The organism is Nonomuraea sp. KM88 (assembly GCF_052245635.1).
GTDB lineage: Bacteria > Actinomycetota > Actinomycetes > Streptosporangiales > Streptosporangiaceae > Nonomuraea.
Genome location: NZ_JBQQCC010000036.1, coordinates 1 through 48,373, shown reverse-complemented (window position 1 = coordinate 48,373; position 48,373 = coordinate 1). Strand labels below are relative to the sequence as shown.

50 protein-coding genes and 1 pseudogene are annotated in these 48,373 nt (G+C 70.6%); 32 read left to right on the top strand and 19 right to left on the bottom strand.

Features of this window, described 5'->3' with window-relative positions; all coding sequences use genetic code 11:
* A pseudogene (locus tag ACTWPV_RS48430) lies at window positions 1-140 on the top strand (inositol-3-phosphate synthase); the annotation flags it as partial.
* A 43-nt stretch (window positions 141-183) separates the two neighbouring features.
* Here the strand turns inward: ACTWPV_RS48430 and ACTWPV_RS48425 are convergent.
* The 3 genes from ACTWPV_RS48425 to ACTWPV_RS48415 all read right to left on the bottom strand — a co-directional run bounded on the left by ACTWPV_RS48425 (window position 184) and on the right by ACTWPV_RS48415 (window position 2,879).
* Window positions 184-477 (bottom strand): helix-turn-helix domain-containing protein, encoded by a 294-nt coding sequence (locus tag ACTWPV_RS48425; RefSeq protein ID WP_347647658.1) that lies wholly within the window; start codon window positions 475-477, stop codon window positions 184-186.
* Window positions 478-786: 309 nt separating this feature from the next.
* A complete protein-coding gene (locus ACTWPV_RS48420) occupies window positions 787-1,725 on the bottom strand; it encodes a Gfo/Idh/MocA family protein (RefSeq protein WP_347647659.1) in 939 nt (312 codons plus the stop codon).
* Entirely contained in the window at window positions 1,722-2,879 is a 1,158-nt protein-coding gene (locus tag ACTWPV_RS48415; protein WP_443157017.1) for a Gfo/Idh/MocA family protein, read from the bottom strand. The genes ACTWPV_RS48420 and ACTWPV_RS48415 overlap by 4 nt, the downstream gene beginning before the upstream one ends.
* A gap of 141 nt (window positions 2,880-3,020) precedes the next feature.
* On the opposite strand from ACTWPV_RS48415, the gene ACTWPV_RS48410 reads away from it, so the two are divergent.
* The 5 genes from ACTWPV_RS48410 to mftF are packed head-to-tail and all read left to right on the top strand — an operon-like array spanning window position 3,021 to window position 8,685.
* Entirely contained in the window at window positions 3,021-4,361 is a 1,341-nt protein-coding gene (locus ACTWPV_RS48410; RefSeq protein WP_443157016.1) for an MATE family efflux transporter, read from the top strand.
* Window positions 4,358-5,404, top strand: coding sequence for a hypothetical protein (locus ACTWPV_RS48405; protein WP_443157015.1), 1,047 nt, complete (start codon window positions 4,358-4,360; stop codon window positions 5,402-5,404). Before ACTWPV_RS48410 ends, ACTWPV_RS48405 begins: the two co-directional genes overlap by 4 nt.
* Window positions 5,391-5,960 carry a hypothetical protein gene (locus tag ACTWPV_RS48400; RefSeq protein WP_443157014.1) on the top strand — a complete coding sequence of 190 codons (570 nt, stop codon included), beginning with the start codon at window positions 5,391-5,393 and terminating at the stop codon, window positions 5,958-5,960. The genes ACTWPV_RS48405 and ACTWPV_RS48400 overlap by 14 nt, the downstream gene beginning before the upstream one ends.
* Window positions 5,957-7,312 (top strand): condensation domain-containing protein, encoded by a 1,356-nt coding sequence (locus ACTWPV_RS48395; RefSeq protein ID WP_443157013.1) that lies wholly within the window; start codon window positions 5,957-5,959, stop codon window positions 7,310-7,312. The genes ACTWPV_RS48400 and ACTWPV_RS48395 overlap by 4 nt, the downstream gene beginning before the upstream one ends.
* Window positions 7,309-8,685 (top strand): mycofactocin biosynthesis glycosyltransferase MftF, encoded by a 1,377-nt coding sequence (gene mftF, locus ACTWPV_RS48390; RefSeq protein ID WP_443157012.1) that lies wholly within the window; start codon window positions 7,309-7,311, stop codon window positions 8,683-8,685. Before ACTWPV_RS48395 ends, mftF begins: the two co-directional genes overlap by 4 nt.
* On the opposite strand, the gene ACTWPV_RS48385 is transcribed toward mftF, so the two are convergent.
* Together ACTWPV_RS48385 and ACTWPV_RS48380 are read right to left on the bottom strand one after the other, a co-directional pair.
* Window positions 8,657-9,325 (bottom strand): LuxR C-terminal-related transcriptional regulator, encoded by a 669-nt coding sequence (locus ACTWPV_RS48385; RefSeq protein WP_443157011.1) that lies wholly within the window; start codon window positions 9,323-9,325, stop codon window positions 8,657-8,659. The genes mftF and ACTWPV_RS48385 overlap by 29 nt on opposite strands.
* On the bottom strand, window positions 9,264-10,130 hold the full coding sequence (locus ACTWPV_RS48380; protein WP_347647667.1) for an inositol monophosphatase family protein: 867 nt from the start codon (window positions 10,128-10,130) through the stop codon (window positions 9,264-9,266). The genes ACTWPV_RS48385 and ACTWPV_RS48380 overlap by 62 nt, the downstream gene beginning before the upstream one ends.
* 136 nt (window positions 10,131-10,266) lie before the next feature.
* Here ACTWPV_RS48380 and ACTWPV_RS48375 point away from each other — a divergent pair, with 136 nt between their 5' ends.
* The 16 genes from ACTWPV_RS48375 (at window position 10,267) to ACTWPV_RS48300 (ending at window position 25,016) form a co-directional block, all read left to right on the top strand.
* A complete protein-coding gene (locus tag ACTWPV_RS48375) occupies window positions 10,267-11,580 on the top strand; it encodes an aspartate aminotransferase family protein (protein WP_443157010.1) in 1,314 nt (437 codons plus the stop codon).
* Window positions 11,577-12,566 carry a Gfo/Idh/MocA family protein gene (locus ACTWPV_RS48370; RefSeq protein WP_443157009.1) on the top strand — a complete coding sequence of 330 codons (990 nt, stop codon included), beginning with the start codon at window positions 11,577-11,579 and terminating at the stop codon, window positions 12,564-12,566. The genes ACTWPV_RS48375 and ACTWPV_RS48370 overlap by 4 nt, the downstream gene beginning before the upstream one ends.
* Before the next feature lie 3 nt (window positions 12,567-12,569).
* Window positions 12,570-13,637 (top strand): polysaccharide deacetylase family protein, encoded by a 1,068-nt coding sequence (locus ACTWPV_RS48365; protein ID WP_347647670.1) that lies wholly within the window; start codon window positions 12,570-12,572, stop codon window positions 13,635-13,637.
* A complete protein-coding gene (locus ACTWPV_RS48360) occupies window positions 13,622-14,686 on the top strand; it encodes a hypothetical protein (protein WP_443157008.1) in 1,065 nt (354 codons plus the stop codon). Before ACTWPV_RS48365 ends, ACTWPV_RS48360 begins: the two co-directional genes overlap by 16 nt.
* Window positions 14,679-15,197: a hypothetical protein gene (locus ACTWPV_RS48355; RefSeq protein ID WP_347647672.1), complete on the top strand. Its 519-nt coding sequence runs from the start codon at window positions 14,679-14,681 to the stop codon at window positions 15,195-15,197. Before ACTWPV_RS48360 ends, ACTWPV_RS48355 begins: the two co-directional genes overlap by 8 nt.
* Window positions 15,198-15,294: 97 nt before the next feature.
* Complete coding sequence (locus tag ACTWPV_RS48350; RefSeq protein WP_347647673.1) at window positions 15,295-17,046, top strand: fatty acyl-AMP ligase; 1,752 nt, start codon at window positions 15,295-15,297, stop codon at window positions 17,044-17,046.
* A gap of 15 nt (window positions 17,047-17,061) precedes the next feature.
* A complete protein-coding gene (locus tag ACTWPV_RS48345; protein WP_347647674.1) occupies window positions 17,062-17,301 on the top strand; it encodes an acyl carrier protein in 240 nt (79 codons plus the stop codon).
* Window positions 17,298-18,230, top strand: coding sequence for a 3-oxoacyl-[acyl-carrier-protein] synthase III C-terminal domain-containing protein (locus tag ACTWPV_RS48340; protein ID WP_443157007.1), 933 nt, complete (start codon window positions 17,298-17,300; stop codon window positions 18,228-18,230). Before ACTWPV_RS48345 ends, ACTWPV_RS48340 begins: the two co-directional genes overlap by 4 nt.
* A gap of 6 nt (window positions 18,231-18,236) precedes the next feature.
* On the top strand, window positions 18,237-19,574 hold the full coding sequence (locus ACTWPV_RS48335; protein WP_347647676.1) for a preATP grasp domain-containing protein: 1,338 nt from the start codon (window positions 18,237-18,239) through the stop codon (window positions 19,572-19,574).
* Window positions 19,571-20,845 (top strand): type III PLP-dependent enzyme, encoded by a 1,275-nt coding sequence (locus ACTWPV_RS48330; protein WP_347647677.1) that lies wholly within the window; start codon window positions 19,571-19,573, stop codon window positions 20,843-20,845. Before ACTWPV_RS48335 ends, ACTWPV_RS48330 begins: the two co-directional genes overlap by 4 nt.
* Window positions 20,842-21,105: an acyl carrier protein gene (locus ACTWPV_RS48325; protein WP_347647678.1), complete on the top strand. Its 264-nt coding sequence runs from the start codon at window positions 20,842-20,844 to the stop codon at window positions 21,103-21,105. The genes ACTWPV_RS48330 and ACTWPV_RS48325 overlap by 4 nt, the downstream gene beginning before the upstream one ends.
* A gap of 1 nt (window position 21,106) precedes the next feature.
* Window positions 21,107-21,907, top strand: a complete 801-nt coding sequence (locus ACTWPV_RS48320; protein WP_347647679.1) for a hypothetical protein — start codon at window positions 21,107-21,109, stop codon at window positions 21,905-21,907.
* Window positions 21,907-22,521 (top strand): hypothetical protein, encoded by a 615-nt coding sequence (locus tag ACTWPV_RS48315; protein ID WP_347647680.1) that lies wholly within the window; start codon window positions 21,907-21,909, stop codon window positions 22,519-22,521. The genes ACTWPV_RS48320 and ACTWPV_RS48315 overlap by 1 nt, the downstream gene beginning before the upstream one ends.
* Window positions 22,518-23,672 carry an acyl-CoA dehydrogenase family protein gene (locus ACTWPV_RS48310; protein WP_347647681.1) on the top strand — a complete coding sequence of 385 codons (1,155 nt, stop codon included), beginning with the start codon at window positions 22,518-22,520 and terminating at the stop codon, window positions 23,670-23,672. The genes ACTWPV_RS48315 and ACTWPV_RS48310 overlap by 4 nt, the downstream gene beginning before the upstream one ends.
* Before the next feature lie 11 nt (window positions 23,673-23,683).
* A complete protein-coding gene (locus ACTWPV_RS48305; RefSeq protein WP_443157006.1) occupies window positions 23,684-24,352 on the top strand; it encodes a 4'-phosphopantetheinyl transferase family protein in 669 nt (222 codons plus the stop codon).
* A gap of 193 nt (window positions 24,353-24,545) precedes the next feature.
* The gene (locus ACTWPV_RS48300; protein ID WP_347647683.1) at window positions 24,546-25,016 is read left to right on the top strand and encodes a hypothetical protein; all 471 of its coding nucleotides are present in this window, start codon (window positions 24,546-24,548) and stop codon (window positions 25,014-25,016) included.
* A 161-nt stretch (window positions 25,017-25,177) separates the two neighbouring features.
* On the opposite strand, the gene ACTWPV_RS48295 is transcribed toward ACTWPV_RS48300, so the two are convergent.
* On the bottom strand, window positions 25,178-25,651 hold the full coding sequence (locus ACTWPV_RS48295; protein WP_443157005.1) for a hypothetical protein: 474 nt from the start codon (window positions 25,649-25,651) through the stop codon (window positions 25,178-25,180).
* Between the two features lie 128 nt (window positions 25,652-25,779).
* Here ACTWPV_RS48295 and ACTWPV_RS48290 point away from each other — a divergent pair, with 128 nt between their 5' ends.
* On the top strand, window positions 25,780-26,331 hold the full coding sequence (locus ACTWPV_RS48290; protein ID WP_347647687.1) for an RNA polymerase sigma factor: 552 nt from the start codon (window positions 25,780-25,782) through the stop codon (window positions 26,329-26,331).
* Between the two features lie 172 nt (window positions 26,332-26,503).
* Window positions 26,504-27,592, top strand: coding sequence for a hypothetical protein (locus ACTWPV_RS48285; RefSeq protein WP_443157004.1), 1,089 nt, complete (start codon window positions 26,504-26,506; stop codon window positions 27,590-27,592).
* A 101-nt stretch (window positions 27,593-27,693) separates the two neighbouring features.
* Here the strand turns inward: ACTWPV_RS48285 and ACTWPV_RS48280 are convergent, their stop codons facing one another.
* The 6 genes from ACTWPV_RS48280 to ACTWPV_RS48255 all read right to left on the bottom strand — a co-directional run bounded on the left by ACTWPV_RS48280 (window position 27,694) and on the right by ACTWPV_RS48255 (window position 33,604).
* The gene (locus tag ACTWPV_RS48280; protein WP_443157003.1) at window positions 27,694-28,533 is read right to left on the bottom strand and encodes a helix-turn-helix domain-containing protein; all 840 of its coding nucleotides are present in this window, start codon (window positions 28,531-28,533) and stop codon (window positions 27,694-27,696) included.
* A 441-nt stretch (window positions 28,534-28,974) separates the two neighbouring features.
* Complete coding sequence (locus ACTWPV_RS48275) at window positions 28,975-30,585, bottom strand: ABC transporter permease (protein WP_443157002.1); 1,611 nt, start codon at window positions 30,583-30,585, stop codon at window positions 28,975-28,977.
* Window positions 30,582-31,514: an ABC transporter ATP-binding protein gene (locus ACTWPV_RS48270; protein ID WP_443157001.1), complete on the bottom strand. Its 933-nt coding sequence runs from the start codon at window positions 31,512-31,514 to the stop codon at window positions 30,582-30,584. The genes ACTWPV_RS48275 and ACTWPV_RS48270 overlap by 4 nt, the downstream gene beginning before the upstream one ends.
* Window positions 31,515-31,550: 36 nt before the next feature.
* Window positions 31,551-32,201 carry a TetR family transcriptional regulator gene (locus tag ACTWPV_RS48265; protein ID WP_443157000.1) on the bottom strand — a complete coding sequence of 217 codons (651 nt, stop codon included), beginning with the start codon at window positions 32,199-32,201 and terminating at the stop codon, window positions 31,551-31,553.
* 66 nt (window positions 32,202-32,267) lie between these two features.
* The gene (locus tag ACTWPV_RS48260; RefSeq protein ID WP_443156999.1) at window positions 32,268-33,458 is read right to left on the bottom strand and encodes an FAD-dependent monooxygenase; all 1,191 of its coding nucleotides are present in this window, start codon (window positions 33,456-33,458) and stop codon (window positions 32,268-32,270) included.
* Window positions 33,455-33,604: a hypothetical protein gene (locus ACTWPV_RS48255; protein WP_443156998.1), complete on the bottom strand. Its 150-nt coding sequence runs from the start codon at window positions 33,602-33,604 to the stop codon at window positions 33,455-33,457. The genes ACTWPV_RS48260 and ACTWPV_RS48255 overlap by 4 nt, the downstream gene beginning before the upstream one ends.
* A gap of 69 nt (window positions 33,605-33,673) precedes the next feature.
* On the opposite strand from ACTWPV_RS48255, the gene ACTWPV_RS48250 reads away from it, so the two are divergent.
* Complete coding sequence (locus ACTWPV_RS48250) at window positions 33,674-34,270, top strand: TetR/AcrR family transcriptional regulator (RefSeq protein ID WP_443156997.1); 597 nt, start codon at window positions 33,674-33,676, stop codon at window positions 34,268-34,270.
* Window positions 34,271-34,346: 76 nt separating this feature from the next.
* Here the strand turns inward: ACTWPV_RS48250 and ACTWPV_RS48245 are convergent, their stop codons facing one another.
* The 5 genes from ACTWPV_RS48245 to ACTWPV_RS48225 all read right to left on the bottom strand — a co-directional run bounded on the left by ACTWPV_RS48245 (window position 34,347) and on the right by ACTWPV_RS48225 (window position 39,611).
* The gene (locus tag ACTWPV_RS48245; protein WP_443156996.1) at window positions 34,347-35,303 is read right to left on the bottom strand and encodes a cyclase family protein; all 957 of its coding nucleotides are present in this window, start codon (window positions 35,301-35,303) and stop codon (window positions 34,347-34,349) included.
* A 139-nt stretch (window positions 35,304-35,442) separates the two neighbouring features.
* A complete protein-coding gene (locus ACTWPV_RS48240; protein ID WP_443156995.1) occupies window positions 35,443-36,522 on the bottom strand; it encodes a DUF6461 domain-containing protein in 1,080 nt (359 codons plus the stop codon).
* Window positions 36,523-36,614: 92 nt separating this feature from the next.
* A complete protein-coding gene (locus ACTWPV_RS48235; RefSeq protein WP_443156994.1) occupies window positions 36,615-37,643 on the bottom strand; it encodes a LysR family transcriptional regulator in 1,029 nt (342 codons plus the stop codon).
* A gap of 32 nt (window positions 37,644-37,675) precedes the next feature.
* Entirely contained in the window at window positions 37,676-38,806 is a 1,131-nt protein-coding gene (locus tag ACTWPV_RS48230; RefSeq protein ID WP_347647699.1) for a CaiB/BaiF CoA transferase family protein, read from the bottom strand.
* A 7-nt stretch (window positions 38,807-38,813) separates the two neighbouring features.
* A complete protein-coding gene (locus ACTWPV_RS48225; protein WP_443156993.1) occupies window positions 38,814-39,611 on the bottom strand; it encodes an enoyl-CoA hydratase/isomerase family protein in 798 nt (265 codons plus the stop codon).
* Between the two features lie 44 nt (window positions 39,612-39,655).
* Between ACTWPV_RS48225 and ACTWPV_RS48220 the strand changes: the two genes are divergently transcribed.
* The 4 genes from ACTWPV_RS48220 to ACTWPV_RS48205 are packed head-to-tail and all read left to right on the top strand — an operon-like array spanning window position 39,656 to window position 43,829.
* A complete protein-coding gene (locus ACTWPV_RS48220; RefSeq protein WP_443156992.1) occupies window positions 39,656-40,795 on the top strand; it encodes an acyl-CoA dehydrogenase family protein in 1,140 nt (379 codons plus the stop codon).
* Window positions 40,792-41,766 (top strand): tripartite tricarboxylate transporter substrate binding protein, encoded by a 975-nt coding sequence (locus ACTWPV_RS48215; RefSeq protein WP_443156991.1) that lies wholly within the window; start codon window positions 40,792-40,794, stop codon window positions 41,764-41,766. The genes ACTWPV_RS48220 and ACTWPV_RS48215 overlap by 4 nt, the downstream gene beginning before the upstream one ends.
* Before the next feature lie 14 nt (window positions 41,767-41,780).
* Entirely contained in the window at window positions 41,781-42,269 is a 489-nt protein-coding gene (locus ACTWPV_RS48210; RefSeq protein WP_443156990.1) for a tripartite tricarboxylate transporter TctB family protein, read from the top strand.
* 15 nt (window positions 42,270-42,284) lie between these two features.
* Window positions 42,285-43,829 carry a tripartite tricarboxylate transporter permease gene (locus ACTWPV_RS48205; protein WP_443156989.1) on the top strand — a complete coding sequence of 515 codons (1,545 nt, stop codon included), beginning with the start codon at window positions 42,285-42,287 and terminating at the stop codon, window positions 43,827-43,829.
* A 74-nt stretch (window positions 43,830-43,903) separates the two neighbouring features.
* Here ACTWPV_RS48205 and ACTWPV_RS48200 read toward each other — a convergent pair whose 3' ends face one another.
* Entirely contained in the window at window positions 43,904-44,482 is a 579-nt protein-coding gene (locus ACTWPV_RS48200) for a DUF6461 domain-containing protein (protein WP_443156988.1), read from the bottom strand.
* A gap of 269 nt (window positions 44,483-44,751) precedes the next feature.
* Window positions 44,752-45,399, bottom strand: coding sequence for a TetR/AcrR family transcriptional regulator (locus ACTWPV_RS48195; protein WP_443156987.1), 648 nt, complete (start codon window positions 45,397-45,399; stop codon window positions 44,752-44,754).
* Window positions 45,400-45,489: 90 nt separating this feature from the next.
* Here ACTWPV_RS48195 and ACTWPV_RS48190 point away from each other — a divergent pair, with 90 nt between their 5' ends.
* Genes ACTWPV_RS48190 through ACTWPV_RS48180 form a run of 3 tightly spaced genes read left to right on the top strand, consistent with a single transcriptional unit; the run spans window position 45,490 to window position 48,088 of the window.
* Window positions 45,490-46,695 carry a cytochrome P450 gene (locus tag ACTWPV_RS48190; RefSeq protein WP_443156986.1) on the top strand — a complete coding sequence of 402 codons (1,206 nt, stop codon included), beginning with the start codon at window positions 45,490-45,492 and terminating at the stop codon, window positions 46,693-46,695.
* A gap of 17 nt (window positions 46,696-46,712) precedes the next feature.
* A complete protein-coding gene (locus tag ACTWPV_RS48185; RefSeq protein ID WP_443156985.1) occupies window positions 46,713-46,913 on the top strand; it encodes a ferredoxin in 201 nt (66 codons plus the stop codon).
* A complete protein-coding gene (locus ACTWPV_RS48180; protein ID WP_443156984.1) occupies window positions 46,913-48,088 on the top strand; it encodes an NAD(P)/FAD-dependent oxidoreductase in 1,176 nt (391 codons plus the stop codon). The genes ACTWPV_RS48185 and ACTWPV_RS48180 overlap by 1 nt, the downstream gene beginning before the upstream one ends.
* Window positions 48,089-48,373: the final 285 nt, after the last annotated feature.

The window sequence follows — 48,373 nt, the reverse complement described above, 5'->3', positions numbered from 1 at the left end:
AGATCGCCCTCGACCGCGGCATCGCCGGCCCCATCCTGTCAGCGTCCTCCTACTTCATGAAGTCACCACCCGAGCAGTACTCCGACGACCAGGCCCGCGACTACGTCGAGAAATTCATCCGCGGAGAGGTCGAACGCTGATCGTCACTGCCGCCCGGAACCCGGGCGGCACCGGTATGTCCCCTCAGCCGGTCACCGGTTCAAGAGCGAATGACTGCCGGTTCGTCCGGGCCCTGCGGATCGCCCATGACTGCGCGCGGCTGGACAGCAGAACGCCGAGCTCGAGGCGGCTTCGCGCGCCCACGAGGGTCATGGTGCGGGATACGTGCCGCTGGACAGTGCGCGAGGAGATGTCCAGCTTGTTGCCGACGGCCTCGTCGGTCCATCCGGCGGCGAGCAGCAGGATGACCTCCTGCTGTTTCCTGCTGATCAGTCCACCACGCATGCAGGCGTTGAGCCATTCAACCAATGCGTACACGTGTCTCCTCTCGAATGCAGACCTCGAACAGCTGGGCCGCAACATACGGACGGCTCACGTCGCTGGCTGGACTTACTGGCCTTCGCCGCTGGATCGCCCGGGCGCACGGGGCGCAACACCTGGAGTAAATGCTTTCTAACAGCCCTCGGTATAACGCAGGTATCTTTCTAGCGGCCCCTGGTATAAAGCGGGTATGCGGTAACGCGACCGCTCAGGAGGCCCGACTCCGGTCCGACGGCACGCGTCGCCGCGATCGCGCGGGGCCGTGCTCCGGGTCCGCGCGGCAGGCCCGGGCGGAAGGCCGTCTCCCTAGCGCAGGTTCTCCGCGACGGTCACCCAGCGCAGGGTCTCCGAGAGGGGGATGCGAAGGTCCGCGGCTCCCCTGACCACCGCGGTGAAGTGCTCCACCTGGGTCCGGAACTGGTTGGCCGCCGCGGGGGTCCACGTCCGGTCGCCGTGAGCGGTCGCGAGGCGGATGGAGCCCGCTCCGGACGCCAGGAAGGGCAGCTCCAGATCGAGGACACCGGCGGTGCCCACCAGCAGGAGCCGTTCGGCGAACGTGCCGGTGAACCCCCAGGACGCCGTGCCCGTCGCGCCTGACGCGAAGCGCAGCGACGCGGAACCCGCGACGTCCGGACGGCCGGTGAACGTGCCGTGGGCCTCCGCCACGTCACCGAGCAGCCACATCAGAGCGTGAACGCAGTAGCAACCGAGGTCCCAGAACGCTCCCCCGCCCAGCTCGGCGGAGAGGCGGAAGTCGTCCGGCTCTCCGAGCGGAACGGAGAAGTGCGCGTGCGCGGTGGTGATCTCGCCGATTTCGGCGAGGAGCGTCGTGAAGGCGGGAGCGTCGTACTGGGGGTGGAAGCGGTACATGAACCCCTCCATCACCACCCGACGGCCCCGACCGGCAGCGGCGGCGGCGATCTCCTTCACCTCGGCCGACGATCTGGCCATCGGCTTCTCGCAGAGCACATGCTTGCCGGCCTCCAGCGCGCGCACGGTCCACTCGGCGTGCAGGGAGTTGGGCAACGCCACGTAGATCGCGTCGACGGCCGGGTCGGACAGGACCTCGTCATAGGAGCCGTACGCCCGGGCGCCGGGATGGCCTTCGACCATCTCCGCGGCCCTGCCGAGATCGCGGGCGCCGACGGCGGCGAGGCGCGCCACGGAGGAGGCCGCCACCGCCGGCAGGAAGTCCGAGCGAGCGATGCGGGCCGCCCCCAGCACTCCCCAGCCGAGCGCCGTCATGCCGGAAGCCCCGCCCAAGGCATGGGTGTCACGGGCTCGAACGTGGACTCGATCTTCGTCGTGCCGCACTCCGTCATGGCGAGGATGATCTCCAGCACGTGCAGGGCCTGGCGGGCTGACACGCGGGCCCTGCGGCGCTCGATGACGGCGTCGGCCACTTCGGCCACCCCCCGCGCGAAGTCCATGTCGTGCATGTCCTCGCCGGGCTCCCGGTAGCGGTGGGGGTAGTCGGCCGGCCGGACCAAGGGGAAGGTGACCGGCGGCTCGAGATAGTGATCGCACGTCTCCCGCCGCTCGGCGGGCACCACCGCCCGCAGGGTGACACCGGCACCGTAGTCCCAGCACTCGGTGACGCTCAGCACGCCGTCGTCGCCGATGATCCGCAGCGCGCGGTCCTCGGGGGCCAGCGTGGAGCAGGTCAGCCTGGCGATCACACCCGAGGCGAAGCGCAGGGTCGCGGTCGTGAAGTCGGGCGCGAAGTCACAGCCGGTCATGCCGGGCACCTTGCCGGGGACCACCAGCGCCGAGAACGACGTGACCTCCGTGACCGGGCCGAAGAAGGCGGTCAGCCAGTTCAGGTAGTACGCCGCGTGTTCCAGGGCCGGACCCACGCGGAACTCGTCCAGGTAGGGCCACGGCGCGCCGGACTCGCTGACCCAGGTCCAGTACGGCATCTGATGGATGGCCCCGTCGTCGAGTTCGGCGTAGACCAGCCTGGGGCGCCCCACGACGCCGTCGCGCAGCGCACGCCACAAGGTCTGCGCCGTCTCCCCGAGCAGGGTGCACGGGCCGGCGCCGAGGGTCAGGCCGCGGGACTCGGCCAGTTCCACGAGCTCGCGGGCCTCGGCGAGAGAAAGGGCGAGAGGCTTTTCCGAATAAACGTGCCGGCCCGCATCGAGAGCAGACCTGGTCACGTCCGCATGGCTTCGCGGATTGGTGAGGTTGACCACGATGCGGACGGATTCGTCGGCCAGCAGATCGGCCATGGACGCGAAAACAGGAATGCCGTGGTGGCGGCTGAAATCCGCGGCCCGCTCCGGATCTCTGTCATAGACGCCGACGGCTCTGAGCTGCGGGTGGTTGGGGAGAGTGGTCGCATAGTAGTCGGCGACATATCCACATCCCACTATCGCGATGCCCACTGGTTCCTGCATGCCCAGCACCTTAACCCGTTCCCTATTACGGTAATAGGACCCTGAACGGGCATAGCCGTTCAGTCAGCTGGTCGCCCTTCTCCGCCATGGCTATGGTTGCCGAAATGCAGCGTGTTTTGCATTCACCCGGAAGGGGAAATCGTGGCGCAGGTCGTTCGTCCACCTGAGTCCGTGCCGTGGGCGGGCCGCCTGGAGATCGCCCGCCTGGCTTTTCCGATCCTGTACGGCGAGATCGTGGGTGTCGTCACGCCGCTCATCATCCTGGCCATCATGGGCCGCGTGGACGAGGAGGCGCTCTACCTCAGGTCGCTCTACATGCCGCTCGCCTTCCTCTTCATCGCCTTGCAGATGGGCCTGGACATCAGCAACCAGGTCGCCGCCGCGTTGAGCCGCGGCCGGGGACGACCCCAGGACGTGCTGCCCTCGGCGGCGAGCATGGCCGTCGCGGGCGGCGCGGTGTGGGGGGTCGTCGCTCTCGCCGTCATCGCGGGCGCACCCTGGATCGCCTCGCTGCTCGACGTGCCGCCCGGTTCCACGGCGAACTTCGTGTCCTTCGTGCGCTGGATCTGCTGTGCCAACCTGTTGTGGTTGCCGGTGTCCTTGTGCTCGTCCAGCCTCAGGGGCTACGGCCACGCGCGCAGCGCGGCAGGTGTGGTCCTGCTGGGCGCCGGTGCGGAGATCGCCACGGTGGCCGTCCTCGGGTTCGGCACCGGCCTCGGCATGTACGCGCTGCCGATCGCCATGGCGACCGGAGCCGTCGCCGCGCTCTCCTACGCCGTCGTCGCGCTGGCCAGGACCGACGTATGGCGATCGAGGGGGACGTTCGGCTGGCGGCCGGAGGCGATCGGCCACCTGGCCGGCGCCGGCGGGCCTATCACGATCTCGTTCCTGGTGATCGCGGCGAGCAACTTCGGCCTGATGTGGGTGGTGGCGCCGTTCGGTCCCGACGTCGTCTCAGGGTTCTCGGTAGCCGTGGCCCTGGAGACGCTCATCCTGGTCCCGTCCACCGCCATCGGCTCCGCGACGGCGATCACGATCAACCGGTTGCGCGGAGCCGGCCGGCCCGATCTGGTGCTGCCGGTCATGAAGGCGGGCATGGGGCTGGCGTGGCTGACCTACGCGGTGCTGGCCCTCGCGGTGTGGCTGCCTCGCGCTCCGCTGGCCTCGCTGGTCGCCGGGACGCCCGACGTCGCCGCGCAGACCGAGCTCTTCCTCGGCATCGTCGGGCTCACGTACGGGTGCATGGGGATCACGGTCACCGCCATCGTGGTCGTCGAGCAGATCGGTGGCGGGGTCCTCGCGCTCCTGCTGAACATCCCGTATTTCCTGGGAGGCGTCGTCGTGGGAGCGCTGCTCGCGCGGGAGGTCGGCGTCCAGGGCTTCTACTGGACGCTCGCCGCCCTGAACACCGTGGGCGTGCTGGTCGCGCCCCTGCTCACGCGTGGATTCGTCCGCCGCCGCTTCCCCGAGGGGGAACGATGAAGGTCAGCGTCGCCATCATGCATCATCCGGCCCGCGCCCACCTGGTGGACGCCCTGGTCAGAGCCTGCCTGCCGCTGGTGGCCCGGGTGGTGACCGATCCGGACCCGTCGGGCATCCGCAGCCCGCTGCGCACGGCCAAACGCGCGTGGGCCGCCGTGGCCGAGGGCGCCACCCATCACCTGGTCATCCAGGACGACGCGCTGCTCTGCGACGGTTTCGCCGCGCAGGTCATGGCCGCCGTCGCGGCCAGGCCGCGGCACGTGGTGGCCCTCTACTCCGACTGGAACAGCCCGCAGAACTCCTATCTCGTACGCCGGGCCGCGGCGGCGGGCGCCGCGTGGGCCCCGCTCTCCCGCACCGACTGGGCGCCCGCCGTCGCCCTCATGATGCCCGCCGACCAGGCCCGCGCGCTGGCCCGCTATCTCGCGCCGATTCCCGACGAGGTGATCGACGACGACGAGATGATCGCCCGGTTCTGCCGCGAGCGGCGCTCGCCGATGCTGGCCACCATCCCGCACCTCGTGGAGAAGGGGAAGGTCGAATCCCTCACCGCGCACGAGGACCTGTATCACGCGACCGTGTTCGCCGGCCGGACCCCGCCGCCGGCGGCTCACTGGGCGCGCGATCCGGCACAGGACGCCGCGCTGGCGGCCAGGTTCGAGCGGGCGGATCCCTGGGAGCACGTGGTCGAGCTCCGCGGCTCGCGCTGCTACCTCCGCTTCACCCGCCCGCACACGGAGGAGCCGGCCGGACACGAGTACGGCTGGTACTGGCACGACTGGGCGCCGCTCGTCGGCATGGATCCGGGCGCGGTCCCTGGGCAGGGCGTGCGGGCCGAGGTCTGGGCGGCGGGATACCTGCTCGGCGCGGACACGCCCGCGTTCGGCCCCGCGAACTGGCTCCGGCCGGCCCTGGCCACGTGGGTCGAGTCCGGCCTGCGGCCCGCCGACCGGTCGCGGCTCGGTCGTGAAGAGCGCGCCGCGCTGACGGAGGCGTGCCTGGAAGGCTTCTCGGTCAGGAGGACCGCCGATGTCGCCGGCTGAGGACCTGCGGGCTGTGGCGGAGCGGATGGCCCGCAGGGAGGCGCGGCTGAACCGCCTCATCGCCCCCGACCAGCCACCGGGTGTCATCCGCCCGCCCGCTCCCGACGTGGTGATGCGGGTGGTGCCGTGCCCGGTCTGCGGTGCCGCGGGCGCCGATCCGCCGTTCGACCACTGGAGCGTGAGCGGCGAGGAGAGCGAGCTGCCCACGCTCGCCGTGCTCGGTTGCGAATGGCTGACCCCGCGGGCGGTGTTGCCCATGGCCGTCGCGATCGAGCAGGGGACAGGGCCGCTCGCGTACCGGACGCGGGCCGTGGCGCGGCTGGGCCTTCAGGACCTGCGGGCCGTCGACCGGAGCGAGACCTGGGCGGACGCCCTCGCGGACGGGCGCGGCGCCGCGGGCGACGACGGCGAGGCGACGTTGCCCGCCGCGACCAGGTCGCGAGACGGCGACCTCCGGCCGATGTTCACCGGCCCGCACGCGCCGGAATCCGAGACGCGGCTCAACGCCATGTATCTGGAAGTCCGGCTGACGACCATGACCGAGGAAAGCATATGAAAGACGTGACCTGGCACAAGGTCCCCTTCACCGGGAACCGCGCGGAAACGGGGCCCGCCACGTGGGGCCAGCGGCAGGTCTGGCGTGACCTGCGCCAGATGCCGGACGGCACGCCGTACAACGTCGCCTGCCCGCTGACCGTCGCCGAGGGCATCGGCCTGGACGACGTGCTGGAGTTGACGGCCGAGCTGGTCGGGCGGCACGAGTCCCTCCGCACGGTCTTCACCGACGAGGGCGGGCTCACGCAGCGGGTGCTCGCCTCCGGCGAGATCCTGGTCGGCGTCCTGGACGAGCGGGGAACAGGCCAGGACGAGGTGGACGCGCTGGCGGAGCGGCTGCGTGAAGAGGATTTCGACCACGCCGCCGACGCGCCCTTCCGCGCGGCCGTGGCGGCGCGCGACGGCGTGCCGTACGCGGTCGTCGTGTGCGCCACCCACATGGCGACGGATCTGCAGAGCATCCGGCTGCTCGCCGCGGAGCTGGAGCGCATGCTCGGCAGCCGGGCGGAGGGAGGCCCGCTGCCCGAGCCCGTGCCGGCCGCCCAGCCGCTCGATGTGGCGGCCGCGGAGCAGTCCGCCTCCGGGCGGCGGATGGAGTCGGCCGCGCTGGCCAACGTCCGCTCCACGCTGAGCGCCTTCCCGCGCGCCAACTTCTCGCGGCCGGCCGGGCCCGCTCAGACGCCCCGCTACCGGCAGGCGGGCCTGAGCTCGTACGTGGCCGCCGCCGCGCTGGACACGCTGGCCGCCCGTCACCGGGTCGGCAGCTCGACCGTGGCCCTGGCCGCCGCGGCCGCGATGCTCGGCACGGTCACCGGCCGTGACGAGGTGGGCCTGCTGCTCGTGGCGGGCAACCGCATCCCGGCCGAGTTGCGGCATGCCGTGGGCACCCTCACGCAGGACGTCCCGGCGCTGCTCAAGGTGGCCGGCCCGGCGTTCTCCGACGTGCTCCGGGCGACCTGGAAATCGTCGATCCGCGCCTACCGCCACGGCAGGTTCGATCCGGACAAGGCCTGGGACATCATCGCCGAACTCGGCGAGGAGAGGGGCGGGCATCCGGAGCTGCGCTCCTTCTTCAACGACTACAGGACGCCCTCCGCGCCGGTGATCCGCCCCGGCGCCCCGGCCGCCTCCGAGCTCGGCTGGGCGGACAGCACCGACGAGGACGGCATCACCGTTTTCGTGCAGGTGGGAGACATGCCCGGGCATCCCGGCGCGGTCCTGCTGTCGCTGTGCGCCGACACCACGTACATGCCTCCCGACGCCATCGAACGGTACCTGTGGGGCGTCGAACGGCTGCTGGTCGACCAGCTCTCCCACGACGTGCAGGTGGCTCGGCTCGGAGAGTACGCGTGATCCCGCGGCTGGACCCCGGCACGCGGGTCCTGGGGCAGGGACGCATCCTGGTGGGCGGCCATCCCCGCCGGGTGATGCACCTCGATCGGGCCCAGGCCGGCGAGGTCGCCCGCTGGCGGGCCGGGCGGCCGGTGTCCGGCCCGCATCGCGCACTCGCCCGCCTGCTGGTGGAGGCGGGGCTGCTGCGGCCGGAGCCGGGAGCGGGGGGACCGGCGGAGGCGGAGGTGACCGTCGTCGTCCCCGTGCACGGGCGCGCGCGGGAGCTGGCCGCGTGCCTGGCCGGGCTGCGCGGGCTCGCGGTGATCGTGGTGGACGACGGTTCTCCGGACGACGAGGCCGTGTCGAAGGTCGTCTCAGATGCCGGGGCCACCTACGTGCGCCGGGACACGCAAGGCGGCCCGGCCGCCGCCAGGAACACCGGGCTGGCCGCTGTGACCACGCCCTACGTGGCGTTCGTGGACTCCGACTGCGTCCTGGAACCCGGCTGGCTGGACCGGCTGCTGCCGCACTTCGCCGACCGGGAGGTGGCGGCGGTCGCCCCGCGGATCGTGTCGTACGGAGTGGAACGCGGCTGGTTGTCGCGTTACGAGGCCGCCCGTTCCGCGCTCGACATGGGTGACACCGCCGCGGTGGTGAGGCCCGACGGCCCGGTGCCGTACGTGCCGACGGCGGCGCTCGTGGTCCGGCGGTCGGCGGCGGGCACCGGTTTCGACGAGCGGCTCCCGCTGGGGGAGGACGTCGACTTCGTCTGGCGGCTGGTCGGTTCGGGGTGGCAGGTCCGCTACGAGCCCGGCGCGGAGGTCGCTCACCGTCACAGGGTCCGGCCGGGCAACTGGCTGGCCCGCCGCGTCGAGTACGGCACCTCGGTGGCGGCGCTGGAGCACAGGCACCCCGGCGCCGTCCCGGCGCTCGACGCGTCCGCGTGGGGCGTCCTGGCCTGGGCCGCCGCGGTGTGCGCCCCCGGCCGGACGGCCCGCGCGGGCCTGGCGGCCGCCTGCGTGGCCGCCCACGCGGCCGGCCTGGCCAGGGAACTGCCCGGCGAGCCGGCGCGGGCGGCCGCGCTGGCCGCCGCCGACACGCTGACGGCGGGCCGCCTGGCCGGAACGTCGGTGGCGCAGGTGTGGTGGCCGCTGGCGCTGCCCGCCGCGATCGCCGTCCCCCGGCTGCGCCTCCCGCTCGTCGCCGCGCTGGTGCTGCCCGCGCTGGCCGAGTGGGTGGAGCGCCGCCCGCCGCTCGACCCGGTCAGATACGTCGCCGCGCACGTGCTGGACGACGTCGTGGGCGCGGTCGGGGTGTGGAAGGGGATGGTGCGCGAGCGGATGTTCCGGCCGCTGTTGCCGCGTCTCAGGCGTACTCGATCAGGCGGGCCTTGATCGCCGTGACGACCGCCGCGGTCCTGTTGGGCGAGTCCAGCTTCAGCAGCACGCTGGCCACCAGCCTTTTCGCGCCGTGCTCCGAGATCGACAGGCGACGCGCGATCTGCCTGTTGCTGAGGCCGTCGGCGAGCAGGGACAGCGTCACGCTTTCCCGTGCGGTGAGGCTGACCGGCGGACGGCGCTGTGGCGCGTCCGCCGCGGACGGCGGGCCTGACGCGCGCGTGAGCAACTCCCGCGCCAGCCGGTCGGGAATGGCGAGCTCGCCCGCGACCACCCGGTGCAGGGCGTCGCGCAGATGATTCGCCGTGATCTCCTCCTGGATGAGGTAACCGTCGAACTGCGAGGAGAGGGTGAACTCGGGGCGGGTCACCTGGGCCTCGTCGAGCAGGAGAATGGTCTTGACGTCGTTTTCGCGCGTGCCGGGCAGCGCTTCCGTGGTGATCAGGACATCACAGGCGTCGCCGTCGACCGTGAGGTTCACCATGGGGACCTGCCGCAGAACGGTCTCCAGACCTCGATGAAGCAGCTCGCTGCCGACGAGAATCGCGACGTTGATCGGTGCGGTATCTGTGCCTTCAGGAAAGGTCGGCGTCATGACTCGCATCAAATACGGTCGTTGTTGGGCAGGGCCAGGCATTTGACGAGTTCCGGACAGCGAGCTCCGCGAATTCCGCGAGGCGGTCCGACAGGCGCCTCCCGTGCGCGGCGAAGAGCGGACCCCAGGCCACGAAACCGGACCGGCGCCCCGTTCCCGGCTCCCCGGGCACTCCCGCGAAACCCCCTCCCGCCGCCCTGACCAGTGACCGCCCGGCGGCCACGTCCCAGACGAACACGTCCGCGTTCACGGCCAGGTCGGCCCGGCCCGCGGCCACGTAGGCGAGCGCCAGCGCCGAGGACCCGATCCTGCGCACGTCCGCCGTCTCCACCAGCTCCGCGTGCAACCGGGCCTCCGCGGGGTCCCGGACGCCCGGCGTCGGGATGTCGGTCAGGACGACGGGCAGCGGATCAGGCTCCACGACGCGCGGGGGCGCCGGACGGCCGTCGATGCGGAGAACGCCGCCGGCCGCGGTGAACAACTCGCCGCGCGTCGGCTCGTAGACGGCTCCGCCCACCGGCTCGCCGCGCACCGACACCCCGATCGACACCGCGTACAGCCCGAGACCGCGCGCGAAGTTGTGCGTGCCGTCGATGGGATCGACGTACCACTCGACCTCGCCCGCTCCGCTCGAGCCCGTCTCCTCACCGACGATCACGCTGTCGGGGCAGGACGCCGACAACATGGAGCGGATCAGCGACTCGGCCTGCCCGTCCGCCTCCGTCACCACGTCATGCCGGCCGCTCTTGGCCCGGGTCTCGACGCCGGGGCCGTAACGGGTGACGAGGAGCGAGCCGGCTTCGACGGCGGCCGCGGCGGCGAGGGCGACCAGCCCGACGTGATCCATCTCCTCACCCTAGGCGGGTGAGGGGCCCGTGGCACCGGCTCGTTCGGGTATGCCCTCTCGCCCGGCCGATCGCCGCTTATGTCCCGTCCGGACCGGTCGGCACGCTGGAGCACACACACCTGGAAGGGCCTGAAAAATGGCAATGGGACTGACGTCCGAGCGCAGCAGGTCGGACGCTCACTGGGCCGCGGAGCAGCGGGTCATCGGGCCCGGTCTGCAAGCCGTGATGTTGTGGTCGAAGCTCTGCGTCGAGCATGCGGAAGGCGCCATGCTCACGGACGCCGACGGGCACGAGATCGTGGACTTTCAGGGCGCCGGCGGCGTCAACTCGATCGGACACTCCCACCCCCGATACGTCGCGGCGCTGGCCGCCCAGCTCAGCGGCACCCCCGCGGGCGCGTTCGGCTCGCCCGCCCGACTCGACATGGTGAACGCCCTGAGCCGCGTGCTCAGCGCGCCCCTCGACCGCATCCAGCTCTACAGCGGCGGCACCGAAGCCGTGGAAGCGGCCCTGCGACTGGCCAAGTCGGTCACCGGGAAACACGAGTTCCTGTCCTTCTGGGGCGGCTTCCACGGCAAGACGATGGGCAGCCTGGCGCTCACGTCAGGAGCCAGGGCCGGGCTGGGCCCGCTGCCCGCGGGAAACTTCAGCGCACCCTACGCCAACTGCTACCGCTGCCCGCTGAAGCTGAAGAGCCCCTCCTGCGGATTCGCGTGCGTGGACCTGGCGCGGGACGTCATCAAACGCGAATCGACGGGGGCGCTCGCCGCCATCGTCGTCGAGCCCGTGCAGGGCCGGTCGGGCAACGTCGTCCCGCCCGACGGCTACCTCGCGGCGCTCAAGGAGGTGGCCGAGGAGTTCGACGCCCTGCTCATCGCCGACGAGATGATGACCGGCTTCGGCCGTACGGGAGCGCCGATGGCCTACCGGCACGAGGACGTCACCCCGGACATCGTGACAGTGGGTAAGGGAATGGGCGGGGGGTACCCGGTCACCGGGGTGATCTCCACCTCCGACCACATGTCCGCCGCGCCCTTCTCCGACCCGAGCGCCAGCTCCTCCAGCTTCGGCGCGTTCCCCATGGCCTGCCGGGCGGTGGCCGCCACCACGGACGTGCTCGTCGAGGAGGACCTCGCGGAACACGCGCGCAAGCTCGGGGCCGAGCTGCTGGAACTGCTGCGCCCGCTGGCCGACGAGGCGCCGCTGGTGGGAGACGTACGCGGGCTGGGCCTGGCCATCGGCATCGAGCTGGTGGCCGACAAAGCCACCAAGGAACCCGTGTCCGGCCAGGTGTTACGCGAGACGTTCCGCGCCCTGCTGGAGGCGGGCGTCCTGGTCATGACGGGCGGCAACACGTTACGGCTCTACCCGCCGCTCAACGTCGACGACGACCTCGCCCGCGAAGCCGCCGGCGTGATCCGCGCGACTCTGGCAGGAGGGACCCGATGAAGGTGGCGATCGCGGGCTTCGGCGTCGCCGGCGCGGCCCGGCTGTCGGCCTACCGCCGCCTGGCGGGCGTGGACCTGGTCGCCGTCGTCGACCCGTCGCCGGCCAGGCAGGAGACGGCCAGGCAGGCCGGCATCCGCGCGTACGCCGAGCTCTCCGAGCTGAGCGCCGAACACGCGCCCGACGTCGTGGACGTGTGTGCCCCGCCCGGTCACCACCGCGGCCTGGCCCTGGCCGCGCTGGGATCCGGCAGCCACGTGATCTGCGAGAAGCCCGTCGCCTTCCGCGCGGCCGACGCGCTCGACCTGACCGAAGCGTCGAGGCTGGCCGGACGGCTGCTCTACCCGGCGCACAACTACCTGTTCTCGCCGATGATGCGGCTGCTGGAGGAGTGCGCGGCCGGCGCCGGGACACCGCGGACGTTGTGCTTCCGCATCGAGCGGCAGACCCACGCCAGGGGCAACGACTCCTACCGGCCTGACTGGCGGCGTGACCCGGAGATCGCCGGCGGCGGCATCCTGCTGGACCACGGCTCGCACTGCGTCTACATGGCCGCCCGCCTCTTCGGGGAACGACCAGCCAAGGTCTCCGCCGTGGCCCGCTGGCAGAGCGAAGGCCTCGACGAGGCCATCGAGGTGCGGCTGCACTTCCCCTCGGGCATCGCCGACATCGAGCTGAGCTGGGTCGGCGACCGGCGTACGAACCTCTACACCCTGGCGGGCCCCGCCTCCTCGGTGACCATCACGGACGGCACCGCCGTGCTGACCGGGCCCGGCGGTGACGAGGAACGATCGCTGGAGTCGCCCACGCGGAGCTCCACCCACGAGGAATGGTTCGCTGACCTCTTCGCCGACTTCACCGACCGGCTGGCGCGACCCGCGTCGTGGGCGGAGCCCCTCCACGACGTCGTCTCGACCGCCGAGGTCATCGAGGCGGCGTACACGTCGGCCCGGCGGGACGGCCAGCCCGTCCAGCTCCGGCAGGGCTGACCGATGTGGTACGCGGGCATCGGATGGGAGAAGGACGCGTACGAGCTGGCCGTCCTGGATCACGCGGGAGCCCACGTCGTGCCCCCGCTCCGCCTCGAGACCGTGGGGGTGGGGGACGTCGTGGCCCGCCTCCTCCGGCTGGCCGGACGCGAACCGCTGATGTGCGTCATCGACGCCACCAACGGGGTCGTCGACGGTCATCTGACGGCCGCGGGACTCGACGTCTACCGCGCCGACGGCGACGTCGCACCGCTGAGGCGGGCGTTCGGCTCGCCGGACGCGGCCGTCCTGGCGGAGCTGGGCCGTACCGACAGGTCACGCTTGACCAGGATCGTCCTCGACTCGGGCACGCTCACCGGGCTCGACCAGCGGATCGAGGAGGACCTGGAGTCGGCCGCGCTCGTCGAGGCCGAGCAGGTCGCCTCGGGCCGGTGCCTGCCGCACGGCAGCCGCGTGCACCCGAGGGTGGCGCTCACCTTCGACGACGGCCCTCACCCCGACCACACGCCGCGCGTGCTCGACCTGCTCCGCCACTACCGCGTGCCCGCCACCTTCTTCTGCCTCGGGCTGCACGCCGCGGCCCATCCCCACCTGGTGGCGCGGATCGCGGAGGAAGGCCACGGCGTGGGCAACCACACGTGGTCACATCCCTACCTGCCCGACCTCACCAGGCAGGAGGTCCTCGCCCAGGTGGACAGGACGGCCGAGGTGCTGGCCGGGATCACCGGGCAGGTCACGACGTTGTTCCGGCCGCCCTTCGGCGGCCGCGACGCCGACGTGCTCGGGTGGCTGGCCCGGCACGGACAGACCACCGTGCTCTGGGACGTCGAGGCCGCGGACTGGGCGCTGCCCGGCGCTTCGGCGATCGCCCACCAGGTGATCGGCGACACGGACTTCGGATCCGTCGTGCTCCTGCACGACGGCGGCGGCGACCGTTCGCAGACGATCGAGGCGCTCCCGCTGATCCTGGAGACCCTCATGGTGAGCGGGTGCAGATTCGTGCCCGTCGAGGACCTGATCGACGCCGACGAGCAGAAAGAGCGCGTGGGATCTTCATGGACATCCGCATAAGCGTCGCGATCATGCATCATCCGCGCCGGGCCGACCGGGTCACCTCGCTGCTCGCCTCGTGTGCCCCGCTCGACGCGCGGGTGATCGTGGATCCGGACCCGTCGGGAACCCCCAGCCCGCTGCGTACGGCAAAGCGCGCCTGGGCGGCCGTGCCCGACGACGCCACCCACCATCTCGTCCTGCAGGACGACGTACGGCTGAGCGCCGGATTCGCCGCCCACCTGGCCGATGCCGTCCGCGCGCGGCCGCGGCACGCCGTCGCCCTCTACTCCAACTGGAACAGCCCGCAGAACTCGTACTTCGTCAGGCGGGCCGCGGCGGCCGGCTCCGCGTGGGCGCCGCTGTCGCAGGAGGAGTGGATCCCGACCCAGGGGCTCGTGCTCCCGGCCGAGCGCGCCAGGGAGCTGGCCGCGTACCTCGCTCCCATCAGCGACGACATCCGCGACGACGACGAGATGGTCGCGCTCTTCTGCGCCGAGCGCGGACTGCCCGTGCTCGCCGCGGTGCCGCATCTGCTCGACCATGAGGACACGCCCAGCCTGGCCGGACATCCCGGTTCCTTCCACGCGACCGTCTACGCGGGCGACACGCACCTCGCCCCCGGACACTGGCGCACGTGGGACGACCGGGAGCGGGGGACGTTCGCGGTCGAGCTCATCGACTCCCGGTGCTTCCTGCGGCTGTTTCGTGCGGGAGAGCCCGTGGAGCATCCCTTCGGCTGGTACTGGGCGGACTGGTCGGCCCTGATCGGCATGGATCCGCGGCGGATCCTCGCCGCCCTGCCGCGCCGGGACGTCCCCGCGTACGCGCGGGAGTTGTGGGCCGCCGCGTACATCCTCGGGGCGGACGCGGGTGAACGCGCGGGCCCCGGCGCGGACTGGATGCTCCACCGGGCGATCACCTCGTGGGTCGCCTCAGGGCTCGGCGCCGCCGACCGTGCCCGCCTGGACGAGCGTTCGTCCGCGGCTCTGACCGGGCTCGGCGTCCAGGCCGTCGAACGCGGTCGGGCGGCGGCCCGGCCGCGTCTGGAGGAGCTCGTCCGTGCGTGAGGCAGCGACCATCACCGAGCGGATGGCCCGGCGGGAGGCACGCGCGCTGCTGCTCATCCCGCCCTCGATCCCCGCGCCGCCAGGGGTGCTCGATCCCCAGGTCAGCCTGCGTTCCGTCACCTGTCCCCTGTGCGGCGCCCGACCCGAGCAGGCGCTCGCCGAGCGGCCGGACGACCGGCCGGTCGTGACGACCCTGGCCTGCGAGACGCTCGCCGACCGGGCCCTGCTCGCGGTGCTCGCCGCCGGCTCCGGGCGCTACCTGTCGCGGGGGGTGTTCGTGGCCAGGCGACCGTCGTCCGCGAACGTGACCGAGTTGCTGACCGCCCTGGACGCCGCCGAAAGCTGGGCGGATCCGGGCAGGAGCGGCCCGGGCGCCGACGCGGTGGTGCCCGCCTCGACCCGGGTGGCGAACGAGGTGCCTTCGCACTTCCTCTCGCCCCACGCCGAACTCGACGACCTGAACACCCTCTACACGCGGGTCCGGTACGCGGCCGTCCGGGCGGGGCTGTGAAGCCGATCAGGCATAGCCCTTGGGCCGCCCGAACGCGGCTGTCGCCTCCGAGAACCGGACGAAATCATCCCATCAAGTTCCCATCAGGGAGGGTTGCATGCCTGACCACGACACCTTGACGGCGCTCCTGCGGGACTGGGCCGTCGTCCGCGGCGATCAGGAAGCGGTCGTTTTCGCGACGGACCCGACGGACGCCGCCGGCGACCAGTGCCTCACCTACGCCGAGCTGGATCGAGCCGCGCGCCGCGTGGCCGCGCTGCTCCACCTGCACGCCGACCCGGGCGATCGGGTCCTGCTGCTCAACGAGCCGGGCCTCGGCTTCGTCACGGCCTTCTTCGGCTGCGTCTACGCGGGCATGATCGCGGTTCCGGCGCCGCCGCCCGGCGGTCACCGCAGCCACCAGGCCCGCCTGGCGGGCATCGCCAGAGACGCGGGCGTCAAGGTGGCGCTGGCCGAGCAGGCAGGGCTGGACGGCGTACAGGAGTGGGCCGCCGACGCCGCTCTGGAGACGATGACCTGCCTGGCCGTCGACGGAGCGCTCCCGCCGGCCGAGCAGTGGGCCGACCCGGGGACGACCGGCGCGGAGAGCCTGGTCTTCCTGCAGTACACGTCCGGTTCCACCGGAGACCCCAAGGGCGTCATGGTCGACCACGGCAACGTCCGGGCGAACACCGAGCTCTTCTGCCGGCTGACCGGCGCCACATCAAGGACGCGCTTCGGCGGCTGGCTGCCGACCTTCCATGACTTCGGGCTGATCGGCCTGCTGCTGACCCCCCTGTGCCTGGGCGCCACGACGGTGCTGATGTCCCCCCTGGCCTTCGTGAAACGGCCGTACGCCTGGCTGCGGCTGCTCGACCGGCACCGCGTCAACCTCACCGCCGCCCCCAACTTCGCCTTCGACCTCTGCGTGCGAGCGGTCACCGAGACGCAGGCGGCCGGGATCGACCTCTCCTCGGTCACCCAGGTGCTGAACGGGTCGGAGCCGATCCGCGCCGCGACCCAGCAGGCCTTCATCGAGCGCTTCCAGCCTCATGGGCTCGATCCCGTGGCCATGCTCCCCGCCTACGGCCTGGCCGAGGCGACCCTGGCGGTGAGCTGCTCCGACCATCGGCGCGGCCCGGTGACCACCGGCGCGGACGCCTTCCAACTCGCCCTCGGCCACTTCGTGCCCGCCCTGCCGGCGGGTACGGAGGAGCACACCCGGCACCTGGTCTCCAGCGGGCCCGCCCGCGACGAGATCGTCATCGTGGACCCCGTGGACGGCGAGATCCTGCCGGACGGGCGGATCGGCGAGATCTGGGTGCGCGGTCCCCAGGTGGCGCGCGGCTACTGGAACCGTCCTGACGCGACCAGGGCCGTCTTCGGAGCGACCACCGGCCGGGGCGGCGGCGACTACCTGCGCACCGGCGACCTCGGGACGATCCACGACGGTCAGTTCTACGTGACGGGCCGCATCAAGGAAGTGCTGATCGTCCACGGGCAGAACCTCTACCCCCAGGATCTGGAGGCGACGGTGCGCGCGGCGCACCCGGCGCTCGCTCGCGGGGTCGGCGCGGTCTTCACGGTGCCCACCCCGGACGAGGAGATCGTGATCGTCCAGGAGTGCCGCGCGCACGCCCTGGAGGACATGACGCCGTCCGGCCTCGCCGCGCAGATCCGCAGCGCCATCCGGCGTGACTTCGGCGTCGCGGTCGGCGGCGTGGTCCTGGTCAGGCCGTCCCAGGTCCGGCGGACCACCAGCGGGAAGATCCAGCGCGGGCTGACGCGCGACCTGTTCACCAAGGACGAGCTCAAGGCCGTGCACGAGGAGCTCACGCCCGCCGTGCGCGCTCGCTACCGGGTGACATGAACGAAGGAGACGTCCGTGGACGATCTGCGTAGCTGGCTGACCCAGCGGGTCGCGTCCTACCTCGGCAGGGATCCGTCGGAGATCAGTCCTTCGGTGTCGCTGGCGACGTACGGGCTGGACTCGGTCTACACGTTCGCGATGTGCGGCGACATCGAGGACCATCTGGATCTGCGGATAGAGCCGACCGTGGCCTGGGACTACGAGACCATTGACGCGCTGGCCGAGCACTTGAGCACGCTGGTGGAACAGCGATGACCGACCTGCGGGAAGTCGCGGTCCACCTTCCGCCGCAACGCGTGGCGATCGCCTCGCTCCGGGACGAGCTGGGGCTGACGGACGCGCAGCTCAGGGCGTTCGAACGGTTCTTCGGTCTCTCGCACGTCCGCCGCGAGCCCGGCGGCACCGGCTACGACCTCATGCTCGCCGCCGCCGGCAAGCTCAGCGAACTGCACGGCCAGGAGGACCGCGTTCGCTACGTGATCCAGGCACGGAGCATGCCGGTCGCGACCGTCTACCCGAGGAGCGACGTTCACGAGGTGAGGCGGGCGCTCGGGCTGCGCCGGGCGCAGGCGTTCGCCATCGTCCACCAGGTGTGCGCGTCGGGGCTGCTCGCGGTCGACCTCGCCGGCCGGCTGCTGGCGGCCGACGGCGATCCCGACGCCCTCGCCCTGATCCTGACCGGCGAGAAGACCTTCACCACCATGGCGAGAACGGTGCCCGGCGCGGCCGTGAACGGTGAAGGGGCGGCGGCGCTCCTGGTCGGCGTCGGGGGCGGGCACGATCGGGTGCTCGGATACGCGACGCGCACGTACGGCAGGTTCCACTCCGGTTACGTGCTCCCTGACGAGTTGAACGCCGACTTCCAGCAGGTCTATCCGAACGCGGTGGCCGACGTCCTGACGGCCGCCGTGGACCGGGCCGGGATCTCCCTCGACGACGTGGCCCTGATCCTGCCGCACAACGTCAACCGCGTCTCCTGGGTGCGGGTGTGCCGGCTCATGGGCTTCCCGCTGGAACGCGTCCTGCTGGACAACGTCCCGGAGACCGGCCACTGCTTCTGCGCCGACTCCTTCATCAATCTCCGTACGGCTCAGGAACTCGGCCGGTTGCGGCCGGGCGACCGGTACGTGATGGCCGCCGTGGGCTTGGGCGGGTTCTTCTCCGCCATGGTGTTCGAACACTGAAAAGGCATGCTCATGTTTCTCCAACGCGTCAAGTCGGCGCTGACGGGTTCGCCGGACACGCCGCTGGCCTTCGTCGGCAATTTCGAGGTCGAGGACCAGTGGGCGGTGGGGGAGAAGGGTCTTCCCCGCCCGGGATTCTCCGCCGGAGCCGCCGTCGTCAACCGGATGGACGAGTTCACCCTGCTCCTGGCGGGCCCTCACGACCACGTGATCCTCAAGGAGGCTCCCGACGAGGACTACGTCGCCCATCTCGCCGAGCTGGGCGTCGACCTGCCCCGGATCCACACGGTCGCGCGCAACGACCCGGAACGCACCGTGACGCTCGACGCGCTCGACGACCCTGACCTTGTGGCGACCCTGTCGGCGCTGGAAGGCGTCCGGCTGGCCCCGCACGGCACCTCGATCCTGGAGGAGCGGCTGTCCGCGGCGACCGGGTTGCCCCTGGTCACGCCGCGGGCCGACGTGTGCAAGGTGGTGAACAGCAAGATCTACAGTCGCCGGGCCGCCGACGACGCCGGCCTGCGCCAGGTGGCCGGGCGGACGGCCGAGACCATGGCCGAGCTGGAGGCCGCGCTGGACGAGGCGCTGCCCCTGCTCGACCAGGGCAGGAGCCTGGTGATCAAGGACGCCTTCGGCGTCTCGGGCAAGGGCATCGTGGTGGTCGAGGACCGGCGGAGACTGGAGCGCCTGCACGCGATGATTCGGCGCCGGGCCGCCAAGTCCGGCGACGACACGGTCGCGCTGGTCATCGAGGAGTGGGTGGCCAAGTCCGCCGACCTCAACTACCAGTTCACCGTCGGCCCGGACGCGAACGCGCACTTCGACTTCGTCAAGGAGGCCATCACCGAGAACGGCGTGCACAAGGGGCACCGCATCCCGGCGACGATCACGGCCGCTCAGGTGGCCGAGCTGGAGGAATCCTCCCAGCGGCTGGCGAAGATCCTCGCACGGGACGGCTTCCACGGCGTGGTCGGCGTGGACGCCATGGTGGACACGAGCGGGCGGCTGTATCCCGTGGTCGAGATCAACGCGCGCCACAACATGTCGACCTACCAGCTGCCCCTTCAGGAGCGCTTCATGGCGCCGGGGCAGGTCGCGCTGGCCAGGCAGTACCCGCTACGGCTCAGCGAGCGCCTGCCGTACCGGGTTCTGCGCGGGAAGCTGGCAGGGCTGCTGCTGGAGGGCCCGGGCGGCGCCGGTCTGCTCGTCAACAATTTCGCCACGGTGAACGCCGCCGCACGGGAGAGCTCCTCCTTCGACGGGCGCCTGTACGGCCTGCTGATCGCCGACGACCACGATGCGCGGACCGCCCTCGACCACGAGATCGTGAGGAGACTGACATGACGGCGTACCAGGTCCAGGGGATCGGGATCGGTGAGCTGGCCGGCCAGTACGGCACACCGCTCTACCTGTACGACGGTGACGCCCTGCGAGACCAGTACGAGAGGTTGCGCGCCCGCCTGCACGCACGGCTCGAGCTCTTCTTCTCGCTCAAGTCGAACCCGAACCTGTCCATCTGCGCCCTGCTCGGTTCGTACGGCGCGCGGGCCGAGGTCTCCTCCCTGGCCGAGCTGACCACCGCCGTGCGGGCCGGCATCGCGCCCGCGAACATCATCTTCCTCGGCCCGGGCAAGAGCGAGGCGGAACTGCGCGCCTGTCTCGACACGCCGGTGCGCGCCATCGTGTGCGAGTCCTTCGGCGAGCTGGACCTGATCGACCGCCTCGCCGCCGAACGAGGCCAGACCGCGGCCGTGGTGCTCCGCGTCAATCCCGCCTTCTCCGTCAAGGGCTCGAAGCTGACGATGGGAGGCAAGCCCCGCCAGTTCGGCATCGACGAGGAGCAGCTCCTGGGAGCGCCGGACCTCGTGGGCGGACATGCGAACGTGCGGATCGTCGGTGTCCAGGCGTACATGGGGACCCGCATCCTCAGCGAGGACGTCGTCGCGCAGAACACGGCGCTCATCCTCGACATGGCGGAACGGCTGTCGGAGAAGCTCGGCTTTCCCCTCGACATCGTCGACGTCGGCGGCGGGCTCGGCGTGGCCTACTTCGACGGCGAGCGGGACCTCGACGTGGACGTCCTGGCCGGCCTGCTCAACCCGGTCATCGAGGGGTTCGCCGCACACCATCCCGGGACCCGGATGATCATGGAGCTGGGCCGCTACCTCACCGCGCCGGCCGGTGTCTACGTCGTACGCGTGCGGTACGTGAAGTCCTCGATGGGGGAGCGGTTCGCGATCGCCGACGGCGGCACCAACCACCACATGGCGGCTGTGGGCATCGGGTCGTTCGTCAAGCGCAACTTCCCGATGCGGCTGCTCAACCGGACCGACCCGCCATCGGGACCCTGGAACGTCACCGGCCCGTTGTGCACGCCCAACGACACGATCGGCAAGGCGGTCGAGCTGCCAGAACTGCGCCCCGGCGACCTGCTCGGGGTGTTCAACTCCGGCGCGTACGGCCCCAGCGCGTCACCGGTGCTCTTCCTCAGCCACGGGCATCCCGCGGAGGTCCTGGTGGTCGACGGTGTGGCCCACCTCGTCCGCGACCGCGACCGTGTCGGCGACCTGCTGGACAGGCAGCGACTCATCCCACGTAAGGAGACCAGCTCATGAGCAGAACCCAGGAGATCGAGCGTTCCGCGATCACCGGCGCCATCGCGGGCGCCCTCGCCGCCATGCTCGGCAGGGAAAGCTCGGAAATCCACGAGCCGACCCGCCTGTTCGACGACCTCGGACTCGATTCGACGAGCGTGCTGGAGCTGCTGATGCGGCTGGAGGACGACCTGCGGATCGAGTTCGACACCGACACTCTGGAGCAGCGGCATTTCGAGACGGTCGGCTCGCTCGCCGACTACGTCATCGAGCAGGGCTAGCGTGCGGCTGCATCGCATCGAAACCCGGATGTTCGACGAGGGGCGGCCGTTCTCCCCCGGCCGGGCCCACGCGCTGATGGACAGCTACGTCCAGGACGTCACCGGCCTGTACGGCCTGCCTCCGCGCCCCGGCTACCTGTCCACCCGGCTCAACAGTTACGCGGAGATGGCAGCGGCCGTGGTCCCGGAGCTGGGGCCGTTGCCGGTGCCGGTCGACGTGTTCGCCCTGGCGACCGCCGTGCCCGACACCGATCTGATCCGGTCGCCGACCTCGCTCCTCGCGGACCTGCTCCCCGGAGAGCCCTTCCCGCTCGGGGTGACGGATCAGGGGGTGGTCGCGCCTTTCACCGCCCTGAAGATCCTTCGCACGTACGGGGCGCCGGCCTGCGTGCTGATGGTGATGGACCAGCGGAGCCTGCCTTATGACGTGGCCGGGACGGAAGAGGTCGTGCCGCTGCGGGACTGTGCCGCGGGCCTGGTGTTCACCGGCGGCGGCGAACTGGCGGAGGGCTTCGAGGTGCGTCAATGGACCGAGATTCCGCCCGGGCGGGTGGCCGGCCTGCTCGCCGCGGAGCTGGGAGGGCGTACGGCGCTGGTCGCGGGACGGGGCCTGGCCGCGACGCTCCCGACCGAGTTCGAGGACATCAGGGTCGCGCCGACCGGATTGCCCTGCACCGGGGTCTGGGTGGCGCTGGCCGCCGCGCTGCCCGGGTGGCGCCGCCGGCGAGTCGCCGTCGCCGACTACGACCGCACGATGGGCAACCTCAGCATCTGCACACTCGACACCCAAGGCGAGGCGTGATGACTTCCCACGACGAATCCCCCTACGCGACCATCCGCGCCACCGCCAGGACGGAAGGGCTGGTCGCCGCGGCTCTCCTGCTGCACGCGGGGCCGGCGGCGGGCAGGGTCGTCTACGGTCCTGCCGGTCACGCCCTCGTCCCGCGCGAGGTGGCGGGCGCGCAGGCCACGGCCACCAGCCTCGGCGAGGTGGCGCTGCACGGGCGGTCACTGGTGGCCCTGCGCGAGCCGGCGAGGGCGGAGGCGAACGCCGCATGGACCCTGGGGCTGGCCTGGCTGCGCTACGGCCTGTCCGAAGGGCTACTCGAACACTGCCGTTCCTATCTGGGCGGGCGCACGTCTGACGGGTCGCCGCTGCTGCTGCTCCAACTGGTCAAGGCCCAGCTGGCCGAGGCGGTGATCGAGCAGTTGGAGGTCCTCACGGTGCTCGAGGGAGCGCAGCCCGGCGATCTCGACCACGACCATCTGACGGCGCTCCACCAGCGGATCACGCTGGCGGACCGCATGCTGCTGAGGTTGCTCGGCGGCAGCGGCTTCCGCGCCGACGGCCCTGGCCAGAGCGCCCACGTCTCCGAACTCCTGGCCGACGCCTACACCGGAAAGGCAGCGCGATGATCGAGCTGAACGAGCAGCAGTCGGTGCTGCGTGCCCATGCCCGCGAGTGGGCGCAGGACCTCGCGAAGTGGGCGCTCGACCTGGAACGCACTCCCGGCCTGGTGCACGAGCTCCTCGACCTGCCCGCCATGCGGTTCCTCGCCAGGTTTCCGGTTCCCGAGGAGTACGACGACGATCCGATCGTGCTCGACGGCCACCCCTTCCGCGGAAGCGGGATGGAGCGGGTCACGCTCTGCGAGGAGTTGGCAGCCGCCGACGCGGGCATGATGCTGGCCGCACCAGGCCCCTCGATGTCCGGGGTGCTCGTCAGCCACCTCGGCAGCAGGGCGCAGCAGGAGCTCTTCTTCGGGCGCATCACCGAACGTCCCACCTGGACCTTCTTCGCGCTCACCGAGCCCGAACGCGGATCGGACGCGGGCGCGCTGCAGACCACGCTCACCCAGGACGGCGATCGCCTGCTGCTCGACGGCGCCAAACGCTTCATCGGCAACGCCGCCCGCGCCGACCTCGGCGTGATCTTCGCCCGGGTCAAGCCGGGACCGCTCGGCATCGTCGCGGTGCTCGCCGACACGGGCCACCCCGGCTTCACCGCCACGCCGATTCCCACGGTGGGGCTGCGCGGCAACCAGGTCACCGATGTGCGCCTCACCTCCGTCGAGATCCCGGCCGGCCGGCTGCTCGGAGCGCACCTGTCCCCGTCCAGGCGCGGGCTGCTCGGCGCCGTCCGCGCGCTGAACCAGCTGCGACCCGTTGTGGCCGCCCTCGGACTGGGGATCGCCCGCGGCGCCCACGACTACGTACGCGCGCACCGGCGTGAGCTCACCGCATGGGAACGCGCCGAGCTCGACGGCATCGGCCTGCGCATCGAAGGCGTGCGGCAGCTCGTCCGCCGGGCCGCCCTCGCGTCGGACCAGGATGGTCCGGGTGTGGGCCCGCTCGCCTCCGCGGCGAAGTCGCGCGCGGCCCGCCTGGCGGAGGACGTGACCCTGCGCACGCTCGACTTCTTCGGGCCCGGTGCGCGCCTGGAGCATCCGCTGCTCGACAAGTTCGCACGCGACGCGCGCGGCATCGAGTACATGGAGGGCACGCGGAACGTCCACCATCTCAACGTGTTCCAGGGCATCTCCCAAGGCACGCTCCTCCGCGGCTGACGCGATCGCCGGTGGAAGCGTTGACCTTGTGGCGGGGCGTGGAGATCTGGCGGATCTCCACCGCCCGGACGGCGGACCTGGACGAACTGTCGAGCCGGCTCGACGAGCACGAGCAGGCCAGGGCGGCGGACCTCACCGACGCGGACGCCAGGCGGCGCTTCATCGTCTCCCACGGGGTCGTGAGACGGGTGCTCGGCCGGCGCATGGGCGTTCGCCCCGACGAGGTGCGGATCGCCGCCGGCAGGCACGGCAAGCCGTACGTGCCGGGCAGGCCCGACGTGCAGTGGAACCTGTCGCACTCGGGGGACCTGGCCTTGCTGGTCGTGGCGTACGGGCGCAGCGTGGGCGTCGACGTGGAGCGGCTGCGTCCTGAGCTCGACCGGGCGGCGTTCGCCCGCAGGTTCTTCCCGGCGGGGGAGGCCGAGTTCGTCGACGGGTCGCCGGAGCGTTTCGCGTGGCTCTGGACGCGGCGCGAGGCCTGCGTCAAGGCGGCCGGCGGGCGGCTGGCTCAGGGTCTGCGGCTACCGGTCAACGGGCCGTCACCCGCGCTCGTCCGGGACCCGGCCTGCAGCCTGCCGGGAACGTGGCTGGTGCTGGACGTACCGGTGCCGCCGGGATTCCGGGCGGCAGCGGCGATCAGCGCTCGAACTCTTCCGACCTGGCCGAATTCCACCATTTAGGACCTCTGCGTACCTTTTTGAGGGTCTGGGAAGCCGGCCACAGGTCTTTTGATTCGACTTTCGATCCCTTTCGCGGAGAACGATGTTCGGGGCGAAAAAATTTGGCAACGCTCCGAACCTTCCTTCCTCGGGCGCATCTAACCCATATGTACGGCGACCATAAAGAAAAAGAGACCCGGAAGGGCATTCACAGATGCGATCGAAGCTGGCCACCCTTTTCCTCGCCACGCTCACCGCCGGCGGCTGCGTGCTCGCCGGCGCCTCACCCGCCTCGGCCACGTCGTACTACGGCAAGAGCAAATGGATCAGCGCCGAGAAGGGCTGGCAGCACGCGGGCGTGTACGTCGAGCCCGGTGACATGATCCGGACCCGCTACGCCGGCGGCCGGTGGACGGTCGACCACCGCAAGTTCCCCTACGTGTCCTCGGCCGGCTACCCCAGGCACATCGACCGCAGGATCTACCAGCCATGCAAGATCCTCAGCAGGCACCCGCACGGCTCGATGATCGCGAAGATCAACGGAGACCTCTACAGGGTCGGCAGCAGGGGCTTGATCCGGGCCCGCGAAGCGGGCTTCCTCCAGCTGCGCGTCAACGACGCCGACGGTTGCCTCCGCGACAACGACGGCTCCGTCCGCATGAAGATCACGGTCTCCGACCACTGAGAGCTGCCGACGGCGATGAGGTGATACGCCTCCCGCAGAAGAGCGCGCAGGGCTCCATCTGACTGCGCCAGACACATCGAACAGGCACCGGTTCCGGCCGGTGCCTGTTCGCTTTCTGCCGGTCTGGCGCTGCTGAGCCGGGGGGACGTGGTCGGAGCGCGTCAGCGGGCGGCGTCCTCCAGAAGTTTCAGGGCGTACTTCTGCAGGTCAGGTCCTGCCTTCTCCGGGCTGCCGGTGTCGAAGGGCGGCACGGAGGTGAGCAGCACGCTCGCCGCGTGCACGAGCAGCATCCCGAACCCGGGGAACGCGCCGGGATGCGCATGGACCATGCCGTCCATCCCTGCATGATGGGCTGCCGCATGCCGCTGCGCGCTCTGCGTGAGGAGCGTGTGCAGGATCACCTGCGAGGCGGCCGTCGCGGGCAGGATGGAGGCGAGTGTGCGTTCGCGTCCGGTCAGGGCCAGCGCGGGCGGCAGGAGGAGCAGGAAACCGCCCAGCGCCGCCGCCGAGTCGAAGGAGCCTCCGCCGGCCAGGTGTCCGAGCGTGGCCAGGACGGCGCACGTGGCAGCGAAACTCGCCGCGCGCACCCACCGCACCACGGAGAACGGACCCATCGTGGCCAGATCCTTCCACATGGTCGCCGCGCTCCCGGATCAGGGCCGACGTACATTGGCCGCGCCCGCCGGCGGCACGACCGCTCCCGATGGGCGGGAAGAGTTCGGGTCCGGTGGTAATCGAGGGACGGCTGGCGGGACTACTGGGTGTGGACGATCCCCAAGAGCGATTCACCATGCTGTACGACCGGCACTACCGGAATGTGCTGGGCTATGTGCTGCTCCGAGTCGAGCAGAACGTGGCCGAGGACGTGTGCAGCGAGACATTCCTCGTGGCCTGGCGCCGGCTCGACGAACTGCCCGAGCAGGTGCTGCCGTGGTTGCTCGGTGTTGCCCGCAACAAACTCGCCAAGCAGCGCGAGGTGCGGTACCGGCGCAACAACCTGGTCGAGCGGATCGCCGTGCTGACCAGTGAGCGGGAGCACGTCGCCTGGGATGTCGCCGAGCACGTGGTGGACCGGGAGCAGGCCATCTCCGCTTTGCGCGCCCTTCCCGAGAAGGACGTGGAGGCGATGATCCTGGCCACCTGGTACGGCCTGACGCCCGATCAGGCCGCGACGGTCATGGGCTGCTCGGCGCGAGCGTTCAACGTCCGGCTGCACCGGGCGCGCAAGCGGCTCAACGGCAGGCTGCGCCAGGAGGTGGAGGCCGCGCGACGACCGGTGCGACCGACCTGCAGCCGCTTCGCCGAGGAGAGCTGACGTCCGCAGGATCCACCCGTAGGGGGAAGACATGACCGATCGTATGTTCGCTCGGCTCAGGCCCGATGAGCTGGACGAACGTGCCGAGGCGAGCTACCGCCGGCGCCGCCGCGAGGACCTCGCCAGAACGTTTCGCAGCACCAGGAACCCGACACCTACGTGGAGAGCGATCATGGCTCGCCGTCCCATGTTCCTCCTGGCCACCGGCGCGGTCGCTGCGGTCGCCGCCGGAGCGGTCGTCGTCTCCACAGGCGTGCTGTCCGGCGCGCCCGCCGGTGACACCCCGCCGGTCGCGGCGGACCCTTCGCGCACCCCGCGGAGCACGACCGGCGACACAGGGGCGTCGCCGGCCACCCGGATCGACGCCCGGTCCTTCCTGCTCGCCGCCGCGGACACCGCGCTGCGTGAGACCGCCACGTCCGGCGACTACTGGTACGTCCGCCGGCGGACGACGCATCCCACCTTCCACTGGCCCGAGAAGTTCTGGGCCGGGGCGGAGAAGCTCCGGCACCAGGAGCAGGCGGAGGTCGACAGGACCGGCGCGGAGGACGACGAGCTGGTGGCGATCAACGAGAAGTACAACAAGAAGCTGGAGCAGCTGCGGAAGAGCATCTACCCCGACGGGCCGCCGTACAAGGCGTACATCGTCGAGACCGAGGAGCGGTGGCGGCCGAAGCGGACGGCCGGCACCCACCGCGTGAAGAGAGCGGACCGCGAGGTCGTCTTCCCCTCGCCGCAGGACGAGGCCGAGTGGAGGGAGCAGGGTTCGCCGAAGCTGCTGGAGGACAGACCCAAGAGCGTCGACGACAACCTGCCGCGGCCGCTGTCGATCCCCAACATGGACATCACCATGCAGAACGTCGGCGAACTGCCCACGTCGAAGAAGGCGCTGGCCGGCCGCCTGCGCGCCCAGTTCGCGAAGCTGCCGGACCCAGACAAGGAGTTCGACCTCCACCTGTGGCAGACCACCGTCGATCTCATGACCGCCCCCACCACTCCCGGCACCCGGGCGGCCCTCTTCCGTATCCTCGCCGACCAGCCCGACATCATCTCGAACGGCGAGGTCGAGGACGCCGCCGGGCGTGAGGGGGTCAGCCTGGCGGTCAAGAGCGACGACGGGTACGAGTTCCAGCTGATCGTCAACAAGGACACGGCGGAGCTGCTGGAGTACGCGGTGACCGAGAAGAGCGAGGACACGACGCGGGTGACCTTCGAGGAGTTCGGCTGGACCGACAAGCTGGGCCGCCGCCCGCAACGCTGACCGGCTCCGCGCGGGCCGACGAAGATGGCCGAAGATGACGCGGTGACCGGAACGGCGGGAAGGCCTTGCCGAGGCGTAGGCGGCCTCCGCCGCCCACGAGTTCAGGAGCGGCACGCTGTTCCGGACCTGAACTCGCGCGGCGACACGCCATAGGCCGTGCGGAAGGCCCGGCTGAAGTCCCCTGGCTGGCCGAACCCCCAGCGGGCAGCGATCTCGTAGATCGGCACGTCGGCCATTGCGGCGTCGGCGAGGTCACGGCGTATGCGCCCGAGGCGCTGGTCGCGGATCCACGCCGAGACCGTGTCGCCCTGCTCCTGGAACAGTCGGTGGAGGTAGCTGACCGAGATGTAGTTCGCCGCCGCGACCGTCCGCGGGCTGAGCTCGGGGTCATGCAGATGGCGCTGCATGTAGGCGCGTAGGCGCAGGCTCAGGGCCTCCCGTTGAGAGCTCGACCGTGGGTCATGTTCGGATTCGAGTGGTCCGGACAGACACGCGGCCACGAGATCCACCAGCACCACCCCGAGCCGTTGCCGGTCCGCCGGGCTGAGCGACAGTTTCTCGTCGGACAGGTCGTCGATGAACTGTTTGAGCAGCCCGCCCATGCCGCCGTCGGCGGACACGCCGTGCCCAAGGAGAGCAGCCATCGCGTCCCCGCGTAGTGGCAGCAGCGGCTTCGGGACGGTGAGCATGACCAACTCCAGATGGTCACGTCCGTCGGCCTGCAGGTTCATCTCCTCCAACCCGGCGAGGTCGAGCGCGTAGATATCGCCGACGGTCACGGTGTCGCGCAGCCCCGACCAGGTCGCGTTCACGGTGCCGTGCTGCGGCACGATGAGATGGACCACGTCGTCATGTTCGGTGCCCGCCCGGCACGGCTCGCGTTGAGCCGTCAACGGATGAAACCTCTTCACCTCCAGCACGGCCACGCCGAGATCGAGCATGCGTGCGCCGGCGCAGAGATCCCCTCTGTCGATCTCACGACTCATAACCGCGCCGGCGCCCCAGTCTCTCAAGGTCGTCACACGCGAACGAGACATTTGCTCTCCGTTCACCCGTATCCTCATTTCCCAAGGCAGGGCAGAAGTCAGCGTTACCGGCGTATTCCAGGATGTCCAGCGCAGAGAATCGCCGAGATCTCAGCGCAGCATCCACAATTTCGATCGCGAGGTTCCTCCCAGTTGTGAGATCAGCGGATCGGGACGTTCGCTTTCGCGGCGGCCGCGACGTGGGCCGTATGGGTGATGTCGGCTGAGACGACGGTGAGTGCGTGGTCGCCGACGTCGTGTTCGCGGAGCCACGTGCGCAGGGTGTCCCCGCGGGCAGGTCCGCCACGGACGGCCGCAGCGACGTCGTAACGGCAGTAGAGCCAGAGACCTCCAGGCTCAGGTGGTGGGTATGTCGCGTCGGGTGAATCCGGCCAGGCCGACCGCGACGAGGGCCGCCGCGACGACGGTCATGACGATGAGTGGCGTGGCCGTCATGACCCCGCCGGGAAGTTTCGGTACGTGCTCGAAGACCGACAGGTTGATGACCCACTGGTCGAGCTGCAACTCCAGGCCGACCCAGCCGAACAGCAGGCTCACCATGGCCACCGCGAACGTGCCGGCGACCCGCCGGGGCAGCAGCCCGAACAGGGCGAGCGCGACCCCGGTGAACACCCATACGACAGGGAGTTGCACGAGAGCGGCGGCCAGGAGGCGGGACAGCTCGCGGGCGACGTTGCCCGTGTTGAGGCCGTGCGCCAGACCGGCGGCCGTCCCGAAGGCGATCAACCCGAGCGCCGGGCCGAGCAGTATGAACACGAAGTGGCTGCCTGCCCAGCGCAGCCGACGCACCGGGGTGGCCAGCAAGGGCTCGGCCCGCCCGTCGCGCTCCTCGTCTCTGAGCAGCAGCGCGGCCTGGATGGCGAAGCCGACGCTGACCAGGCAGAGCATGGTCATCATGGGGGCGAGGAACTGGTCGACGAGCGTGCCGGGACCGCCGAGCCGGGCCAGCGCCTCTCGGGCCGCGGCGCCGCTGTTGTCCATCAGCGTCCCGAGACTCGCCGACATCGCGCCCCCCACGAGCCCGACCACGGCGAGTCCGGCGATCCTGCTGATCAGCGGGCCGCGGTGCAGCCGCCAGGCCAGCGCCAGCGGGCTGCTCAGGCGAGGTCCGGCGGCGGCCGGGCCCCGGCGGGCGTGGAACATGCCGGCGCCGAGGTCGCGCCGCTCCGACAGTGCCACGCCCAGCACGATCAGGGCCACCACCGCGCCGGCCGCGAGCGCGAGGATCCACCAGCGCTCTCCGGAGTAGGGCCGCAGCGCCTCCGCCCAGCCGAGCGGTGTCAGCCACGACACCCATGCGGGCCCGCCACCGGACTGCGCGGCGATGTCGCCGACACCTCGCAGGATGAGTGCGGCACCGAGCACGCTGATCCCGATGGCCCGCGCGCCGCCCGCGCCCGTCGTGAGCTGCGCGGTCACGGCGCCGATCGCCGCGAACACGCAGCCGGCCATCGTGAACCCGAGCCCCAGCGCCAGGGAACCGGCGGCGGGCAGGCCCTGGCCGATCAGCGCCAGCGCCGATGCCACACCAAGGACGAGGACGGCCCCGCAGGTGACGATCAGAGTGGCGGCCAGGTCGGCACGCCGCGACAACGCGGTGGCTCCTACCAGTTCGCGTCGCCCGGCCTCCTCTTCTGTACGCGTGTGCCGGATGACCGTGAGCAGCGCGAACAGCGCGACCATGAACGTCACGAACCCCGACCGCCACGAGACGAGCTCGCCGAGGCTGGAGCCGTTCAGCACGCCGTACACGACGGTGAAGGCCCTGGTGTGGACGCTGGTCTCGTAGTAGTGCTGGCGGGCCTCGGCCGTCGGGTACGCCCCGGTGAACGCGCCGACGAACACCACCGGGATCGCGCAGATGAGGGCCACCCACAGCGGGAGCAGCACACGATCGCGCCGCAGCACCAGGCGGATGAGCTTTCCCGTGCCGGCGAACGCGTTCATCGCCCTGCCTCCGCGTGCCGGCCCTTGACGTTCGCGGTCGCGCGGTCGTAGTGCCGCAGGAACAGCTCCTCCAGCGTCGGAGGCCGGCTGACGAGGCTGAGCACGCCGGCCTGGGTGAGGTGGCGAAGCGCGTGGTCCAGCGCCGCGGCGTCGACGCTGAAGCGTACCCGGCAGCCGTCGGCGCGCAGGTCGTGCACGCCCGGCAGGCCGGCCAGCCCGTCCGGTGGGGTGGCCAGCTCGGCGTCGATGGAGGTGCGGGTGAAGTGCCGCAGCTCGGCCATGGTGCCGGTCTCGACGGTGCGGCCGTCGCGGATGATGGTGATCCGGTCGCAGAGCGCCTCGACCTCGGAGAGGATGTGGCTGGACAGCAGTACCGTACGGTCACCCGCGTGTCGCACCTCCTGGACCGTCTGCCGGAAGACCTCCTCCATCAACGGGTCCAAACCGGAGGTGGGCTCATCGAGGATGAGCAGCTCGGCGTCGGAGGCCAGCGCCGCGACCAGGGCCACCTTCTGCCGGTTGCCCTTGGAGTAGGTGCGGCCCTTCTTACGCGGATCGAGGTCGAAGCGCTCGATCAGCTCGTCACGGCGCCGCCGGTCGAGCCCGCCGCGCAGCCGGCCGAGCAGGTCGATGGCCTCGCCGCCGGACAGGCCGGGCCACAGGGTGACGTCGCCGGGCACGTAGGCCAGGCGGCGGTGCAGCTCAGCGGTCTGTGTCCAGGGGTCGCCCCCGAGCAGCCGGACGGTACCCGCGTCGAGGCGCATCAGGCCCAGCAGGATCCGGATCGTGGTGCTCTTGCCCGCGCCGTTGGGCCCGAGGAAGCCGTGCACCTCGCCAGTCCGTACGGCGAGGTCGAGGCCGTTCAGTGCCCGTGCCGGGCCGAACGACTTGACCAGTCCGGCCATGGAAATGGCATCGGTCGCAGTCATCATGGGTGTCCTTGTGTGGTGGTGATGCGGAGAGGACTAGAGGTCGTCTCCCGGCTGGGCGTCCCAGACGGTCTGGGCGGCTTTGAGCATGGTGTCGTCGGTGTACAAGCCGTGGGTGTAGATCTCGAGCATGGGCAGCCCGATGCGCCGCAGCACGTCAGGGCCCATCCGTTCGAAGCCGAGCACGCGGGTCAGGGGCGGCGCCATGGTGAGCGTGGCCAGGCTCACCAGCACGGTGAACACGGCCAGCGCCCGCACGTCGGAGGACTGGCGCATCGAGCCGCTGGCGATCCCGTGCAGGAAGATCTGCTCGGTCTCCTCCACCAGCGTGTTGACGAACGTGCTGGCCGCGGAGGAGTCGTCCTCGATCGCGCGCACCATGTACTGGACATGGAGGCGGTACTCCTCCGAGTGCGACAGATGTTCCTCGGACAGATCGCGCACGCCGACGGGGTCAGCCGCGGTCCGGGCTCTCCGCACCAGAATCTGCAGGACATGCTCGTCGCAGACGCTCCGCAGGTTGTCCTTGCTGCCGAAGTGCCGGATGACCAGGGCGGCGCTCACCCCTGCGGTGGCCGCGATGGCGCGCAGGTTCGTCTTCTGGAAGCCGTCGCGGGCGAAGTGCTCGATGGCGGCGTTACGGATCTTGGCTTGGGCGGTCAGATCCGCCGAAGGTGCTGAACACACGTTTACTATAGTAAACGTGTGTTCAGCGGCATGGCAACCGGGGTCGTGGCGTCGTTCCACCGGCTCTCAGCAGGCGGTGGTGGCCCGGCTGTCGTAGTCCGGCAACGGGTCGGTGTTCTTGGGGCTCATGATGCGTTCGATGCCCGCCGGGGAGTCCAGGAGCGGTGACCGGGCGATGGCGTTCCTGATGCGGGCGCCGAGTCGGCTCTTGGGAATCATGAGCCGGAGGTTGGGGCCGACCTGTTGCATGCGCCGGACGGCATTTCGGAAACCGTCCTCGTATCGGCGGAAGGCGATCTCGTGGTCGCCGTCGGCGGTGGCGAGCTCGCCTGCCAGGCGGTAGGCGCCGACCATGGCCAGCCGGGCGCCGCAGCCCGACACCGGGGAAGCGCAGTAGGCGGCGTCGCCGACCAGAGCGATGCGGCCCGACGACCAAGAGGGCATACGAACCTGTGCGAGCGAGTCGACGTACAGGTCGGGGTCGGCCAGGGCCCGGTCGAGCAGCGCGGGCACATGCCAGCCGAGGCCGGTGAATGCCTCGCGCAGGAGGTCCTTGTGCCGGTCGATGTCGCGGTGGTCGTAGAGGAGCGGTTCGCGACGGTTGAACATGAAGTTGGCCTTGGCGCCCGTGTGGTTGCCCGAGCGATAGACGCCGGCCATCCTGCCTGGCTCGTTGTAGGCCGTGACCCAGCGGTTCTCGCCCAGGGCGGGATCGGCGTCGGCGAAGGCGAAGTAGTGGCCCAGGTACCGCAGGAACCGCGTCTCCGACCCGAAGGCGAGGCGGCGGACCGTGGAGTGAATGCCGTCGGCGCCGACGACCAGGTTGAACCTGCGCGGGGATCCGTGCTCGAAGGTGACCGCGACGCTGTCATCGTCCTGGCGCAGGCTCTGGATGGAGTCGCCGAAGACGTATTCGACGCCACGTTCGGCGGTCGCGTGCAGGATGGCCGCCAGATCGGCGCGCATGATCTCGACTTCGTCGCCTCTGGCCCGCAGGTCCATCCGAGCCAGGGGCTCGCCGCTGGCGTCCAGGAACGCCATACCCACTACGTCAGCCCCTGCCGCTCTGATGCGTGGCATGACGCCCATCCGCTCGGCCACCTCGATGGCCTGGTCGCGGACGTCGACGCCGTTACCGCCGGCGCGCAGACGCGAGGAGCGCTCGATCACCGTGGGTTCGAAGCCGCGCCTGCTCAGCCAGTGCGCGAGGGTGAGCCCGGCGATGCTCGCGCCGGAGATCAGGATGCGCCGGCTCATCGGAGCGTCACCGTCATCCGACGGGGAGTGCCCGTCGCCCGCAGCCTCCGGGCGAGCGTGTCGATGTCGTGCCGGTCGGCGCGTTCGCATGTCTCGTCGAGCCGTACGCCGGCGGCGGAATCAGGGGCGGTGAGCAGTGCTTGCATGGGCCCTCCCCAGGCACATAAATTACTGAAATGGGCATTCCAGTTAATGATGTGGAAGGGGCATTCCAGATGTCAACACCGAAGGCGGTCGAGGGTCAGCCGCGCCGGGCGGACGCCGTACGCAACCGGCGCCTTGCCCTGGAGGCCGCCAAAACGCTGCTCGCCCGGCCCGGGACGACTCTCAAAGTGGAGACCATCGCCCGCCAGGCCGGGTTGGGGGCCGCAACGGTCGTACGAGCCTTCGGCACCAAGGACGCGCTCATTGACGCGGCCGTCACCGACCTGCTCGGCCCTCTCCTTCGACGAGCCCAGGAGGCGCTGGCCGAAGACGACCCGGGCGCGGCGCTGCGCGGTTTCCTGCTCGAACTGATCAACTTTCAAGCGGCCCACTGGATCATGAGCGAACAGCTCGAAGGCCTGCAGGTCCCCTTGACCACCTTGCGGCGCGCCGAACTCCGCAACACGTTGCACGACCTGATCAGCCGGGCGCAGGATGCCGGAGCGATCAGAGCCGACCTTCACCCGGCCGTCACCACGGTGTTGCTGGGCGAGGCGGCCTACGCGATCGCACGCTCGAACGAGAGCTCCCCGGAACTGGCCGCCGGCTTCGTCACGGTCATGATGGACGGCCTGCGCCCACAACCTTCGGCACCCCATGCCCCATGACCAGGGAATCCTCGTTGCTCGCGTTCCAGATGCGGGCCGCTTCCCTCGTGGCGTCGCACCTCCTCGTGAACCGCGGTCAGAAGGTGGCGATCGGGTTGACCGGGCTCCCGGACGTACCGGCGAAGCGGACCGGCGCGACTGCGAGGTGGAAGTCCCACTGGCCGAGCTCGGCGGCCGTCGCCGCGCACGTCTCCAGGTCGCAGTTGTCGAGCATCCACAGACCCATCGCGACGAGGCTCACCGCGTGAACCGGCATCAACACGTCTTCGTACCCCGATGGCTGGACGTCCTGGGGGGTGTCGGCGCCGATCAGCGCGACCTCCCGTTCATGCAGCCACGGCAGGCAGGACGCGTGCCACCCGGCCTGCGTGAAACCGCTGACCGCGCCGGTCTCGTGCCGGACACGGCCGTAGCCGGTCCGCAGGAGCACCGCATCGCCGGATCGTACCCGCACACCCTGGCGACGCTCGGCCTCGTCGAGATCGTCGGGGAACACACCCTGCCCCGGTTCCAGCCACGGCACATCCCGCACGCTCGCAACGTCCAGCAGGACACCACGCGTGATGATGCCGTTCGCCGCCGCCGTGACGGACGCCCACGCCGATCCCGTCGCGGCGTCGACCAGCGAGTGCGACCGCCCGTTGTACATCGTGCCGTCCCAGAAGATGTGGCACGGCGAGTCGATGTGGGTGAGGGTGTTGCCGTGGAACGTGACGCCGATCCGCTCGGACGAGAAGCCCCACCGCCGGTCGGCGTGGAATGCGGCCACCGGCATGTTCTCGGCCCCCGGCATGTCGGCGGCGCACGGGCACGTCGTCGTCGACCGCTCCATCTCCTCCGGTACGGCAACCTCCCATGCGCACGACACGCTCCTGCCGTGGCGCACGGCCCGCGCCGCCGCCAGCCGGACGTCGTCGGTGATGTGGTTCAGGGTGCCGAGCTCGTCGTCGTCGCCCCACCGTCCCCAGTTCGACAGCGTGTCGAAGTAGCCGAGCACGTCGTCCTGTGTGGGCATCGGTCGCTCTGCCGTCATCCCAGCATCGACTCCTCCGGTCACGTGGTTCGAGGCGCCGCAGGCAGGGTATCCCGCCCTCTCCTTTGACACGACCTCGCCACGGCCGTCGACAACACCGAACCTCACGCGACAAACACGTGGCCGGGCCGAAGGACGATCAGGAGGGATGCCGCAGGTCGTAGGCGATGTGCCTGACCGCGTTGTGCAGGACCCGCACGCGCAGCTCGTCGGCGCGGGGCAGCGACAGGTTCACGGCCACCGCGGTCGCCGCCTCGGCCGCCGTCATGGGCTCGTCGTGGAGGGCTTCGGCCAGCACGAACGTGGCGTCGGCCATCGACTCCAGCCGACCCGCTTCTTCGGCGCTTGCCGGAGAGTGTTCGTGGCGCAGGCGGCCGACGCGGCGCCTGGCCTCGGTGACGCGCTCCAGCAGCCGCGTCTGCAGGGCCTCCCTCCGGGCGGTGTCCTGTTCGCCGCGCGCCGCGACCTCGCGTGCCAGGCCGTCCTCCAGGGCGGCCATCGGGAGCACGGTGGCCACCACCATCTCGACGATGTCCGGCGCACAGGCGGCCGAGGGGCCGGCCAGGATCCGGGCGAACGCCGGCTCGTCCAGGAAGGGCATCCGCGGGTTCAGGCACGAGGCGGGCACGAGAGCGTCCGGGCGCGGATCGGTCAGGGGGAAGACGAGCTGCGGCGCGCGCAGCCGTTCCGGCGTGAGCGTCCGCCCGCTGATCAGCTCGCCGAGCGCGAGGCTGCGCGCCTTGCGCGCCTGCGTCGGCAGCCCGCCGTCCAGGCCGATCTGGGACAGCAGGGGGTCGAGGGCGTGCGGGTCGTCGCCGGTGCGCTCGTCCGGGTTCACGAGATCGAACGTGGTCAGCATCCGCCCGCCGGCGGCATAGGCGACGGCGCTGTCCATCTCGGCGTTCCAGTGGACGCTCAAGGCCCGCCCCGAGCGTGACAGGCGCGTCAGCACCTCTTTCCTGCTGCCTTCGAACCCCTGCGGTTCGAGCGCGACCACCCACCCGTCCGCGAGGGTGAGCTGCAGCAGCTCACCCTGATCCCGATACTCCTCTTCGAGCTCCTCGAGCTCGTCAGGATCAGCCCACAGCCCGCCCGCCGGGTCGGCGCCGAAGTCCCCGGCCACCGCCTCCAGGTCGTTCCCCTGGCACCAGGTCAGGCAGAGCTCCCTCGGCAGCCCGGCCTTCAGCAGCAAGGCGAAGTGCTCATCAACGAGATCCACACGCCGCTCCTCGAAGTCGCGCCACGATGATGCCGGATCACAACGTGTTCGCCAGTATCGCGCTCGGGAGCGGGCCGGCATGAACCCGGAAGTCAGGACCCCTGCGGCGGGAGCGGTGCGGAAGCGAGGGGCGCCGGCGGCTGGTCAGGGGTCTCCTCCAGCCGCTGATACGCGGCTTCGATCACATCGTCGGCGTCGATGGACGCCTCCAGCAGCGTCATGCCCCGGTCGGTGCGTCTGGTCACGGCCCGACGCCAGCGATCAAGGTTCTCCCTGCTGAGTTCGAGGAACCGGCGGGCCGGTATCGACAGCGGGGAGGTCGAGGTGATGGCGTAGATCGCCCGTACGGCCAGCGGTTCGATCATGCGCAGGCTCGCTCCCCTGCGTCGAGCGTCCAGGGCCTGGCGCATCGGCAGGACAGCGGCTCCTGCGCCGGCGATGATCAGTGGCACCAGTCCGGCGGGTTCGCTGACGTCGACGACGACGGTGGGTTCGACGCCGATGGAGTCGAGGTAGGCACGCCCGAACCCCCGATCGACGATCATGGGCAGGCCGTCGAGCAGGGCGGCCGGGATCGGGTCGGGGAACGCGGCGCGCCAACTGGGCGGCAGCGCCAGCACGACCTCGCCCTCCCCGATGCGGAAGCAGTCGATTCCCTGCCGGGACACGGGCGCGACCGCGTAGGCGAGTTCGGCCTCGCCCGACCTGATCAGGTGCACGATCTCGTCGGTGTCGCCGTCGTGCTGCTTGAGCCGGACCGTGAACCCGGGATGTTGGCGGCGGAAGTGACCTACCCACGCGGCCAGGAAGTTGGACGTGAGGGAGGTGGAGATCGCCAGGTCGACCCGTCCGCGTTCGAGCCCCCGGTAACCCTCGGCGACCTGGCGGGCATGGTGCAGGTCACGGACGACCTGGCGGGCCGGCCCGACAAGCGCCTCACCGGCCGGGGCGAGCACCAGTCCGCGCCCGACCCGGCGGAACAGTTCCACGCCGAGGTCGCTCTCCAGGCGGCGGATGATCTGCGACAGGGACGGCTGTGCCAGGTAGAGCGCGGAGGCGGCCCGGGTGATGCTGCCCTGGTCGACGACGGCGAGGAAGCATTCGAGCTCGCGGACGTTCATGGTGCGATCCAATGTGCGCCCTGCTCACCAGGTCAAGCGCCGCGCCAGCCGGGCCCACCCGAGTCGGCCCCGGCGTGGGGCACCGTCTTGTCCGCCTCGACGGTGACACCGTCGAGGGTGAAGGGCAGTGATGGAACGGTGTAGCGGTCACCGTCCGGCCCGACCCCCGTGGTCAGGACTCCGCAGGCAAGCACGTCCGGCGCCTCGGCCACGTCGTGGTAGGTGCGCACCTCCGCGGCGACGATGCCGTGGTCGGCCAGCATCGCGAGGCACTCCTCCGTCCGCAGGACGCCGATGGCCTGCGAGATCTCCGCCAGGAGCGCCTCCCGGTTGGCGACCCGGGCGGGGTTGTCGGCGAAGCGCGGGTCGTCGAGCATCCACTTCCTGTCGATGAGCCGGCACAGCCGCGCGAAGTGGTCGGCGGTGTAGGCCGACAACACGATGGTCCCGTCGGCGGTGCGTACGAGGTCGGCGGCGGGAGCGACAGTCGCCTGGCCGTTTCCCTTGCGCCGCGGCTCCTGGCCGGAGGCGTGCCATTCGCCCCACATCGCCGACTGAAGGTGGATCGCGGCATCCAGCAGCGAGACCTCGGCGACCCCGCCCTCGCCGGTGCGCTCCCGGCGGAGGAGCGCGGCGAGGACGACCTGGACGACCGCGTAGCTGGCGGCGACGTCGGCGATGGGGAAGCCGACCCGGAGCGGATCACCGTCGAGCTCGCCGTTGATCGACATCAGTCCGCTCTCGGCCTGCGCGGCGATGTCGAGGCCGGCCCGGTTCGCCGAGGGGCCTCGGGAGCTGAAACCGCGGATCGAGACGTAGATGAGCCTGGGGTTGGCCGGTCGCAGGTCGTCGGGGCCGAGACCGAGGCGGGCCAGCGCGTCGGCCCGCAGGTTCTGCACGACGACGTCCGCCTCCGCGATCAGGCCCAGGGCGGTCTCCCTGTCGCCGGCCTGCTTGAGGTCGAGCACGATCGAGCGCTTGCCGCGGTTGTAGGCCAGGACGATGCCCTCGCCGTAGGCGCCGATGCCGCGTGCCTGGTCGCCGGCGGGCGGCTCGATCTTGATGACCTCGGCGCCGAGGTCGGACAGCATCTGCGTCGCCGCGGGTGCGGCGATGTAGTGGCCGAACTCGACGACGCGAACTCCCGCGAGAGGGGGGATCATGCCACTCCTACTCTCCGGTGAACACCGGTCTGCGCTTTTCCAGGAAGGCTTGGGCGGCCCGCCGCGCATCGCCGCTGCGGGCACAGTCGACCATACGGGGCACCTCCCGCCGCAGGTATTCGGGCAGCGTGGCCGTTCCGACGTCCGCCAGGTTCTGCTTGGCGTAGCGCATCGCCTTCGGTGCCTGCGCGGCGAGCTTGCCGGCCAGCGACCCGATCCGTGCCGCCAGATCGGTCGTGGTCTCGGTCACGAGTCCCAGGTCGGCCGCCTCGGCGGCGGTGAGCTTGACCGGGTCGAGCAGCAGCGCCCGCGCGCGGGCGCCGCCCACCGCGCGGGTCAGCAGCCAGGCGCTGCCCAGATCACCGGACACCGCGGCGCTGATGAACGCGGTGTTGAACACCGCCTCCCGCGCCGCGAGCCGGAAGTCGGCGGCCAGCGCGAGGCAGAGCCCCGCACCGGCGCAGGCGCCGTTGACGGCGGCGATCGTCGGCGAGGGGAAGTGCACGAGCGTCTCCACGATGGCCGAGGCCCGGCTCAGCCGTTCGCGGTCGTCGGCCACCGAACGTCCGCGCAGCGTGCGCGTCTCCTGGTCCTGGACGCTGTCCGACCCGACCCGCGCGAGGTCGGCGCCGACGCAGAAGTCGTCGCCCGCACCCGTGAGGACGAGGACGCGCAGGGCCTGTTCGGAACCGGCCCGCTCGATGGCGGCGAGCAGGTCCTGCACGAGGTGCCAGGAGATCGCGTTGCGGCGCTCCGGCCGGTTGAGGGTCACCGTGCCGACCCCGTCGCGCAGCTGGAACAGCACGGTTCCCGAGCCGATCGCCGTCCCGCTGTAAGTGGACCGGTGACATGGACTTTGGGCTCAGTGAAGAGCAGGTGGCGATGGGCGACGCCGTACGGCGCTGGCTCGATCGCCACCTGGACCTGGCGCGCGTGGCGCAGCACGCCGACACGCCCTCCGCCGGGCTCGACGCCGGCCTGCGACGTGCGGCGGCAGACCTCAACTGGCTCGGGGTGACGGCCGCGCCGTCGGACGGCGGTCTCGGACTCGGGCTGCTCGACCTCACCGTGGTCGCCGAGGCGCTGGGGGCCGGCCTCGCGCCGGCGGGCGTCGGAACGGCCATGGCCGCCTGCGACGTCCTCGCGACCTCGACCGACCCGGAGCAGCGGCGCCGCTGGCTCGCGCCGATGGTCGCGGGCGAGCTCGTCGGAGCGACCGCCCTGCGCGCTCCGGGCGGCTCGTGGGACCGCGACGGCATCGCCGTCGCCGCCACCGCCGACGGCATGCTCAACGGCGACGCCGGAATCGTCGGCCATGCGGAGGACGCCGACATCATGCTGGTCGCCGCCATGTCGGCGAGCGGCCCCGCTGTGTTCGTCGTGGCGGCCGGACATCCCGGGGTGTCGATCCGCGCGGTCGAGCCCGTCGACCGGACCATGCGAGCTGCACGGGTGACCGTGGCCGATGTGCCCGCCGAGCCGCTGAGCTGGGCGCACGACGACGTCTTCGAGCGCATCGTCCAGCGGCTGACCGTGCTGGTGAGCGCGGACCTCGTCGGCGCCGCGGGCACGGCGATGCGGATCACTCTTGATCACCTTCGCGGGCGGCGGCAGTTCGGCCGGGCGATCGGCGGCTTTCAGGCGATCCAGCACGAGCTGGCCGAGCTGCACGTCGCATGGACGACGATCACCGACGCGTTGTGGTACACCGCCCACGCCCACGACACCGGGCGCGACGACGCCGCGCTGATGACGTCGGTGGTCAAGAGCCGCGCCGCCGACCTGGCCCGCCGGATGTCGGCCGCGATGGTGCAGTTCCATGGCGCGATCGGCTTCACCTGGGAGCACAGCGCGCACCTGTTCTTCAAACGGCTCCACCGAGACGCCCACGACTTCGGCGACGACGGCTGGCACGACTCGATCGTCGCCACGGCCACCATCGGGCCGGGAACCCATCCTCCCCTGCCCCCTCCAGGAGGTGCCCCATGAGTATTCGTCCGGCCAGCAGGCGCGGCCGTGCGCCCGCGCTCCTCGCGGCCGTCGTACTCGTCGCCGCGGCATGCGGTGCGCCCGCGTCCCAGGGAGGCTATCCGACACGGGACATCCAGCTCATCGTGCCCTATCCAGCCGGAAGCGCCATCGACGCCACATCCCGTTCGCTGGTCGAGGTCGTCAACGACGAGGGCAAGCTCGGCCGGCGCGTCCAGGTGGTGAACAGGGAGGGCGGCGCGGGCTCGGTCGGCACCACGGCGACGCTGCGCGCCAAACCGGACGGGCACACGATCGGCCTCGTGCCGGACGGCCCGCTGACCTTGCTCCCGCGTACCGAGGAGGTCTCCTACGACCCGGTGGCGATCTCGGTGATCAGCGAGGTCACCACGTCGCCGGTGCTGTTCGTGGTTCCCGGCGACTCGCCGTACAAGAGCATCGGCGATCTGGTCGCAGCCGCCAAGGCCCGCCCAGGGGCCATCACGATCGCCGAGGGTCCGCTCAATTACGCCATCCCGGCCGGGAAGTTCGAGCAGCTGACAGGCACGCGGTTCAAGCACGTCAAGTTCGACGGCGACCAGGCGACCGTCACGGCCCTGCTCGGCGACAACGTCGAGGTGGGCGTCATGCAACTGGCCGGCGGGATGGCGCAGTTGAAGGCCGGGAAGCTCCGCGCGCTGGGGATCGCCTCCGCCGAGCCCGTCGAACTCGCCCCCGAGATCCAAACCTTCGCCCAGCAGGACGTCGCCCTGGAGTGGGAGGCGTACAACGTGTTGATCGCGCCGCAGGGACTGCCCGGCGACGTCCAGCGGAAACTGAGCGAGGTGTTCGGCTCGGCCGTCCAGAGCCAGAAGTTCGCCGAGGCGGCGCGGAAGCTGGGGCTGGTCGTCAGCGGGGCCGACGGTGAGACGGCCAAGGCGCGGCTGGCCGAGAAGACCGCGGAGGCGGCGAACCTGATCGCGCCGAAATGAGGGGAACGGGTCCTGTGCGAGGGATCGCCAAGCCGGATGCGATCGCCGCCGGGGCGCTGCTGGTGCTGGGCCTGCTGTACGGCGCGCTGGCCCTCGATGGGGGCCTGGGGACGTTGGCGGACAGCGGGGCGGGCTTCTTTCCCTTCGTCGTCGCCCTGGTGCTGGTCGCCGCCAGTGGCGTCGTCCTTCTGCAGAGCCGCCGACGGACGCCGCGCGGCGTCACCCCACCGGAGGACGACGCGGAAGGCGAGGGCGACGGCGAGGTGCGCTGGTGGCGGATCGCCGGCGTGCTGGCCGCCGCCCTGCTGGTGCCGGCGGTGGGCGACACCGTGGGGATGATCGTGACGTTGGCGATCTCCCTGGTCCTGATGGCCAAGGTCATGGGGGTCTCCCGATGGAGCAGCGCCGTGATCTTCGGCTTCGCCTTCGGCGCGGCCACCTGGTTGATCTTCGTGCGCTGGCTGTCGGTCCCCCTGCCGGGCGGCACGCTCGGCCTGTTCTGAACGGAAGGACGCCCCGTGGGCGACGCGATCGACAACCTCGGCGCGGGCTTCGCCGCCTTCGCCGATCCGGCCTACGTCATCCTCGCGCTGGTCGGCGTGGTCCTCGGCACGATGGTCGGCGTGCTGCCCGGGATCGGGCCGATCGGCGCGATGTCGGTCCTGCTCGGGATGACCACGCAGTTGGGCCCGACAGGATCGCTGATCCTGTTCGCCGGCATCTATTTCGGCTCCACGTACGGTGGGTCGACGACCTCGATCCTGCTCAACGTACCCGGTGAGGCGTCGTCGGTGGTCACAGCGCTCGACGGCCACGAGATGACAAAACGGGGCAGAGCGGGGCCCGCGCTGACCATCGCGGCGCTCTCGTCGTTCCTGGCAGGCACCATCGCCATCTTCGGTCTCATGATGTCGGCGCCGTGGCTGAGCGGGCTGGCGGTCAAGCTCGGTCCGCCCGAATACCTGGCACTGTGCGTCGCGGGACTCCTGCTGCTGGCGGCGCTCGCCGACGGCTCCGTCGCGAAAGCGATCGTCATGATCTGCGCCGGCCTGGCGATCGGCACGGTCGGAATCGACCCGGCCGGCGGTGACCTGAGGTTCACCATGGGATCCGACACCCTGGCCGAGGGCTTCAGCTTCATCGCCCTGGTCATGGGGGCCTTCGGCGTGGCGGAAGCGCTCACGATGGTCGGCCGGCGCCGGCGCCCGAAGCCCGTCAAGGCCCCACGGCTCAGGGAACTCCTGCCCAGCGGGCAGGAGGCCCGCCAGGCGGCTCCGGCGGCGGTGCGAGGCTCGGTGATCGGCTTCCTGCTGGGACTGGTGCCCGGCCCCGCCGCCGTGCTGTCGACGTTCGCCTCCTACGTCGTCGAGCGGAAGATCTCCAGGAACCCTGACAAGTTCGGCAAGGGCGCCGTCGAGGGGGTGTCCGGCCCTGAGGCGGCCAACAACGCCGCGGCCGGCGCGGCGTTCGTTCCGCTGCTGGCGCTCGGGATCCCGTTCGCGCCGACCATGGCACTCGTACTCGCAGCCCTGCTGCTCAACGGCATCGTTCCCGGCCCGACGTTCGTCGAGGACCAGCCCGACCTGTTCTGGACCGTGATCGCCGCGATGTACATCGCCAACCTGATGCTGCTGGTGCTCAACCTTCCGCTGGTGGGACTCTTCACCCGCCTGCTGTCCATCCCGCCGCAGACGTTGATGCCGCTCGTGATCGGCCTGTGCGTCGTTGGCGTGTACGCCGAGAACAACTCGATGTTCGACGTCGTGGTCATGCTGGTCGCGGGACTGCTCGGATTCATGCTGCGCCGGGCAGGGTTCAGCATGGCCCCCTTCGTGCTGGCAGTCGTCCTCCAGCCCACGCTCGAAGTCTCGCTGCGCCAGACCCTGGCCTACTCCGACGGAAACCCCGGATACGTCCTCGGACGGCCCGTCACGATGGTGATCCTCGGCCTCGTCATCCTGGCCGTGATCGTGTCGGCGCGGCGAGCGCTCCTCGCGCGAAGGGACACGGGGCAACGCCCCGCTCCGGTCACGGACCAGCACACGCCCACGCCCGGCGGGTGACCGTTGACCCCGCTCTGCCATGGACGTCGTCGTTCCCAAGCGTGCGCCGCACAGGTGCCCAGGAACAACTCGGCTCAGTCCGGATCCTCCCATAGCAGCCAGCGGTGCCGGCGGTTCAGCCAGTCGCTGTCGAGACGCTCACCTGTCATCCGCGCGCAAACTGCGAGAACAGACGCTTTCACAAGAAGATCGTTTTCGGTGAACTCCAGGCCGTCGACATATGGATCCAGCTCGCTGCTCTCGATGGCCGACCTGCGCGAATAATCCCAAAGTCGAAGGTCTGCGACCATCTGGGAGCGTACGACGTAGCTCAGATTGTACGTTCCGTGACCGCATAACACGCTGATCGCTCGGTCGAACTGCGACAGGCGCTGCAACACGTGCCAGAGATTTCCCTTGTAGCCGTCGGGCTCCACGGTTACTACCCACTCGCCCAGTTCGCCCACGATGGCCGCGCATCCGATGCCGGCGGCCTCGAACGCCTCGTAGCTCTCCTCAACCGCTTCGGGGTAAGTGTAGTAGCGGCCGGTGTCGAGGTCGCCGAAGGCTGTGGCCACCTCGTCGATGCTGATGCCATGGGAGAAAGTGATGCTCATGGATTCGGTGAACCACTCCGACACAATGTCGCGATAATCAGTATCGATGTCATGCATCGCGACTTCGATCCGTCCGAGCGGTGCCGCCAGATCCAGAAGCTGGTCCTGATTGTTTCGTCATCGCGGTGTGGTGACGATCGCTCCTTCGGCCAGTTTCCGCAAGACGCTCGACGCCGGCCGCTTTCGCACAGGCATCAAGCAACTCGGCTAGCTGTTCACGAGCCGTGCCGGACACGGCATCCCCCTTTTCTTGCCGCGGAAGTAGCAGCTCCGCCTCCGGCCGGCCCGCGACCACGAGACACGGCCAGGCCACGCCGCAGCCATGCTCACCTCGACGGACGATCGCGGTTCCGGACCATGCTGGACGCGTAACCCAGCAGAGGAAGGAAGACTTCGTCGGTGACCGCGGCCAGGTCGGCGTCGGATGGCCGGATTCCGAAGACCACGAAGTCGTCCCGCAGCAGGCTGATCGGCAGGGTTATCACGCGTCGCGGCCAGGGGCCGGGTGGGATCTGACCGCGCTCGGCCGCGCGTTCCAGCACCGTGGACATGGCGTCCGACAGGGTCGAGCCGGCGATGAGGTCCCGCAATCGCTGCGCCAGCTGCGGGTCGTGAACCGTGTCCGCGATCAGTCCGGAGACCGTGTCGCGGCGGGTGTCGGCGAGGTTCGCCTGCGCCTGGCGCAACAGGGCCAGCACGTCGTCGCGCAGGTCGCCGGTGTCGGGGACCGGCACGTTGGCGAACCGGCTCCCCAGCGTGTCCAGCACCAGCTCGGGCAGGCTGCTCCAGCGGCGGTACAACACGGGTTTGCTGGTGCCGGCCCGGTTGGCGATGCCGCTCATGGTGGACTTCGCGTAACCCAGTTCGGCCAGTTCCTCGCGAGCCGCGTCCAGGATGGCGTTTTCGAGCTCGGCTCCCCGGCGGCGCGACATGGTCTCGACTGTGGACGGGTCCGTCCTCGGTGTGTTCGGCATCACAGCTCCCAAGAAACCTTGCGTTTCCTGATCGCCGAGCCTATCTTGTGAACAAGAAACCAATGGTTTCTTATTTCGAGAGGTGACATCATGACAATCTCCGCCGCTCAGACTCCTCCGGCGTTCCCGATGCCCCGCTCCTGCCCGTTCGGTCCGCCGCCGCAGTACGCGCAGGTCAGACAGGAGGCACCGATTTCGCGGGTGACCCTGCAGGACGGCACGCAAGCGTGGCTGATCACCGGGCACGCCTTCGCGCGGGAGTTCCTGTCCAGCAACAAGATCAGCTCGAACCGCGCGAACCCCGGCTTCCCGCAGCTCGTTCCAGGGGTGGCCTCGGTGCCACTGAAGGGCACGATCGTCGCCATGGACCCGCCGGAGCATTCCCAGCACCGGCGCATGATCACCAACGAGTTCACCGTCAGGCGGGTCAAGCAGATGCGGCCGGAGATCCAGCGGATCACCGACCGATCCATCGACGAGATGCTGGCCGGACCGCGGCCGGCCGACCTGGTGGAAGCCTTGTCGCTGCCGGTGCCGTCGCTGGTGATCTGCGAGCTGCTGGGAGTGCCCTACGTTGACCGCGGCCAATTCCAGAGCAGAACCAAGATCATTCTCAGTCGCAACTCGACAGGCGACCAGCGACGTGACACCGCACTGTGGTTGCGCCAGTACATCAACGACCTGGTCGCGGGCAAGGAGGCCGAGCCGGGCGAGGACCTGCTGAGCCGGCTCATCGACAAGTACTGCGACATCGACGCCTATGACCGCGAGACCATGACGGGAATCGGGCTGCTGCTGCTGGTCGGCGGTCACGAGACCACCGCCAACATGATCTCGCTGAGCGTGGCCTCGCTTCTGGACGATCCGAAACTGCTGGCCGGGTTGCGGGAGCGGCCCGAACGGACCCCGCAACTGGTCGAAGAGCTGCTGCGGTTCCACTCCATCGTCGACAACGCCACCTCCCGGGTGGTCGTCGAGGATTTCGAACTCGGCGGCATCACCTTCCGCGCCGGCGACGGCGTCATCGTGGCGGCCGCGGCCGCCAGCCACGACCCGGACGTGTTCGCGCGGCCGGATCAGATCGACGTCGACCGCGGTGCACGGCACCACCTGGCCTTCGGTTTCGGGATCCACCAGTGCCTCGGACAGAACCTGGCCCGGCTGGAGCTGGAGATCGTGCTGAACACGTTGTTCGCACGGATCCCGGACCTGGCGCTGGCGGACCCGGTAGAGCGCCTGCCGTTCAAGAGCGACGCGCTCGTCTACGGCATCCACCGGCTGCCGGTGACCTGGTAGACGAAGGAGACGCCGTAATGAAGATCACATGGAACGAGGAAAGATGCTGCGGTTCGGGCCAATGCGTGCTCGCCGCCCCAGACCTCTTCGATCAGCGAGAGGAGGACGGGCTCGCGGTTCTGTTGCATCCGTACCCTGAAGCGGAGCAACACGCATCCGCCCGGGAGGCGGCCCTGGTGTGTCCAGGACGGGCGATCTCGATCGAGGGATCACCGTAGTGGACAAGATCGTCATCGTGGGCGCGTCCGCGGCGGGCATCAGCGCCGCGGACGCCCTGCGACAACGTGGCTTCACCGGCCGGATCACCCTGTTGGGCAGCGAATCCCATCTGCCCTATGACCGCCCGCCGCTGTCCAAGCAGTTGCTGTCCGGCCAGTGGGAGCCGGAACGGCTGCGGCTGCGCAGCGCCGAACAGCTGACAGAGCTGGACCTGAACCTGCGGTTGGGCGCCACCGCGACCGGCCTGGATCCCCACCGGCGGGAGATCGTGCTGGCCGAAGGCGAGCCGGTCGATTACGACGGCTTGATCATCGCCACCGGCGCGGCCCCGCGGCGGCTGCCCGGTGGCGATCTGGCCGGCGTGCACTATCTGCGCACTCTGGACGACGCGCTGGCCCTGCGATCCCGGATGCGACCGGAATCGCGAATGGTGGTCATCGGTGCCGGGTTCATCGGCGCCGAGGCCGCCGCGGTGGCCCGCGACATCGGCCTGTCGGTCACCATGGTCGATCCGGCCGCCGCGCCGATGCTGCGGGCGTTCGGCAAGTCCGTTGCGGAACTGCTGGCCGCACTCCATGTCGACAGGGGGGTGGACCTGCGGTGCGGCACCGGCGCCTCCTCGTTGATCTCCGAGCGGGGAGCGGTAACCGGCGTGGTGCTGGACACCGGCGAGCGGATACCCGCCGATGTGGTGGTCGTCGGCATCGGCGCGATTCCCAACACCGGCTGGCTGGCCGGCAGCGGGTTGCTGAGCGACGGGCGCCTCGACTGCGACGAGTACTGCGCGGTGGCGTCCGGCGTGTACGCGGCCGGGGACGTGGCGAGCTGGTTCAACCCGCTGTTCGGCACCCGGATGCGGGTGGAACACCGCACCAGCGCCGCCGAGCACGCGCGTGCCGCCGCGACCAATCTGCTGGCGGCACCGGCGGACCGACGTCCCTTCGCAAGCGTCCCGTACTTCTGGACCGACCAGTACGACCTGAAGGTGCAGGCCTGGGGCCACTTCGACGAATCCTGCGACCTAGCGGTGCGGCACGGCGATCTTTCCGAACGCAAATTCGTGGCGGTGTACGGCCGCGACGGCCGGGTGGTCGGCGCCATCGGAGCCGGCATGCCGAAGCAACTCCGGGAAGCCCGCAGCCTGATCGTCGAGAAGGCAGAGTTCCCCGGCTAAAGCTCGCCATTGGCTCGACTCTGTCGGGAATCGTCTCGGACGGTCGAGGCCAGCCGCTGGCGGCTCGCCCGGACTTCACCCGGGGGACCTGTCGATCGGGGAGACCTGGAAGGCGATCGCCGCCTGTCACGGTGTGTCCCGCAGCGCCCCGGCAGTCCTGGTGGCTCTGTTCCAGGCCAGCAGCACCGGCACTCCCGCGACCAGCCCGGCGGCGCCGGCGATCGCCAGGCCGTGCTCCGGTCCGGCCGCTTCGACGAGGAGGCCGCCGAGCAGGATGCCCAGCCC

Excerpts from the sequence above, each read along its gene's own strand:
- ACTWPV_RS48420 (WP_347647659.1), bottom strand. The coding sequence starts at position 1,725 with ATGACGGCGCTCGGCTGGGGAGTGCTGGGGGCGGCCCGCATCGCTCGC.
- ACTWPV_RS48415 (WP_443157017.1), bottom strand. The coding sequence starts at position 2,879 with ATGCAGGAACCAGTGGGCATCGCGATAGTGGGATGTGGATATGTCGCC.
- ACTWPV_RS48405 (WP_443157015.1), top strand. The coding sequence starts at position 4,358 with ATGAAGGTCAGCGTCGCCATCATGCATCATCCGGCCCGCGCCCACCTG.
- ACTWPV_RS48400 (WP_443157014.1), top strand. The coding sequence starts at position 5,391 with ATGTCGCCGGCTGAGGACCTGCGGGCTGTGGCGGAGCGGATGGCCCGC.
- ACTWPV_RS48395 (WP_443157013.1), top strand. The coding sequence starts at position 5,957 with ATGAAAGACGTGACCTGGCACAAGGTCCCCTTCACCGGGAACCGCGCG.
- ACTWPV_RS48385 (WP_443157011.1), bottom strand. The coding sequence starts at position 9,325 with ATGCCTGGCCCTGCCCAACAACGACCGTATTTGATGCGAGTCATGACG.
- ACTWPV_RS48380 (WP_347647667.1), bottom strand. The coding sequence starts at position 10,130 with ATGGATCACGTCGGGCTGGTCGCCCTCGCCGCCGCGGCCGCCGTCGAA.
- ACTWPV_RS48375 (WP_443157010.1), top strand. The coding sequence starts at position 10,267 with ATGGCAATGGGACTGACGTCCGAGCGCAGCAGGTCGGACGCTCACTGG.
- ACTWPV_RS48370 (WP_443157009.1), top strand. The coding sequence starts at position 11,577 with ATGAAGGTGGCGATCGCGGGCTTCGGCGTCGCCGGCGCGGCCCGGCTG.
- ACTWPV_RS48365 (WP_347647670.1), top strand. The coding sequence starts at position 12,570 with ATGTGGTACGCGGGCATCGGATGGGAGAAGGACGCGTACGAGCTGGCC.
- ACTWPV_RS48360 (WP_443157008.1), top strand. The coding sequence starts at position 13,622 with ATGGACATCCGCATAAGCGTCGCGATCATGCATCATCCGCGCCGGGCC.
- ACTWPV_RS48350 (WP_347647673.1), top strand. The coding sequence starts at position 15,295 with ATGCCTGACCACGACACCTTGACGGCGCTCCTGCGGGACTGGGCCGTC.
- ACTWPV_RS48340 (WP_443157007.1), top strand. The coding sequence starts at position 17,298 with ATGACCGACCTGCGGGAAGTCGCGGTCCACCTTCCGCCGCAACGCGTG.
- ACTWPV_RS48335 (WP_347647676.1), top strand. The coding sequence starts at position 18,237 with ATGCTCATGTTTCTCCAACGCGTCAAGTCGGCGCTGACGGGTTCGCCG.
- ACTWPV_RS48330 (WP_347647677.1), top strand. The coding sequence starts at position 19,571 with ATGACGGCGTACCAGGTCCAGGGGATCGGGATCGGTGAGCTGGCCGGC.
- ACTWPV_RS48325 (WP_347647678.1), top strand. The coding sequence starts at position 20,842 with ATGAGCAGAACCCAGGAGATCGAGCGTTCCGCGATCACCGGCGCCATC.
- ACTWPV_RS48315 (WP_347647680.1), top strand. The coding sequence starts at position 21,907 with ATGACTTCCCACGACGAATCCCCCTACGCGACCATCCGCGCCACCGCC.
- ACTWPV_RS48310 (WP_347647681.1), top strand. The coding sequence starts at position 22,518 with ATGATCGAGCTGAACGAGCAGCAGTCGGTGCTGCGTGCCCATGCCCGC.
- ACTWPV_RS48300 (WP_347647683.1), top strand. The coding sequence starts at position 24,546 with ATGCGATCGAAGCTGGCCACCCTTTTCCTCGCCACGCTCACCGCCGGC.
- ACTWPV_RS48295 (WP_443157005.1), bottom strand. The coding sequence starts at position 25,651 with ATGTGGAAGGATCTGGCCACGATGGGTCCGTTCTCCGTGGTGCGGTGG.
- ACTWPV_RS48285 (WP_443157004.1), top strand. The coding sequence starts at position 26,504 with ATGGCTCGCCGTCCCATGTTCCTCCTGGCCACCGGCGCGGTCGCTGCG.
- ACTWPV_RS48280 (WP_443157003.1), bottom strand. The coding sequence starts at position 28,533 with ATGCTCGATCTCGGCGTGGCCGTGCTGGAGGTGAAGAGGTTTCATCCG.
- ACTWPV_RS48275 (WP_443157002.1), bottom strand. The coding sequence starts at position 30,585 with ATGAACGCGTTCGCCGGCACGGGAAAGCTCATCCGCCTGGTGCTGCGG.
- ACTWPV_RS48270 (WP_443157001.1), bottom strand. The coding sequence starts at position 31,514 with ATGACTGCGACCGATGCCATTTCCATGGCCGGACTGGTCAAGTCGTTC.
- ACTWPV_RS48260 (WP_443156999.1), bottom strand. The coding sequence starts at position 33,458 with ATGAGCCGGCGCATCCTGATCTCCGGCGCGAGCATCGCCGGGCTCACC.
- ACTWPV_RS48255 (WP_443156998.1), bottom strand. The coding sequence starts at position 33,604 with ATGCAAGCACTGCTCACCGCCCCTGATTCCGCCGCCGGCGTACGGCTC.
- ACTWPV_RS48250 (WP_443156997.1), top strand. The coding sequence starts at position 33,674 with ATGTCAACACCGAAGGCGGTCGAGGGTCAGCCGCGCCGGGCGGACGCC.
- ACTWPV_RS48245 (WP_443156996.1), bottom strand. The coding sequence starts at position 35,303 with ATGACGGCAGAGCGACCGATGCCCACACAGGACGACGTGCTCGGCTAC.
- ACTWPV_RS48235 (WP_443156994.1), bottom strand. The coding sequence starts at position 37,643 with ATGAACGTCCGCGAGCTCGAATGCTTCCTCGCCGTCGTCGACCAGGGC.
- ACTWPV_RS48230 (WP_347647699.1), bottom strand. The coding sequence starts at position 38,806 with ATGATCCCCCCTCTCGCGGGAGTTCGCGTCGTCGAGTTCGGCCACTAC.
- ACTWPV_RS48220 (WP_443156992.1), top strand. The coding sequence starts at position 39,656 with ATGGACTTTGGGCTCAGTGAAGAGCAGGTGGCGATGGGCGACGCCGTA.
- ACTWPV_RS48215 (WP_443156991.1), top strand. The coding sequence starts at position 40,792 with ATGAGTATTCGTCCGGCCAGCAGGCGCGGCCGTGCGCCCGCGCTCCTC.
- ACTWPV_RS48200 (WP_443156988.1), bottom strand. The coding sequence starts at position 44,482 with ATGCATGACATCGATACTGATTATCGCGACATTGTGTCGGAGTGGTTC.
- ACTWPV_RS48195 (WP_443156987.1), bottom strand. The coding sequence starts at position 45,399 with ATGCCGAACACACCGAGGACGGACCCGTCCACAGTCGAGACCATGTCG.
- ACTWPV_RS48190 (WP_443156986.1), top strand. The coding sequence starts at position 45,490 with ATGACAATCTCCGCCGCTCAGACTCCTCCGGCGTTCCCGATGCCCCGC.
- ACTWPV_RS48185 (WP_443156985.1), top strand. The coding sequence starts at position 46,713 with ATGAAGATCACATGGAACGAGGAAAGATGCTGCGGTTCGGGCCAATGC.